This is a genomic window from Paenibacillus sp. NRS-1782, assembly GCF_050467685.1.
Taxonomy (GTDB): domain Bacteria; phylum Bacillota; class Bacilli; order Paenibacillales; family Paenibacillaceae; genus Paenibacillus; species Paenibacillus terrae_A.
This window is the reverse complement of record NZ_JBITPH010000026.1, coordinates 111223-168893: the sequence shown is the minus strand read 5'-3', so window position 1 is coordinate 168893 and position 57671 is coordinate 111223. Positions and strand designations below refer to the sequence as shown.

General features: G+C 48.7%; 50 protein-coding genes, 2 pseudogenes and 1 other annotated feature (1 of these 53 running past the window's edge). Of the genes and pseudogenes, 7 read left to right on the top strand and 45 right to left on the bottom strand.

The window, feature by feature from the left end; all coding sequences use genetic code 11:
- The 3 genes in view from recG to ACIFQM_RS11970 are tightly spaced (at most 48 nt apart) and all read right to left on the bottom strand, a layout consistent with a single transcriptional unit that may run on beyond the window.
- A protein-coding gene (gene recG / locus ACIFQM_RS11980; RefSeq protein WP_430042245.1) for an ATP-dependent DNA helicase RecG crosses the window boundary here: on the bottom strand, positions 1 to 526 show its beginning. Its footprint begins 1523 nt before the window's first position; the window shows 526 of its 2049 coding nt (coding positions 1-526); it begins with the start codon at positions 524 to 526; its stop codon lies beyond the left edge, outside the window.
- A gap of 1 nt (position 527) precedes the next feature.
- Positions 528 to 1397, bottom strand: coding sequence for a DegV family protein (locus tag ACIFQM_RS11975; RefSeq protein WP_430042176.1), 870 nt, complete (start codon positions 1395 to 1397; stop codon positions 528 to 530).
- Positions 1398 to 1445: 48 nt separating this feature from the next.
- Positions 1446 to 3230 (bottom strand): DAK2 domain-containing protein, encoded by a 1785-nt coding sequence (locus ACIFQM_RS11970; RefSeq protein WP_430042173.1) that lies wholly within the window; start codon positions 3228 to 3230, stop codon positions 1446 to 1448.
- Positions 3231 to 3742: 512 nt separating this feature from the next.
- Between ACIFQM_RS11970 and rpmB the strand changes: the two genes are divergently transcribed.
- Positions 3743 to 3931: a 50S ribosomal protein L28 gene (gene rpmB, locus ACIFQM_RS11965; RefSeq protein WP_014282288.1), complete on the top strand. Its 189-nt coding sequence runs from the start codon at positions 3743 to 3745 to the stop codon at positions 3929 to 3931.
- Positions 3932 to 4157: 226 nt separating this feature from the next.
- Here rpmB and spoVM read toward each other — a convergent pair whose 3' ends face one another.
- From spoVM to ACIFQM_RS11860, 21 genes are all read right to left on the bottom strand, one after another.
- Positions 4158 to 4238: a stage V sporulation protein SpoVM gene (spoVM, locus tag ACIFQM_RS11960; RefSeq protein ID WP_014282289.1), complete on the bottom strand. Its 81-nt coding sequence runs from the start codon at positions 4236 to 4238 to the stop codon at positions 4158 to 4160.
- A 143-nt stretch (positions 4239 to 4381) separates the two neighbouring features.
- Positions 4382 to 4633, bottom strand: coding sequence for a hypothetical protein (locus ACIFQM_RS11955; RefSeq protein ID WP_430042171.1), 252 nt, complete (start codon positions 4631 to 4633; stop codon positions 4382 to 4384).
- Positions 4630 to 5298 (bottom strand): ribulose-phosphate 3-epimerase, encoded by a 669-nt coding sequence (gene rpe, locus ACIFQM_RS11950; protein WP_430042169.1) that lies wholly within the window; start codon positions 5296 to 5298, stop codon positions 4630 to 4632. The genes ACIFQM_RS11955 and rpe overlap by 4 nt, the downstream gene beginning before the upstream one ends.
- Positions 5299 to 5302: 4 nt before the next feature.
- Positions 5303 to 6220, bottom strand: coding sequence for a ribosome small subunit-dependent GTPase A (gene rsgA, locus ACIFQM_RS11945; RefSeq protein WP_430042167.1), 918 nt, complete (start codon positions 6218 to 6220; stop codon positions 5303 to 5305).
- An 88-nt stretch (positions 6221 to 6308) separates the two neighbouring features.
- Complete coding sequence (gene pknB / locus ACIFQM_RS11940; protein ID WP_430042165.1) at positions 6309 to 8585, bottom strand: Stk1 family PASTA domain-containing Ser/Thr kinase; 2277 nt, start codon at positions 8583 to 8585, stop codon at positions 6309 to 6311.
- Positions 8582 to 9358 carry a Stp1/IreP family PP2C-type Ser/Thr phosphatase gene (locus ACIFQM_RS11935; protein ID WP_430042163.1) on the bottom strand — a complete coding sequence of 259 codons (777 nt, stop codon included), beginning with the start codon at positions 9356 to 9358 and terminating at the stop codon, positions 8582 to 8584. Before ACIFQM_RS11935 ends, pknB begins: the two co-directional genes overlap by 4 nt.
- Positions 9359 to 9364: 6 nt before the next feature.
- Positions 9365 to 10405 (bottom strand): 23S rRNA (adenine(2503)-C(2))-methyltransferase RlmN, encoded by a 1041-nt coding sequence (gene rlmN, locus ACIFQM_RS11930; protein WP_430065615.1) that lies wholly within the window; start codon positions 10403 to 10405, stop codon positions 9365 to 9367.
- Complete coding sequence (locus tag ACIFQM_RS11925) at positions 10386 to 10520, bottom strand: hypothetical protein (protein ID WP_430042161.1); 135 nt, start codon at positions 10518 to 10520, stop codon at positions 10386 to 10388. The genes rlmN and ACIFQM_RS11925 overlap by 20 nt, the downstream gene beginning before the upstream one ends.
- 73 nt (positions 10521 to 10593) lie before the next feature.
- On the bottom strand, positions 10594 to 12009 hold the full coding sequence (rsmB, locus tag ACIFQM_RS11920) for a 16S rRNA (cytosine(967)-C(5))-methyltransferase RsmB (protein ID WP_430042159.1): 1416 nt from the start codon (positions 12007 to 12009) through the stop codon (positions 10594 to 10596).
- On the bottom strand, positions 12006 to 12965 hold the full coding sequence (gene fmt / locus ACIFQM_RS11915) for a methionyl-tRNA formyltransferase (RefSeq protein WP_430042157.1): 960 nt from the start codon (positions 12963 to 12965) through the stop codon (positions 12006 to 12008). The genes rsmB and fmt overlap by 4 nt, the downstream gene beginning before the upstream one ends.
- Before the next feature lie 6 nt (positions 12966 to 12971).
- Positions 12972 to 13469 carry a peptide deformylase gene (def, locus tag ACIFQM_RS11910; protein ID WP_025684221.1) on the bottom strand — a complete coding sequence of 166 codons (498 nt, stop codon included), beginning with the start codon at positions 13467 to 13469 and terminating at the stop codon, positions 12972 to 12974.
- A gap of 130 nt (positions 13470 to 13599) precedes the next feature.
- Positions 13600 to 16221, bottom strand: coding sequence for a primosomal protein N' (gene priA / locus ACIFQM_RS11905; RefSeq protein WP_430042154.1), 2622 nt, complete (start codon positions 16219 to 16221; stop codon positions 13600 to 13602).
- A complete protein-coding gene (gene coaBC, locus ACIFQM_RS11900; protein ID WP_430042151.1) occupies positions 16221 to 17534 on the bottom strand; it encodes a bifunctional phosphopantothenoylcysteine decarboxylase/phosphopantothenate--cysteine ligase CoaBC in 1314 nt (437 codons plus the stop codon). Before coaBC ends, priA begins: the two co-directional genes overlap by 1 nt.
- Positions 17535 to 17624: 90 nt before the next feature.
- Complete coding sequence (gene rpoZ / locus ACIFQM_RS11895) at positions 17625 to 17828, bottom strand: DNA-directed RNA polymerase subunit omega (RefSeq protein WP_013310893.1); 204 nt, start codon at positions 17826 to 17828, stop codon at positions 17625 to 17627.
- Between the two features lie 119 nt (positions 17829 to 17947).
- Positions 17948 to 18520: a guanylate kinase gene (gmk, locus tag ACIFQM_RS11890; protein ID WP_430042149.1), complete on the bottom strand. Its 573-nt coding sequence runs from the start codon at positions 18518 to 18520 to the stop codon at positions 17948 to 17950.
- A gap of 14 nt (positions 18521 to 18534) precedes the next feature.
- Positions 18535 to 18795, bottom strand: a complete 261-nt coding sequence (gene remA / locus ACIFQM_RS11885; protein ID WP_005548256.1) for an extracellular matrix/biofilm regulator RemA — start codon at positions 18793 to 18795, stop codon at positions 18535 to 18537.
- 56 nt (positions 18796 to 18851) lie between these two features.
- Positions 18852 to 19739, bottom strand: coding sequence for a YicC/YloC family endoribonuclease (locus ACIFQM_RS11880; protein ID WP_430042147.1), 888 nt, complete (start codon positions 19737 to 19739; stop codon positions 18852 to 18854).
- Positions 19740 to 19774: 35 nt separating this feature from the next.
- Entirely contained in the window at positions 19775 to 21667 is a 1893-nt protein-coding gene (locus tag ACIFQM_RS11875) for a bifunctional homocysteine S-methyltransferase/methylenetetrahydrofolate reductase (RefSeq protein WP_430042145.1), read from the bottom strand.
- A gap of 153 nt (positions 21668 to 21820) precedes the next feature.
- A complete protein-coding gene (locus ACIFQM_RS11870; protein WP_430042243.1) occupies positions 21821 to 22849 on the bottom strand; it encodes a hypothetical protein in 1029 nt (342 codons plus the stop codon).
- A 193-nt stretch (positions 22850 to 23042) separates the two neighbouring features.
- Entirely contained in the window at positions 23043 to 23876 is an 834-nt protein-coding gene (dapF, locus tag ACIFQM_RS11865; RefSeq protein WP_430042143.1) for a diaminopimelate epimerase, read from the bottom strand.
- Between the two features lie 116 nt (positions 23877 to 23992).
- Positions 23993 to 26791 (bottom strand): calcium-translocating P-type ATPase, SERCA-type, encoded by a 2799-nt coding sequence (locus ACIFQM_RS11860; RefSeq protein ID WP_430042241.1) that lies wholly within the window; start codon positions 26789 to 26791, stop codon positions 23993 to 23995.
- 228 nt (positions 26792 to 27019) lie between these two features.
- Between ACIFQM_RS11860 and ACIFQM_RS11855 the strand changes: the two genes are divergently transcribed.
- Positions 27020 to 28765: an Rqc2 family fibronectin-binding protein gene (locus ACIFQM_RS11855; protein ID WP_430042141.1), complete on the top strand. Its 1746-nt coding sequence runs from the start codon at positions 27020 to 27022 to the stop codon at positions 28763 to 28765.
- 233 nt (positions 28766 to 28998) lie between these two features.
- On the opposite strand, the gene ACIFQM_RS11850 is transcribed toward ACIFQM_RS11855, so the two are convergent.
- The 9 genes from ACIFQM_RS11850 to ACIFQM_RS11810 all read right to left on the bottom strand — a co-directional run bounded on the left by ACIFQM_RS11850 (position 28999) and on the right by ACIFQM_RS11810 (position 38199).
- Positions 28999 to 29868: a PHP domain-containing protein gene (locus ACIFQM_RS11850; RefSeq protein ID WP_430042139.1), complete on the bottom strand. Its 870-nt coding sequence runs from the start codon at positions 29866 to 29868 to the stop codon at positions 28999 to 29001.
- Positions 29868 to 30824 carry a selenium metabolism-associated LysR family transcriptional regulator gene (locus ACIFQM_RS11845; RefSeq protein ID WP_430042137.1) on the bottom strand — a complete coding sequence of 319 codons (957 nt, stop codon included), beginning with the start codon at positions 30822 to 30824 and terminating at the stop codon, positions 29868 to 29870. The genes ACIFQM_RS11850 and ACIFQM_RS11845 overlap by 1 nt, the downstream gene beginning before the upstream one ends.
- 194 nt (positions 30825 to 31018) lie before the next feature.
- Positions 31019 to 31456 (bottom strand): hypothetical protein, encoded by a 438-nt coding sequence (locus ACIFQM_RS11840; protein ID WP_014282310.1) that lies wholly within the window; start codon positions 31454 to 31456, stop codon positions 31019 to 31021.
- 229 nt (positions 31457 to 31685) lie between these two features.
- A complete protein-coding gene (locus ACIFQM_RS11835; RefSeq protein WP_014282311.1) occupies positions 31686 to 31946 on the bottom strand; it encodes a YlbG family protein in 261 nt (86 codons plus the stop codon).
- 39 nt (positions 31947 to 31985) lie between these two features.
- Entirely contained in the window at positions 31986 to 32426 is a 441-nt protein-coding gene (locus tag ACIFQM_RS11830; RefSeq protein WP_430042135.1) for a YlbF family regulator, read from the bottom strand.
- 106 nt (positions 32427 to 32532) lie between these two features.
- Positions 32533 to 34491 (bottom strand): helicase-associated domain-containing protein, encoded by a 1959-nt coding sequence (locus ACIFQM_RS11825; protein WP_430042133.1) that lies wholly within the window; start codon positions 34489 to 34491, stop codon positions 32533 to 32535.
- A gap of 6 nt (positions 34492 to 34497) precedes the next feature.
- On the bottom strand, positions 34498 to 36321 hold the full coding sequence (locus tag ACIFQM_RS11820; protein ID WP_430045907.1) for a DNA repair helicase XPB: 1824 nt from the start codon (positions 36319 to 36321) through the stop codon (positions 34498 to 34500).
- A gap of 153 nt (positions 36322 to 36474) precedes the next feature.
- Positions 36475 to 36903, bottom strand: a complete 429-nt coding sequence (locus ACIFQM_RS11815) for a CBS domain-containing protein (protein ID WP_014282315.1) — start codon at positions 36901 to 36903, stop codon at positions 36475 to 36477.
- A gap of 90 nt (positions 36904 to 36993) precedes the next feature.
- Entirely contained in the window at positions 36994 to 38199 is a 1206-nt protein-coding gene (locus ACIFQM_RS11810; RefSeq protein ID WP_430065613.1) for a M20 metallopeptidase family protein, read from the bottom strand.
- Between the two features lie 250 nt (positions 38200 to 38449).
- On the opposite strand from ACIFQM_RS11810, the gene ACIFQM_RS11805 reads away from it, so the two are divergent.
- Positions 38450 to 39709, top strand: a complete 1260-nt coding sequence (locus ACIFQM_RS11805) for an FtsW/RodA/SpoVE family cell cycle protein (protein ID WP_430042127.1) — start codon at positions 38450 to 38452, stop codon at positions 39707 to 39709.
- Between the two features lie 218 nt (positions 39710 to 39927).
- Here the strand turns inward: ACIFQM_RS11805 and ACIFQM_RS11800 are convergent, their stop codons facing one another.
- A complete protein-coding gene (locus tag ACIFQM_RS11800) occupies positions 39928 to 40293 on the bottom strand; it encodes an Asp23/Gls24 family envelope stress response protein (protein ID WP_013310912.1) in 366 nt (121 codons plus the stop codon).
- 192 nt (positions 40294 to 40485) lie between these two features.
- On the opposite strand from ACIFQM_RS11800, the gene cax reads away from it, so the two are divergent.
- Positions 40486 to 41556 (top strand): calcium/proton exchanger, encoded by a 1071-nt coding sequence (gene cax, locus ACIFQM_RS11795; RefSeq protein WP_430042125.1) that lies wholly within the window; start codon positions 40486 to 40488, stop codon positions 41554 to 41556.
- A 101-nt stretch (positions 41557 to 41657) separates the two neighbouring features.
- Here the strand turns inward: cax and ACIFQM_RS11790 are convergent, their stop codons facing one another.
- The 5 genes from ACIFQM_RS11790 to ACIFQM_RS11770 form a co-directional block, all read right to left on the bottom strand.
- Entirely contained in the window at positions 41658 to 41948 is a 291-nt protein-coding gene (locus tag ACIFQM_RS11790) for a YlaN family protein (protein WP_014282319.1), read from the bottom strand.
- Between the two features lie 141 nt (positions 41949 to 42089).
- Positions 42090 to 42332: an HPr family phosphocarrier protein gene (locus ACIFQM_RS11785; RefSeq protein WP_430042123.1), complete on the bottom strand. Its 243-nt coding sequence runs from the start codon at positions 42330 to 42332 to the stop codon at positions 42090 to 42092.
- Between the two features lie 89 nt (positions 42333 to 42421).
- A complete protein-coding gene (locus ACIFQM_RS11780) occupies positions 42422 to 43537 on the bottom strand; it encodes an aminopeptidase (RefSeq protein WP_025684244.1) in 1116 nt (371 codons plus the stop codon).
- A gap of 76 nt (positions 43538 to 43613) precedes the next feature.
- Positions 43614 to 44465 carry a hypothetical protein gene (locus ACIFQM_RS11775; RefSeq protein ID WP_430042120.1) on the bottom strand — a complete coding sequence of 284 codons (852 nt, stop codon included), beginning with the start codon at positions 44463 to 44465 and terminating at the stop codon, positions 43614 to 43616.
- 176 nt (positions 44466 to 44641) lie between these two features.
- Positions 44642 to 46627 (bottom strand): sensor domain-containing diguanylate cyclase, encoded by a 1986-nt coding sequence (locus tag ACIFQM_RS11770; RefSeq protein ID WP_430042118.1) that lies wholly within the window; start codon positions 46625 to 46627, stop codon positions 44642 to 44644.
- A gap of 436 nt (positions 46628 to 47063) precedes the next feature.
- On the opposite strand from ACIFQM_RS11770, the gene rpsD reads away from it, so the two are divergent.
- Positions 47064 to 47663, top strand: coding sequence for a 30S ribosomal protein S4 (rpsD, locus tag ACIFQM_RS11765; RefSeq protein ID WP_134913596.1), 600 nt, complete (start codon positions 47064 to 47066; stop codon positions 47661 to 47663).
- An 81-nt stretch (positions 47664 to 47744) separates the two neighbouring features.
- Here rpsD and ACIFQM_RS11760 read toward each other — a convergent pair.
- Positions 47745 to 47840: pseudogene (locus tag ACIFQM_RS11760) on the bottom strand (AraC family transcriptional regulator); the annotation flags it as partial.
- A 45-nt stretch (positions 47841 to 47885) separates the two neighbouring features.
- Positions 47886 to 49139, bottom strand: coding sequence for a tyrosine--tRNA ligase (tyrS, locus tag ACIFQM_RS11755; RefSeq protein WP_430045903.1), 1254 nt, complete (start codon positions 49137 to 49139; stop codon positions 47886 to 47888).
- 65 nt (positions 49140 to 49204) lie between these two features.
- Positions 49205 to 49473: a binding site (T-box leader), on the bottom strand.
- 135 nt (positions 49474 to 49608) lie between these two features.
- Between tyrS and ACIFQM_RS11750 the strand changes: the two genes are divergently transcribed.
- Positions 49609 to 52632, top strand: coding sequence for a transglycosylase domain-containing protein (locus tag ACIFQM_RS11750; RefSeq protein WP_430042114.1), 3024 nt, complete (start codon positions 49609 to 49611; stop codon positions 52630 to 52632).
- Between the two features lie 85 nt (positions 52633 to 52717).
- Here ACIFQM_RS11750 and acsA read toward each other — a convergent pair whose 3' ends face one another.
- Entirely contained in the window at positions 52718 to 54433 is a 1716-nt protein-coding gene (gene acsA, locus ACIFQM_RS11745; RefSeq protein WP_430042113.1) for an acetate--CoA ligase, read from the bottom strand.
- 242 nt (positions 54434 to 54675) lie between these two features.
- Here acsA and ACIFQM_RS11740 point away from each other — a divergent pair.
- Positions 54676 to 55307, top strand: a pseudogene (locus ACIFQM_RS11740) (GNAT family N-acetyltransferase).
- A 19-nt stretch (positions 55308 to 55326) separates the two neighbouring features.
- Here ACIFQM_RS11740 and ACIFQM_RS11735 read toward each other — a convergent pair.
- The 3 genes from ACIFQM_RS11735 to ytxJ all read right to left on the bottom strand — a co-directional run bounded on the left by ACIFQM_RS11735 (position 55327) and on the right by ytxJ (position 57593).
- Positions 55327 to 56025, bottom strand: a complete 699-nt coding sequence (locus ACIFQM_RS11735) for a 5'-methylthioadenosine/adenosylhomocysteine nucleosidase (protein ID WP_430042109.1) — start codon at positions 56023 to 56025, stop codon at positions 55327 to 55329.
- A 111-nt stretch (positions 56026 to 56136) separates the two neighbouring features.
- Positions 56137 to 57144 (bottom strand): catabolite control protein A, encoded by a 1008-nt coding sequence (ccpA, locus tag ACIFQM_RS11730; protein WP_044648625.1) that lies wholly within the window; start codon positions 57142 to 57144, stop codon positions 56137 to 56139.
- Between the two features lie 107 nt (positions 57145 to 57251).
- Entirely contained in the window at positions 57252 to 57593 is a 342-nt protein-coding gene (gene ytxJ / locus ACIFQM_RS11725; RefSeq protein WP_430042107.1) for a bacillithiol system redox-active protein YtxJ, read from the bottom strand.
- Positions 57594 to 57671: the final 78 nt, after the last annotated feature.

The following is a 57671-nucleotide window of genomic DNA, read 5'->3' as shown; positions in this document are numbered from 1 at the left end:
AAATTTCGGGAATCATTTCACCAAACTGCTGGAGTGTCTGGTTCATCATCTTGCGCATCCAGGTCTGCGTAATCTTGCCACCTACGGAGTACACAGGCTGAAGCGTTCCCGAACGAGTGACTCCTTTATCGGGAAACTCGGAATCCGAAACGGTCATCTGCATCCGCTTCAGGTCCCATTTGCCGGTCACGACAATTTCGCGGCCTGACGTTAGCTGCTCCTTCAAAAAATGACGATTGAACCATGTCGCTGTAAACATCCAATCCTCAGCCATCAATTTACAAGTCAATCTGGATTTGCGACCATAGCGCTGAAGCACCGGAATGCCCATAATTTTAGCCTGCACCGTGATCTTATCTCCGTCTTTTACTTCACTCAGCGAACGCAAACGGTAATCCTCATACCGGAACGGATAATATTCCAGCATGTCCTGTACATTAGAAATGCCAAAAGCGTGAAGCTCTCCTTCTTTGAGAGCACTCACGCCGTGTATTTGTTTTAAAGGTATTTGATCCAATTGCAGCATATTACCTCTCATCTCCGGCCGGCCATACAAAAATGCCAATCGTTCCTGGCCCTACATGAGCCCCAATCACAGCGCCAAGTTCGGTATATATTCGATCTCCCAGCTCAAAATGCTTTGCCAACTGAGCCTCGAACGCTTCTGCCACCGAGCGATCTGCCGTATGACCCACAGCGATATTAATTTTTTGGCCCTTTAAATCCCGCTCCAGCAGTTCAATAATTCGTGCTGTCGCTTTTTTATGTCCTCTCGCCTTATCAACCGAATAAATAATGCCTTCTTTGTCCATTGAGAGAATCGGCTTAATATTGAGCAGGGTGCCAATCATGGCTGCTGCTTTGCCGATACGCCCCCCTTTTTGCAAGTATTCCAGCGTATCCACCAGAAAATACAAGCAAAGACGTTCCTGACGATGCTCTAAAGCTTGAACGATATCAGCCGGGGAATGCCCGGAAGCCGCCAGCTCTGCCGCATAGACCACAAGCATACCATATCCGTACGAGGCCAATTTGGAATCTAGCACAGTTATTCTGTCTTCATGCTTCTCCAGCATGGATTTACCCAGCAGAGCGGACTGATACGTTCCACTCACGCCAGAAGACAAATGGATGGAAACGATCTGGCTGTCGGGATGTTGCTCCAACAGCGTCGTAAATGTCTCCAAAAAGCGGGCTGGTGAAGGCTGTGACGTCGTAGGCAGCCCATCAGCCCGTACCAGTTCGCTGTAAAACTGCGCAGCAGACATCTCAATGCCATCAAGGTAAGTTGTGCTGCCGAACATCACCGTCAGCGGCACAATGACTATATCGAGACGGTCTACCAGCTCCTGTGGAATATCAGCCGTGCTATCGGTCACAATGATGGTGTTGCTCATCGGTCCGACCTCCTTTTGTGGTGAACTTCTATGACGCTCTACAGCCCATCAAGTTTCCACCGAGAACAGGTAAGGATAAATCGGCTGACCGCCTTCATGAACTTCCACTTCTGCATCCGAGTAATTTTCTTCAAGCCATGCGACGAGCTGCTCTGTATCTCCTTGTTTTGCATCCGAACCTGTGAGAATCGTAACAATCTCATCGCCATTCACCAGCATTTTGGTCAGCAAAAGACGAGATGTTACAATTAACTGTTCCTCGGTAGCCACAATTTTGGAATCCTGAATACCGATATAATGGCCTGCCGTAATGTGCAGGTCATCAAGCGTAGTATCCCGTACCGCATAGGTTACCTGCCCAGATTTCACGCGGCTGACTGCGTCCCTCATGCTGTCCTGATTTGCCTCGAAGGCTTCTTCCTCCTGAAAAGCGAATGCCGCAGCAATGCCCTGAGGAATCGTTTTGCTGGGAATAACCGACACTAGGCGCTCCATCTCCAGCAGTTCACGGGCCTGCTCTGCCGCCAGAATAATATTGGAATTATTCGGCAGGATAAAAATGTGCTGAGCCGCAATCGAGCGAGCGGCATTAACGAAGTCTTCCGTACTCGGATTCATCGTCTGGCCACCGGAAAGGACAACATCCACACCCAAGCTTCTAAAAATATCAGCAATCCCTTCGCCCGAAGCCACTGCTATGAAACCATAGTGTGCCAGCTCATGAGCAGGTGGCTCAGATGGCTCCTCCTCACGTGCAGGCTCTGCTGGTATTTCGGCAAACCACTCAGGCTCAGGAGCGCCATCCATACCCGTAGACAACAAATCACGATGCTGCTCGCGCATATTCAGAATACGGATCTGTGTAATTTCCCCGTAACGAAGCGCCAGATTCAACACTTCGCCCGGAGCCTTGGAATGAACATGAACCTTAATAACATCATCGTCAGAAATAACAATGATAGAGTCTCCATCCACAGATAACGCTTTCCGGAAGGCTTCCTCATCAAAGTCCGTACCTTGGGCTTCTCCCAATTGTCGATTAATAAAAAATTCCATATCATATAAAAATTCAATATTTTCCGTTTCAAGCTTCGCCTGCGCCGAAATCGGTGCATCCGGTGAAGGAGCAACCGCATGCGCTGTCGGTCTCTCGGATATATGAGGAGTATAAGCAGTGCGTACATTCTCCCCTTTTACAATTGGAGCTGTCACCAAACCGCTTCCAAGATGCTGCATGAACCCTTCATAAATATACACAAGTCCTTGTCCACCCGAGTCCACAACCCCTACTTGCTTTAGTACCGGGAGCATGTCCTGCGTCATGGCAAGCGTTTCCTTCGCTTTGGCAAGCACTTCTTCCATCAGTTCAGTAATGTCATTTGTCCGGCGTGAAAAAAACACAGCATGCTTGGCCGCTTCCTTCGCCACGGTAAGAATTGTACCCTCCACCGGCTTAACCACCGCCTTGTAGGCCGCATCCACCCCGCTCTGCAATGCCGATGCGAACTGAAGGGTATTCATTTCCTCGTATGGGGCAGCGTAACGGCTAAAGCCACGAAACAACTGAGACAGGATAACCCCTGAATTGCCGCGGGCTCCCATCAGCAAACCTTTGGATAATATGCCGGACATGACACCGATGGAGGAAGAATCCCCCCTCATTAATTCTGTTACGCCCGCGCTCATCGTCAAATTCATGTTAGTTCCTGTGTCACCGTCCGGCACCGGAAATACATTAAGTGAATTGACGTGTTCCGCATGCTGCTGTAATTGTTCCGCCCCGGCTAAAACCATTGCGGTAAAATCTGTTCCATTCAAAGAACGATTACTCAAGAGAATTCCCCTTCCTAGCTTAATACAGTTGTTTTGCCATCAGCCTTCCGCACCATCATGTTCATCTGTGCGGACAGGTTTAATTGAATTATACTAAAGCCAGACGACGAATACGAATATCACACTTTCGTAAGCTTTTCGTACTCACGGCCTGATCAGCCTTCCACAGGTCATATATATGAAAAACCAGTCAACCACCCGACACTGAAACATCGGCTGGAATGATAAATATGGTTCCGCCTCTGATCTATCCGGCATGACTGGAATAAGATTTCACATTCCAACTATTACAAGAATAATCGCAGCAATAGCTATCCCATATTGTACTATAATGCGTAAGAGAAATAAATAAAGTTTTTGAATTGGTTGACGGAGCTTTTTTGACTATGATATTATATATAAGTATTGTTTTGTTCAGGTTAGTGACTTACAAAGTCCGACTGACCCAGTCGGCCTGAAGAGCGACCCGTTCCATACGGAACTTGGTTATTTTCAGAATAGGAGGTGGAATCATGTCTCGTAAATGTTCTGTAACAGGCAAAAAGCCTGGCACCGGTAACCACGTATCTCACGCTAACAACCGTAATCGCCGTACTTGGGGCGTCAACGTACAGAAAGTTCGTATTCTCGTTAACGGTAAACCGAAACGCGTTTATGTCAGCACTCGTGCATTGAAAGCCGGTAAAGTGACTCGCGTGTAGTCGCAAAAAAATAACGTTATAAACAAAAGGCACCTCGTTTTAAACGGGTGCTTTTTTGGTTATTCAAAATGTTACGTCCATTCGATCCATGATGTCAAAATGTCAGGCATCTTCCCGCGCGTTCCTGCCGTTTAATGCCGAGCTATCTGTCTGTTATTGTGCCCGGGAAGCATGCCCCTGCGTACCTTGCCTTCATTTTGCATCCTGTGTGTACGTTACGTGAAATTCAGCTTTTCTGGAATGTATTCAGAATGGCTTTGACGAATCCACCCAGAAATCTTGGTAGCTTGATTGTATAAAACTTCATGCTTCACCCTCCCCATCATCCTCGTGCATCCATTCTCTGTAGTTTATGCAACCTATCAAGGGTTGTTGCCATACAAAAAAAAGGCTACATGAGAATCCCGCTCATGTAACCATATTTATGCACATCCATCCCATGCTATACCATTAGACAAGCCCACGGGCATACAGATATGCTGAGAGTATGAAAATAAATAGGATATAATAAAGCACGCTGCTTATTACAAAGCCGATACGCAAACCGCGCCGTTCATTTTTACGAAAATAAAACAACACAATCAGAACGGCAACGAGTGAAAGAAGGGCATTCCAGGGAGCCTTCACCAGTGAGAAGCAACTTAGGATCACACCTGTCGCCATACTCGCCACCGTCATCCACAGCGCTTCGGTCAGCTTCACTCGGATAAATGAGCTGCACTGTCCCGAATAGAAGCAATAGCCGCTCCACGATCCGCTCTGCCGAATACCGCACTACCTGCCACCAGAACGTCAGCACCTGCTTCAAATACGGCTGGTGCCGTCTCCTCGGCAATGCCACCGTCTACCTCGATATGTACATCTGGACGGCCGATTTCATTCAACCATGTGCGAATCTGTCTGATTTTATCCAGCGTCTCCGGAATAAAAGACTGTCCTCCAAACCCAGGGTTAACTGTCATAACCAGAATCATATCTACATTTGGCAGCACTTCCTTGATCGCATATGGCGAAGTGCCCGGATTGAGGGCCACACCCGCAAGAGCACCTTGCTGCTTGATCAAATGAATAACCCCGTGCAGATGAACACAAGCCTCGGCATGAACGGTGACGATATTAGCTCCTGCCTTCACAAAATCGCCGATGTAACGTTCAGGATGCTCAATCATCAGATGAACATCCAGAGGAAGACTTGTATGTGGACGAATAGCCTGAACGATAGGAGGCCCTAAGGTAATGTTGGATACAAAATGACCATCCATAACATCCACATGAATCCAGTCTGCTCCTCCTGATTCAGCTTCCGCAACTTCACTGCCCAAACGGGCAAAATCAGCGGATAAAATCGACGGTGCTATTTTTAACATAGGCTCAGTACCTCCGCTTTTTTTCTTTTAACTCCTTATAAAACTGTAAGTAACTATCATACCGGCCCTGCGAAATATGTCCTTCTGACAAGGCCTCTCTCACTTTACAGTCAGGTTCGTGAATATGGGTACAACCTCTAAATTTACACTCATCAGCGTACGATTGGAATTCACGGAAACATGGGGATAACTCATCCACCCCCAGCTCCAAAAAATCCAGCTGGCTGAAACCCGGTGTATCTGCTACAAAACCGCCATTGTCGAGTGGAATTAATTCTACATGACGAGTCGTATGCCGTCCTCGGCCCAGCTTATTGCTAATGGCACTCGTCTCCAGCGTTAGGCCCGGTTCCAGCGCATTAAGCATGGAAGACTTCCCGACACCTGACTGTCCGGAAAACACGCTAATTTGACCCGCCAGCAGCTTCTTAAGCTCAGCCGTACCTTCCCCGGTACGAGCACTCGTCACCAGCACCTCATAACCAATCTTCCGGTACATTTCCTGAACAGCCAAAACCGTCTCATCCTCTGAAGGACTGCCCTCATACAAATCGCGCTTTGTCAGACAGATAATCGTATCCAGCCCGGCGTGCTCAATATGCACCAAAAATTTGTCCAGCAGAGGCAGATTTAAATCCGGCTCACGCAGGGAAAACAACAATACGGCAAGTGTAGTGTTAGCCACTGGCGGGCGAATGAGCTCCGTCGTGCGCTTCCGAATCTCATTAACCATACCTTCCCCGTTTTCAGTCAGTTCGTAAACGACCCGGTCGCCGACAAGCGGCGTAATCTCTTTTTTCTTAAAAATTCCGCGTGCTCTGCATTGTACCGTAGCTTCGCCGGATACCGGCCGCCCATTCTGATCCAGACTGGAGACATAATAATATCCGCTGAGCGCCTTGACGATCAGACCTTCAGGCATGTGTGAGCCTTCCTCCTTTATATGTTTAAGTTCCAAAATTGGGATGGTGAAAACGAATAACGTATGGTAATACTGACCTCTGGCAAGATTACCGATGCTTTACAGCCTCAATGACTTCACCCTGTTTTTTGTGGAGGCCCTTTCCCTTACCTGGATGGTTTGTGTGTTTAGCAGCAAACTCACCACGCGCTAGGCCCGTAGAACCCGTTTCGGGGGCAAGAGCAGACGGTTCACCGTTACTATTGGTACCATCCTGATTGCTTGGGTCCCCCCCGGTATTACCATCATTTGAAGTATCCCCGCTATTCCCTGGTTCGCCACTGCCATTCTGTGAAGAAGTACCATCTGGCATATCTGTCGGTGTAGTACCAGCAGGCGGAGCGATTTGAGGCATCGTCACCGTGCCATTCTTTGCATCAATATAAGAAACGGGATACGTATCGACAAATTGTCCATCTCTGTATACAGAGACCACACTATCCTTGTTCGGAGCTAGCAACAGATTAATAGTGAACACTTGTGTCGTATTAATCGTACGGCTTCCCCATTCCTGATTTTCTCCGCGTGCATCCGTATAAGTAATACGAATCTTGCTGTTTTTACCCTCTTCCTTCGGCGCGACTGGCACATCAAATGGCAGCGTAATCGCTTCTGGCGGATAACCAGTGCTTACATAAAACGTAATTTCTGTATTTGGAGGCAAATCACTGCCAGCCTCTGACGGCCACTGCTTGGTTACTTTTCCTTTTTCCTGCTCATAGCTGAATTCCTCTTTAATCGAGCCAACCTTCAAGCCCGCCTTTTTGACCTCATTTTCTGCTTCCTTCTGTGTATGCCCGACCAGATCTGGCATTTTCACTGTAGCAGCGCCCTTGCTGACCGTCAGCACCACCTGTACCGTATCCTTATCAAAGGACTCATTCGCCGCCGGGGTCTGACTAAGGACGGTTCCTTCCGCCTTGTCACTGAACTGCTCATTCCGCTGAATCTGTGTCTCCTTAATTTGCTGGGAGGTCAACAGCTTGACAGCATCATCATAGCTCTGCCCTTTAACATCCGGCATCGGGGTAAGTGGCTTGGCAATCCCGACTTTCAGCTCAATTTCTGTTCCCTTCTTAACCACAGAATTCTCTGGATAGCTCTGATAGAAAACAATTCCAGGCGCAACCCCATCCTTATACTCACGCTTAATCGGATCCCTAATAACCAACCCGGACTTACTGATCAGCACTTTGGCCTGATCCTCGGTTTTGGTCAACACATTCGGCACTTCAACGTCAGGGACGACGAGCAAATTTTGCACATAGTACACTACGCCCCCCATGCAAAGAAGTAACACAAGCACCAGCGTTATCCATAAGATCGGCTTTTTTTTACTTTTTTTAGCCGTCTGCTTGCTCTGAGGCTTTTCAGAATTTCCAGATTGTGCAGGCACGTCGTCTCCATTGGAGGACATTCCCATTTGCTGAGGCTTAATAGCCGGAATAACCCGTGTTTGATCCTCATCGTCCAAATGTGTAAATTCCAGTTTGGATTCATTACGTCGTCCTGGCAACAGGCATGTCTCCAAATCTTTTAACATTTCATCCGCTGATTGATAACGTTCCTCCGGATTTTTGCGCATGGATTTTAAAATGACGTTTTCCACACTTTGCGGAATCAGCGGATTAATTTTGCGTGGTTCCTCAAACTCCTCTTGCAAATGCTTAAGTGCTACACTGATCGGGCTTTCCCCCAGAAAAGGGAGTTGCGCCGTCAGCATTTGGTATAAAACAATCCCAAGAGAATATAAGTCCGATTTCTCGCCGGTGACGATTCCCTTCGCATGCTCAGGTGAAAAGTAATGGACGGAGCCCACGACAGAGCCTGTCTGGGTAATCGTCGTTGACGTGACAGCTCTAGCAATCCCAAAATCGGTTACCTTAACCCGTCCGTTGCGCCCGATCAATATGTTATGCGGTTTAATGTCCCGGTGAATAATTTGATTTTGGTGAGCATGTTCCAGCGCATCACAAATTTGAGAAGCGATTCGTACCGCTTCATCCACTTGCAGCGGAGCACGTTCCTTAATGATTTCGTTCAGATTTTTGCCCTCCACGCACTCCATTACAATATAATGGATTTCATCCTCTTGGCCGACATCATAAATACTGACCACATTCGGATGGGAAAGCGAGGCCGCAGACTGCGCCTCACGCCGAAACCGGCGAATAAATTCATCATCATGAACAAATTGCTGACGCAGCACCTTGACCGCCACATTACGATTCAGCAAAATGTCTTGAGCCCTGTACACCAGCGCCATACCGCCGCCGCCGATACGCTCAATAATTTCGTATCTTCCCCCAAGCAGGTGCCCGATCATGCGTCACACCCCTTTTCACTCAACGAAACTGTGTCATCGGGCAATTCAAACAAAGCTACCGTGATGTTATCGTCGCCTCCGGCAAGCAGTGCCAGATGCAGCAGACGATCTGCTCGTTCCTCCAGAGGATTCTCGGCGGCACCTACTACTTTACTAATTTGCTCCTCTGTCACCAGATTGCTTAGCCCGTCGCTGCACAGTAACAGTACATCGCCTTTTTCCAGGGAAATGGAGTCCATATCCACCTGCACCTCGGAATCAGTACCCAGCGCCCGTGTTAACACATTGCGTCGAGGGTGGTTCTCCCGCTCTTCCTTGCTGATCTGGCCATTTTTGAATAACTCATTGACCAGCGTGTGATCTTCCGTAATCTGACGTACCGCCCCTTTAGAAATCACATAGGCACGGCTGTCCCCGATATGTCCGATAATCCCGGAGGCATCGTTAAGCAAAACGGCTACAACCGTTGTTCCCATATTATGATACTTGTCATCGTGGGCAGCCGTCTGGAAGATGACTTCATTAGCATGCAAAATAGCGTCGCTAAGCGCCGCTGTCAAAGAATGCGCGGATAACCCGCTCTCCAGCGTCACCAAATCAGCGGCAAGTGTCTCAACCGCAAGGCGGCTGGCCGTATCACCGGCCAAATGCCCCCCCATGCCATCGGCAACAATTCCAAGAATGTATCCCTGCTCCAAGTGCCTGATCCAGGCAGAATCCTCATTCACCGAACGTACACGTCCGACGTGGCTGACATGAACTGTTTTGATCAAATGGTCTCACCCCAACTCCATATGCTTTGCACGCAACTGGCCGCACGCAGCGGCGATATCATGACCCTGCTCGCGCCGGATCGTCACATTGACGCCTTTCTCGGCAAGAATGCGCTGGAAATTAAAAATATCGCTGCGCGATGTGCGCACATACTTGCGCTCAGGCACATGGTTAACTGGAATCAGGTTGACGTGGCACAGCATGTCCTTCAGCACGTCCGCCAGTTCTTCAGCATGTTCCGCCTGATCATTCACTCCACCAATCAAGGCATATTCAAACGAAATTCTCCGGGCTGTTTTAGCAAGATAGTAACGAAGCGATTCCATAACATCCTGAAAAGGATAACGCCGATTTACAGGCATCAGCTTGGAACGAAGCGCATCATTAGGCGCATGAATGGATATTGCCAGATTAATCTGGGTATCCTCGTCCGCAAATTTGTAAATATTCGGCACGATACCGCTGGTCGACACCGTGATGTGACGCTGACCAATATTCAGACCCTTTTCATGAATCATCGTACGCAAAAATGTCATGGTCGCTTCATAGTTTTCAAAAGGCTCACCCGAACCCATAATGACGATGCTGCTCACACGTTCATTCGTCTTATCCAAAATTTTCTGTGCCTGAACGACCTGCGCGGTAATTTCGCCGGCGGTCAGGTTACGTTTGAGTCCGCCAAGCGTCGAAGCGCAAAATGTACAGCCGATCCGGCAGCCCACTTGAGTCGTTACACAAATACTGTTTCCGTAATTGTGTCTCATAATAACTGTCTCGATAGCATGATCATCATGCAGACCAAACAGGAATTTTACCGTACCGTCCTTCGACTCCAGCTTTGTAATTTCATGAAGCGTCACAAAGCTGAACTGGTCCTCAAGCTTCTCTCTCAGCGACTTGGACAAATTCGTCATCTCACTGAAATCATTGACCCGCTTCACATACAGCCAATCAAAAATTTGTCCTCCGCGAAAAGCAGGCTCGCCATTACGCTTGGCCCAGTCCTGCAACTCCTCCAGAGTTAAATCATATATAAAAGGTTTCATCAATGTTTGCACCCGTTCCTTCTTCATTAAGTTCTGTTTCATTCTCACAGACAGTGTTTTTCATTCTTCCTATTTTAGCACAAATCCCTGAGGGGGTAAAAATTTTTCCTCCCAATGCAAAAACCGCCGGATGATGCCCGGCGGAATGTGGAAATGTTGGTGGTTGACTGCCTTCGGAATTCTTACGACTATTTCATCCGGCGTAAACGCGCGATATAAAATCCGTCGCTGTGAAAATGCTGTGGCAACAGCTGTATCGTGCCGCGCTGTGCATGATCCATGCCATCAGCTACGTCTGATAAGAAATGTCCCTCTGCCAGCTCATATTCGGGATGGTCACTTAAAAAACGGGTGATTTGCCCTTCATTTTCATCTGGTTCAATCGTGCATGTACTGTACACCAGAATACCGCCCGGCTTCAAAAGCCCGGCTACGCTGTCCAGCAGTTCATGCTGGAGCTGCGTGATGTCACGAACATCCTGGATAGTTTTACTCCAGCGCAAGTCAGGCTTGCGGCGGATCACTCCAAAACCGGAGCATGGCGCGTCCAGCAAGACGCGGTCAAATGATGCCGGAGCATAACGATTTTTCAGCTCAAGTGCGTCCCCGGTGACCGTTTCCACGGCATCCAGCCCTAGCCGATCTGCCTGTTCCTGGATTAGCCGATGTTTGTGAGCATGCAGATCGTTGGCGATAATCCGGCCCTGATCCTTCATTAACTCAGCCATATGAGCTGTTTTGCCGCCTGGAGCAGCGCAGCAATCCAGTACCAGCATATCCGGCTCAGGCGCAACCGCCTCGGCGACGAGCATGGAGCTTTCGTCCTGCACGGACAGCAAACCGTCTGTATACCAAGAAGTGAGCGCCATATTTCCGCCGCTGCGAACGACAATTCCGTAAGGGCTAACCCCCGATGGAACAGCATCCATCCCTTTCGCAAGCATCTCGTTCAAGAGTTGATCACGACTGGTCATTGTCGTATTCACCCGCACGCTGACCGCAGGTGGCTCATTATTAGCGCAGCAGATGGCTTCCGCAATATCCACACCGTATTGCTTAATCCAGCGCTTGACCAGCCACTGCGGATGGGAATGCTCCAATGCAATCCGTTCCTCGGCTGACAGCCCGTCCGGAATGCGCAGCTTGTCTGGCTCACGCAGCATGCTGCGCAACACGCCGTTGACCATCCCTGAAATCCCCTGGTGTCCGCGACGCTTGGCAATGGTCACTGCTTCACTAACGACTGCATGATCCGGAATCCGATCCAGATATACGATCTGATACACACTCATTCGCAGCAACGAACGTACCCAAGCCTGGAGCTTGGCCGTTCCTTTCTGAACAAACTTGTTGAGAAAATAATCCAGCGTATTCCGGCGTGCAACCGTACCATATACAAGTTCCGTGGCCAAGCCAGCGTCACTCGCGGACAAGCCCGCCTGTTGAAGCCGACGGTTCAGCTCAAGGTTGCTATATGCACCCTCCTGCTCAACTCCCGTCAGCACGTCCAACGCAACTTCCCTAGCCGTCTGGTTACGGGTCTTGCCTGCTCTTGCACCAGCGTCCCTGCCATGGCCTCCCTGACGGGAGTGACCGCCGCTCACCCGAGCACCGTGCCCAGCTTCATCTGACCGCCACGAGCAAAGTTCCCGGCTTCCATAACCTTCTTGCCTGCCGGCTGCACCTGTGTCAGCCAGAGCGTGCCCTTGCCCGTCTGCACCTCAATACCATGTGCAGTCAATTGCAGAACTGTCCCGGGTGCTGGAGCATTTGCACCAGCCGCTTCAATATGGATGGAAGGCTGCTCAGCCGCCCATATTTTAAAAACATTTTCTTCCCACAGCGTAAATGCACCTGAAAACGGAACCAGCCCGCGAATCCGGTTGTATATTTGTTGCGCACTGTCATTCCACGGAATACGCTCATCGTCGCGGTTCAGGTTCGGAGCATAGGTTGCCTCAGCATCGTTTTGCGGCGTACGACCCGATTGCCCTGCCAGCAGCTTGGGCAGCTCATCCTGTAAAAGCTTCGACCCAGCTATGCTCAGCTTCTCAAAAATCGTACCGGATGTATCCTCCGGTTCAATAGCAACCTCTACCCGGGATATCATATCGCCGGTATCCAGTCCTTCCGCCATATACATCAGTGTCACGCCCGTAACGGTTTCGCCGTTAATAATGGCACGCTGGATTGGCGCCCCTCCCCGATAACGGGGAAGCAGCGAACCATGTACATTAAGACAGCCGAAACGGGGCAAGTCCAATACGGATTTAGGCAAAATCTGCCCATAAGCCGCTGTCACGATCAGATCCGGACGCAGCTCCGCCACCTGAGCCACCGCATCCGGCTGGCGTAAGCGGGTTGGTTGAAGCACGGGCAACCCGCGCTTCTCCGCCGCTTCCTTGACTGGTGTAGGCGTTAATATTTTTTTCCGTCCCTGCGGCTTATCCGGCTGCGTAATGACACCTACTATATTATAGCCATTGTCCAGCAGCATGTTTAACGAAGGCACAGCGAAATCGGGCGTGCCCATAAAGACGATACGAATGTCCTGACTCATCGAACCTCACTCTCCTGTCTGACGGTTCGGTCCTGGCTGTTCCGGAGCAACCTCATATACTTTTTCCGCAATATCCGTAAATAAAACTCCGTTCAAATGGTCAATTTCATGTTGAAAAGCACGAGAAAGCAATCCTGTCGCTGTAACCGTAATCGCCTTACCCTCACGGTCCAGCCCCTTGACGGTAACCTTCTCGGCACGACGTACATCCCCATTTAACCCAGGAATACTCAAGCAGCCCTCAGCACCAAATTGCTCGCCTTCTTCGGACACAATTTCAGGGTTAATCATTTTAATTAAACCATGCTCATCCCCGGCATCCACAACGATTAGACGCTTCAAAATACCTACTTGTGGAGCAGCAAGGCCCACTCCCTCAGCTTCATACATGGTATCTGCCATATCGTCGAGCAGCTTTTGCACGTTAGGCGTAATTTTAGTAACTTCCTTTGCTACTTTGTGCAGTACATCATCCGGTTCCAACACTATAATTCTAATTGACATGACAATAGAACACCTTCCTCTTTATCCTTCATTTGAGCTTCGTCGTATTCACAACAAGCGCGACTGCTACATTATCCTATGTACGGACGGCTTGTCCGCATTAACTGTACCGAAAACTTTTGCGCATACGCTACATAAGCATTTGCGGATCGACATCCAGACTGACCAGCAGCTTTTGGGCCTGTGCGGATTCCGCCATTTCATCAGCTACCTGCTGGGCCAGACCAATTGCGTCTATATTTCCACGCCATTTTATCATACATTGAAATCGGTATCTATTCTTGATTCTCGAAATCGGTGAAGCCACGGGTCCCAAAATGTCAAGCACATCCGATGTAAGCCGGTCCATATTGCCCAACCAGCCCCTTTGTTTTGCCCTCCCCTGTAGAGTAGCTGAATAGTTCTCAGCCAATCGAACCAGTACCGGGAGCTGTTCATGAGAAAAAGTCACCAAAATGAGACGGCAATACGGTGGATAATGTAGATTACGGCGGTGTTTTAACTCTTCCCTGACAAAAGAACCGTAGTCGTGCCGACTCGCGTGAATAACCGAATAATGCTCCGGCGTATAGGTTTGCACGAACACTTCCCCAGGCAATTGATGCCTCCCGGCGCGTCCAGCTACCTGTGTTAACAACTGAAATGTCTTTTCAGCAGCCCGAAAATCCGGTAAATTAAGCGCCGAATCCGCAGTGATCACACCTACCAGCGTTACATCCGGAAAGTCCAGCCCTTTGGCAACCATTTGGGTGCCGAGCAGTACATCCGCTTTTTTATCACGAAATTGCTTGAGCAGCTTTTCATGGGCATTTTTCTCCGTCGTTGTATCGACGTCCATCCTCACGACACGTATACCGGGAAACAGCTTTGCCAGTTCCTCTTCCACTCGCTGAGTACCTGTGCCAAAGTAGCGAATATGCTCACTACCGCATTCCGGGCAAACCTGAGGCACGGACTCAGAATAACCGCAGTAATGGCAACGTAAATTGTTTGACCGCTGATGATATGTGAGCGAAATATCACAATGCGGGCAACCCGCCACATAACCGCAGCTACGGCACATGACGAACGTGGAATGTCCGCGCCGATTCAGCAGCAATACGGTCTGTTCCTTGCGCTCCAGCCGCTCTGCGATTCCGTTATGCAATGCGCGGCTGAACATGGAACGGTTACCAGCACGTAGTTCCTCGCGCATATCCATGATATGCACCTCGGGTAATGAGTTCCCTAGTGCGCGAGTCTGCATTTCAAGCAGCAACGGCGCAAACTCGTCATTGCTTTGCGAGCGGGCCGCGTAATAGCTCTCCAGCGACGGCGTAGCCGAGCCAAGAATAACCACAGCCCTATGCTGATGGGCTCTGCGTACAGCCACGTCACGCGCGTGGTATTTGGGTGTCTCTTCCTGCTTATAGGAGGTTTCATGCTCCTCATCCATAATAATAAGGCCAAGTTCACGAAAAGGCGCAAATACAGCCGAACGGGCGCCAATCGCCACCTTCACACGGCCTTCGCGTATTTTGCGCCACTCGTCGTAACGTTCGCCTCCGGACAGTCTGCTGTGCATCACCGCGACCTGATCACCAAAGCGACCTTTAAAACGCTCTACCATTTGCGGTGTTAACGATATTTCCGGAACAAGCACAATCGCCTGACGATTCTGCTCAATACAGCGTTGAATCGTCTGTAGATAAATTTCCGTTTTACCACTGCCCGTAACTCCATGCAGCAAATAAGCTCCTTGCTCACGCGTATCCAGCTGCCGGATGATCCGTTCATACACATATTGCTGCTCTTCGGTGAGCGGCAACGGCTTCGTAGGCTTGAAGTTTCTACCCCGATAAGGGTCGCGGAACACCTCTACATCCTCAAGCACCGCATAGCCCTTATCCTCCAGCGCCTTGACCGTTGCGGCTGATACACTGAGCGAGGTCATAACTTCCTTCAGCGGCAGGGGCAGAAACTCGCTACGTTCCAGCAAAAAAGCAAGTACCTCCCGCTGACGCTGCGCTTTGGCGGAAAACTGTTCCAGCGCCGCTGATGCCTCTTCTATGCCGATAGCCAAATCCACGGCCTTCATGGTCTTCTTGCCAAGCTTGTCCTTAATAACCTGACTCTCCTGAAGCACCCCCCGGCGCAACAGCGATTTAATAATCTCTGCTTCTTCGGGGAAACGGCGGCTTAGCTGCTGAAGCGGGACTTGCTCCTTCTCCTGAATAAAGCTGACAATCTGGCGTTCAGCCGGGTCACTCATACCATCGTCGGTCAGAAGAGCCCATTCGGGTTCTCCCCTCATATCCGGCCGCATGGCTCGATGTGTATCTGCATCTGAACTGTAATTCAAAACGTCAGCAGCAGGCAGATGATCTGTGAACTCATGCTGCTCAGCGATAGAAATATAACGTTCGGCCTTGCCCTTTAACGCTGTAGGAATCATCACTTGCAGCGCCATAATTTGATTACAGGCATAGCGTTCGCTTATCCATTTACCCAGTTCTACCAGATCCGGAGACAGGGGCGGTACCAAATCCAGCAGCTCCTGTATCGCCCTCATCCGATATTTCGGCGGCTCCTCGGCCGGTACTACCGAAATGACAAAAGCCTGCACCGTCCGTTTGCCGAACGGCACTGCAACCCGGCTACCCGGCTCAATCCATGGCCGCATCGACTCAGGAATCAGATAATCGAAAGTACGATCCGTATCCTTGGCGGGCACATCTACAATAACTTTGGCAACTAAATTGCCTATTTCCATTAATGCAACACCCCACCCATACGTCCAGCCGCTATCGTAAGGAGCTTACGCGCTACTTCTTCCTTTGACTGCATAGGAATACGTTCTACCATTCCGCCACGGTCATAAATGTGTACAGCGTTCGTATCGACGCCAAAGCCTGCACCGTCAGCGGTCACGTCGTTAGCTGCGAGAAGATCACAATTTTTTCGCTCCAGCTTATCCATGGCATACGTCTCCAGGTTCCCAGTTTCCGCAGCAAAGCCGATTAAAAATTGATGCTTCTTGCTCCGTCCAAGTGATTCCAGAATATCAACATTCTTCACTAACTCCAGCGTAAATGTACTATCCTTCTTCTTGATCTTGGTCAGTGCCACCTCACGCGGTCGATAGTCTGCAACCGCAGCAGCCATCACGACCAAATCGCTCTCTTCCCACTGTCTGAGCACAACGCTATACATGTCGTCAGCGGACTGAACTTTTTCAATCGAAATGCCCACAGGAGGCTCCGCGCTTGTATTAGCAGCAATCAAATGCACATCAGCACCCAACTCCTGAGCCACTTTTGCGATGGCAAAGCCCATTTTACCGGAAGAATCATTCGTTATATAACGTACCGGATCAATCCTCTCGATCGTGCCCCCAGCAGTTACAATCACTTTCTTGCCTGACAGCAGCCGTTCATCACCATTCAGCAGCGAACCTTGCGATTGTCCACCCGAATCCACAGCTTCTCCGCCAAACCAACGTGGCTCCTGTTTGTTGGTGACTCCCTTACTTTCCTGCTCTTGCTGTTCAAAATATCGTTCTACCGTTTGTACGATGGTTTCAGGCTCTTCCAGCCGCCCTTTGCCAACATAACCACAAGCCAGCAATCCTTCACCCGGTTCAATCATCATGACACCGCGGGATACGAGCGTCTCCATGTTTTGCATTACTGCGGGATGAGTATACATATGCACGTTCATAGCTGGTGCTACCATGACAGGTGCTGTCGTAGCCAGCAAAGTTGTGGACAGCATATCATCAGCGAGTCCATTCGCCATTTTCCCGATGATATTCGCGGTTGCAGGAGCAACCAGCACCAGATCTGCCTTGTCCGCCAGATGAATATGGGATACGACGGAAGGTTCTCTTTCATCAAACGTGTCACTGTATACCGGATTACGAGAGAGCGACTGAAGCGTAAGCTCGGTAATAAACTCCTTCGCGGATGCCGTCATAATGACATGAACCTCGGCTCCCTTTTGCGTTAGCTTACTACACAGCGCAGCCCCTTTATAAGCGGCAATTCCGCCGGTAATACCAAGAATAATAACTTTCCCCTTCAACATCGTTAACTCCCCCTGACCGAAAAAAATAACAACCTTGCGGTTGTCAAAGAAATTGGCATTGCGCCCGGTTATAATAATTGTCTATAATTCTTATTCGTCTTCGCCACTTTCAAGACGCAAATGATCCGCGTAGATCTCTTCCAACGCCACTCCAACTTGCTTGTGGGATTTAGGATTCTTGAGAGTCGTCTTCTCACCCTCGCGCAACTGTCTGGCACGGCGTGAAGCCGCTACAACCAACGAATACTTACTATCTGCCTTTTTCATCATTTCATCAATGGAAGGATACAGCACGAATAGACACCTCTTCATGTAGTTTTGGGACTATACAAGCTGAATTCCAGTGTACATTTCCGAGTTCAGCTTGTATAGTAATTTTCTCTTTAAGTACGCTTGGCATATATAGTCCTCGTTTATGGATGGACCTTACAATGTTCGGCGATAATAATGGATTCTATTCGTTTACAAGCGAAATCAATCTCATCATTGACAACCGCATAATCATAGTGACGCAACAGATTCATTTCATCCACAGCTACCGACATGCGGTGATCAATGGTTGCCTGAGTTTCTGTACCCCGTCCCCGAATCCGGTCCTTCAATTCATCCAGCGAAGGCGGAAGCAGGAAAATGAAAATGCCATCAGGAAATTTCTCCTTCACTTTGAGCGCTCCCTGAACCTCAATCTCCAGAAAAATATCTTTTCCCTGCGCAAGCGTCTGATCTACAAAATCACGTGGGGTGCCGTAATAGTTACCTACGTACTCTGCATGCTCCAGCAGCTCATCCCGTTCAATCATGTCCAAAAACTGTTCACGCGACTTAAAAAAGTAGTTAACTCCGTCCTGCTCACCCATGCGAGGCGTACGGGTTGTCGCGGAAACCGAGTATGTCAATTCCGGCAGTTTTTCACGCAGTGCGTTACCTACTGTTCCTTTGCCAACACCCGAAGGTCCAGATAATACAAATAATAATCCCTTAGCCATAGTACACTCCATTTTTATTCGTCATTGTCATCATCTTTGGTGGATAGTCGATGAGCGACCGTTTCCGGCTGCACCGCAGACAAGATCACATGATCACTGTCCGTTATAATAACAGCTCGTGTCCGGCGGCCATAGGTAGCGTCAATCAACATATGACGGTCCCTAGCTTCTTGTATAATCCGCTTGATCGGAGCAGACTCCGGACTGACGATGGAGATAATTCGGTTGGCCGACACGATATTGCCGAAGCCAATATTGATCAATTTGATTGCCATATTCAGGTCTTTCCCCCTATACATGTGACTATTGCAGCCGTGCCGCTACCAGGTAGCTACTCGATGTTTGCAGCCTGCTCACGAATTTTTTCCAGCTCTGCCTTCATCTCGACGACTAAATTAACTAAAGCAAGATGATTGGCCTTGGAGCCGATCGTGTTGACTTCCCTGTTCATTTCCTGGATTAAAAAATCTAATTTGCGACCGGCTGGCTCGTCCGACAGCAGCAATCCCCTGCATTGCCCAAAGTGACTTTGAAGCCGGGTAAGCTCCTCATCAATACTGCTGCGATCCGCGAATAAAGCAATCTCCATTCCGAACTTATGCTCATCAAGCGTAAATGAACCATCCTGAAGCTCAGTAAGTCTGTGTTTTAGCCTGTTGCGGTAGTCGCTCACAACATGAGGAGCCAGCACAGTCATTTCATGATGCAGGGACTCCAAACGCGAAATACGGGATTCCACATCCTGCGCCAAATGCCCGCCTTCTCGTCTTCTCATGTCCAGCAGTCCCTGCAATGCTTCATTCAGAGCTTGCTGAAGCTGCTCTCCCCAGCCCTCTTCGTCTCCATTGCAAGCCTCACCAGGCTCACCCAGAACGTCAGGCAGTGAAAGAATGTCGCTTATACCCAACGTTCCCTTCACGCCGTACCGATCCGCCAGCTGCTCCGCTGCATGCAAATAAGCCTGCACTACAGTGTCATTCAACCGTGCGGCGGGTATCTGTTCTTCATCACGTTCCATGTGAATAAAGACGTCGACACGGCCGCGCTTGATTTGCTGTTGAACCGTTCTTCTCAAGCCATCTTCATAACGAGTCCATTCGCGCGGAATCCTCATCATCACTTCGCAATAGCGGTGATTCACCGATTTCAGCTCCAAGCGCACTTTATAGCCTTCATAATGAAGGATGGCTTGACCGTATCCGGTCATACTCAATGACATCGGCATCACATCCATTATACTATTGTAATTGATTATTATAGTCGAAACAAGGGGGCCTGCACGCGGCCGGATTTTTGCCATACATAAGAAGTCAGCTCCGCCGTCATTTCGTAGAACATAAATGGAGTCATTAAATAGATACCGTTAAAATGCTCCATCGCCGTATCAAGCAGCTCCTTGGCAATGGTTACGCCCATCGCGCGGCCTTCTGCCCCCTCCAGACCAGACATACGTGCACGAACCTCGTCCGACAACTGAATGCCAGGTACCTCGTTGTGCAAGTACTCCGCATTGCGCCCGCTGGCCAACGGCATAATACCGATAAAAATCGGCACCTCCAAATGACGAGTCTGTTCCGCCATAGCTATAATCAGTTCGCGGTCGTAAACAGGCTGGGTCATAATGTAATCCGCACCGGAAGCAATTTTCTTCTCCAGCCGCTGCACAGCTTTACCCAAATGCTTGACATTGGGATTAAAGGCGGCACCCACCACAAAATTAGCTTTTTGCTTGAGTGGCTTTCCAGAAAAAGCGATACCGTCATTCAACTGCTTGATCATACGTATAATTTCAAAAGAAGTCATATCATACACCGAGCTGGCACCCGGCAAATCACCAAACCGCGCCGGATCTCCCGTAACGGCCAATACATGATCAATGCCTAGCGCATCAAAGCCCATCATATGGGACTGGGTACCAATCAGGTTACGGTCACGGCAGGCAATATGAATTAAGGGGCGCAAGCCCGTTTCAAGGCTCACCAGATGTCCAAGCGCCATATTACTCATGCGAGTAACTGCAAGTGAATTGTCTGCCAGCGTAAGCGCATCGGCCCCTGACGCTTTCAACGCCTGTGCCCCTTGCATGAACCGCGTAATGTCCAGATCGCGTGGAGGATCAAGCTCTACAATCACTGTATGCCGTTCCTTGACCAATTCCACAATGTTGGGTTCGCTGGCGTTTCTACCGTTGCCCCGTCCACCTTCACGTGCAAACTGTTCTGGCTCAGCCACAATGACTGGCGCATCTGTCCGTATCTCTCTCGGAGCCAGCGGAGGAGGCTGCAAACCATTCAAAGCTTTAGAAATCGCTGCGATATGCTCTGGTGTGGTGCCGCAGCAGCCACCGATGATTCTCGTACCCAGCTCTACGAAGGAAGCAGCGCATTCCCCAAAATATTCAGGCGACGCACCGTACACATAGTGACCATCCACATAATCCGCGAGACCCGCATTAGGATATACCGACAGCGGCACAGACAGCGGACCGTCCAGCTGCTCCATCACACTCATAATCCCCTGTGGGCCAGAGTGGCAGTTAAATCCGAGGATATCCGCCCCTTCATTTCGCAGCATCGTAAAAGCCTCCGCCACCGAAAATCCATCCTGTGTACGCCCTACCTGATCGACCGCAAACTGACAAATCACCGGGATATTACTATATTTACGTACACCTCGAAGGGCAATGCGCACTTCATCCAGCGAATAGAACGTTTCGCACAAAATGCCGTCCACCCCTTCAGAGAGAAGTGCATCAATCTGCTGATCATAGTTACGTGCCAGCTCTACCTTTGATATATTAAGCCGTTTGCCACCGCATATGGAGCCAACCGCACCCACCACATAATGCTCCGGGCCAGCCGCTGCTCTGGCAATTCTCACCCCGGCACGGTTAATTTCTTCCACCTTGGATTCCAGTCCGAATCGGGCCAGCTTATAATCGTTTGCAGAAAACGTATTGGTCTCCAGCAATCGTGCTCCCGCTTGTACATATTGACGATGCACATCTGATATGACGTCAGGCGACGTGATATTCAGCTCTTCGTAAGACGTATTTACCGGAAATCCAAGCTGATATAAAAAGGTTCCCATTGCGCCGTCTCCGACAATAATTTCACGATCCAGCACAGTACGCAAATCCGGTTTCATGTCCTCTTCTCCACCCCGCTCTTTATTTTCATACTAATGTAACATAAAGAGACTGCAAACATAAGCCAAAAACAAAAAAAGCCGCCCCACTCCCCATTATTATGCGATCAGGAGCGAAGCAACTTGACTCATCATTGCTATTTTCTATTACCTTTATTGCAATTTCCCATCAGCAGAATGAAGAGAAAATGCGTAAAAAGTTCCTTTTTTATTCATTTCACCCACAATAGAGGGCGTCCCCTTTTGTTTTTTGGAAAATGTATATGCATTCCCTTGGATTTCAACATTATAATCGGATAAGTTAATGTTAAATAACAGTTGGACCTTGGGCTTGGCCAGCTTCAAAGCTTCAGAGGCCGTATATTTAGGGCTGGTAAACGACTTTTTGAAATCCGCGTCATCGTTCCAGTCCACCCCAAAGGTTGATACAGCCAGCACTTTGCCGGTTACTGCGCCAATTTTGACCTCACTCGCCTCGTTTGCATCCTCAAACGACCAATAAGAAAGCCCCTTTGCCTCGTCCTTGTAACGTGAAGCATGCTGCACCGTGATACGCTGTCCGCTAACGCGCTTGAAGCTGTTCGCTGCACGGTTTAGCAACACAGGGTCCACCTGCTTCAGCGGGTAGTCGGCATTAATAGTGATGCTGTTGCCGCGATCCACATCAACGTACAACGAGGAAGCCTTTTCCCCTGCACCCCAGAATACCCAATAATTCGAAGGCTTGTTAGACTGGTAAGGGGATTTGACCCGCCAGAATGCCTCAAATTGCATAGGACGCTTGCTGTCAAACGCTTTGGCGCTGTTCAGCACTTTAGTTTTGAGTGGCGCATCCATCGCTTTTGCCAAGCTGCTTATTTTATATCGAACGGTTGTAGAACCCACTCTGTTTTTTTCCTTATTATATTCCGTCTGAAACGTAGCTGTTCCATCCTCTAGTTCGCCCTCGACAATCCAGGTTTTACCCATATCCGTCACATCGTCAAATTGAAACGGCGTCTTCGTACCGATGAGTTCTTGTACTGCCTTTTCCAAACGATTCACGACAGTAGGGGTTAGTGAGCCGACCTGCTTATCAGTCGTTTTTTCCGCAGTAGCAGGAACCGTCGCGGCCTGAGCCGGAAGCGCGGCGACTACAAATATAAGAGCTGCAAACGCTGAAATCCAACGAAATTTCCGCACCATGAACGGCCTCCTTATCGTTTTCTCATTTTCTATATTATACATGGTTCAGACGTCAAAAAAAGACAGAATGTTGCTTCATGCTCCGCATTTCCTTCATTTTATACAAAAAAAGGCGAAAAAAAGAAGACCCGCTGAGGTCTTCATCACACTTATCTCAAACTTCCTCTATCACATGCTGTATTCGCCTATTTCAGGACAAACGACCATCGTACACAATCTCAGCCGGCCCCGTCATATATACATGATTGTCATTCTCGTTCCATTCGATATCCAGATCGCCGCCCTTCAGGCTGACCATCGCGCGGCGGTCGCTGTATCCGTTCAATACAGACGCCACAAGCGTAGCACAGGCTCCGGTTCCACATGCCAACGTAGGCCCGGCTCCCCGCTCCCATACTCTCATGTCAATGTGGTCCCGGCTTCGTACCGTAGCGAACTCGACATTTGTTTTTCTAGGGAACAGCGGGTGGCATTCCAGCTTCGGCCCCCAGGCTTCCAGATCAAAGCCAGGTGCATCCTCAACATAAATGACACAGTGCGGATTGCCCATGGATACAGCTGTAAAACGAAAGCCGCTGCCTCCAGCTTCGATGGACTGGTTGATGACACTAGCCAGATCCAGCGTTGTTGGGATTTTCAAACCCTCCAGAATCGGTTCTCCCATATCCACCTTCACTTGACGTACAAGTCCGTCCACTACGGTCAATTCAACCTGCTGCACACCTGCACCCAGCGTCTCAATCGTAATCTGCTCACGACTGATATGCTTGCGGTCATACACATATTTGGCTGCACAACGGATGGCATTTCCGCATTGCTCCGCCTCCGAGCCGTCTGAGTTGATGATGCGCATGCAGAAATCGGCTTTTTCAGATGGCAATATGTATACCAGACCGTCAGCGCCGACACCAAAATGTCGGTCACACAGCCGAACAGCCAATTCCGAAGCGTCAGGCGGCAATTCCTGATACCCAAACCAAACGATAAAATCATTACCCAATCCGTGCATTTTTGTGAATTCCATAGCTTCCCCCCGCCGTTGCTGCTAATCTCATGCTCCTTATGAAGCTTCGGTTCCATGATAGCATACGGGGCACAAAGGGAAAAGTGATGCAAGTATGTCTGTCCCGAGCAGGAAGTTTACGCTGAAAATTTCGTGCGTCCCGGAGCAAAGCGCGTATGTCCGCCACGACGACGGTTGCGTCTACCGCCCCATACGCTTCCCGCCCCCATCAGGAAGGTCGGAATACCGGCAGCGACAATGGAAAGCGCCCATTCGCGGAAGCCGAGTGGTACCGTTTTGAAAATAGGTTGCAGTACAGGTACGTACATAACCACTAGCATCAGTACTACCGAGGACAGTACGGCAAGTACGAGGTAGCTATTTTGAAACGGATTACGATGGAAAATAGAACGGGAGCTGCGGCAATCGAACACATGAATGAGCTGTGCCAGTACCAATGTGGCGAAGGCAACTGATTGTGCCTTGACCAGTTGTGCTGCGTCATCAGGCGCAATACGCAGCGTCAGCCAGAAAGCCGCAAGCGTACATAAGCCGATCAGTAGGCCACGACTAATGATTTTCCAGCCGAGACGACGGGCAAAAATATTTTCCTTCGCGCCGCGTGGCTTGTGCTCCATGAGATCCTTTTCCGGCTGATCCACACCCAGAGCCATCGCGGGAAGCCCGTCAGTTACCAGGTTCACCCATAAAATCTGAATCGGAAGCAACGGCAATGGCAGACCGGCCATCATCGCGAAAAACATCGTCAAAATTTCACCGACATTGGAGGCAAGCAGATAACGGATAAATTTACGAATATTTTCGTAAATATTTCGCCCTTCCTCAATCGCTGCTACAATCGTCGAGAAATTATCGTCGCTGAGCACGAGCGCAGCCGCTTCCTTGGTCACATCCGTTCCTGTGATGCCCATCGCAATACCGATATCCGACGCCTTGATCGCTGGCGCGTCATTCACGCCATCTCCAGTCATGGCTACCACATGCCCGCGTCTTTGCAGCGATTTAACAATCCGCAGCTTATGCTCCGGGGATACCCGCGCATATACGGAGACCATGTCTACTGCTTTGTCCAGCGCCGCATCATCCATCACAGATAGCTGCTGTCCGGTCAGCACATGCGAGCCGCGCTGAAAAATGCCTAACTGCTGCGCAATGGCCTCGGCTGTGGTACCGTGATCTCCCGTAATCATCACGGTGCGGATGCCAGCGCGGCGGCACTTGCTAATAGCTTCGCGGGCCTCGCGGCGTGGCGGATCAATCATACCCGTAAGGCCGATGAAGATGAGCTGATTCTCAGCCTCTTCCACCGAGACGACACGCTCATGCGAGCGGATATCCCGGTAAGCGACACTCAGTACACGGAGTGCCTCCGAGGCCATTCCTTCGTTGGCTGCCAGCACCTTTTGGCGCAGCGTACCCGTCAGTGGAACGACATTTCCTTCCCATAAAATGTAGGAGCATTGACCTAACAACACATCCGGTGCGCCTTTGGCAAAGACGATATGCCCTCCCTGATGCCGTACAAGTACAGACATCCGTTTCCGCTCCGAGTCAAAAGGAAATTCGCGTTCTCGTGTATACAGCTCATACAGCCCTTGACGCGTAACCCCGCCCTTGGCGGCTAACGTGACAAGCGCCCCCTCCGTCGGGTCGCCTTTCAGCTCCCAAACAGCAGTCTGCGTCGCCTCCTTGGCTTTCTTTTTCGAACGCAGCTCATCCATGTCGGCTTGAACAATTTCTGCATTGTTGCACAGCACGCTGGCTTGCAGCAGTCTGCGAAGTGATTGTCCATTTTTGAGATCCGCAGGAGTATCCCTGTCCATAATATGTCCGTGCGGGTCATAGCCCTCTCCCGTTACTCCCCAGAAGCGACCGTCCACCCAAAGCTTGGTGACCGTCATTTTGTTCTGGGTCAGCGTACCTGTTTTGTCAGAGCAAATGACAGACGCACATCCGAGCGTTTCAACCGAAGGCAGTTTTCGCACAATCGCCTTGCGTTTGATCATACGCTGCACGCCCAAGGCGAGCGCAATCGTCACAATGGCAGGCAAGCCTTCCGGTATAGCTGCTACAGCCAAGCTCACCCCGGCCAGGAACATACTCATCGCTGGCTGTCCATGCAGGATACCTGCTACGACGACAAGCACTGTTAACGCCAGTGCTACGATGATCAGAATTTTGCCCAGTTGGTCCAGTCTGTGCTGTAATGGGGTTTCCTGAGACTCCGTATTTTGGATCAAGTCTGCGATTTTGCCCATTTCTGTGTTCATGCCTGTACGAATAACAACTCCCTGAGCTGTACCTCTGGTCACCATGGTGCCCATAAAGCCGATGTTCTTTTGATCTCCCAGCGGTACCTCGGCAGCATGAATAGGACGGCAATGCTTGCTCACTGGAACCGATTCGCCAGTCAGGGCGGATTCCTCCACATTGCAGCCATTCGTGCTCAGCCATCTTATATCTGCGGGAATACGATCGCCGCTTTCCAATAGCACGATATCACCCGGTACCAGCTCTCTGGCCTGAATCTGAATCCGTTTGCCTGCCCGCAGTACTTTAGCGGTCGGAGCGGACAGCTGCTTCAAAGCTCGAAGCGAACGTTCCGCTCTAAACTCCTGCACAAAACCAAGAATTCCATTCAGCACAACAATAGCAATAATGGTGATCGCATCCAGATATTCGCCAAGCAGGCCGGATATCAGTGTGGCTCCCATCAGTACGAGCATCATAAAATCCTTGAACTGGTTTAGCAGCAGCAGGATCGGCGAGACACGCTTCCCCTCGCTCAGCTCATTCCATCCTGACCTTTCTCTTCTTTCCGCAAGCTGTTCCTCCGAAAGACCCTGCTTCGGGTCAACTTCCAGGCTTGTTGAAAGCTGTTCATTGCTTAATTGGTGCCAGTGTGCTTGTTCCATTCTCCCCAATTCCCTCCCGGTCAGATAGTCCGTTTCCGTCGGTAGTGCGTAGGATGGCTGCCCGTAATTGCGTTTTTGTGCCACGAATGCTGATAAGCTGGACAGACTTTCTAGATTCAATCTATTCGGACAGGACCTGAAATATCACAATGCCGCTTAAGTTTTGTCCCAAAGTTATGTATCATAGAAGGAAGGCAAAAATATTTGCTTCAAAGGAGAACAGACATTATGGCATTGGACGGAATCGTAACCCGCGCTATCGTACACGGGCTGCAAGGCATCCGGGGTGGGCGCATCAATAAAATACATCAGCCGAACGATCACGATATCTTACTGAATCTGCGTGCTCAAGGTGGGAGCGTCAAGCTGCTGCTGTCGGCCAACCCGACATTCCCGCGTGTACATTTTACAGAACAAAGCTTTCTCAATCCGACGGAGGCCCCTATGTTCTGTATGCTGCTTCGCAAGTATTGCGAAGGTGGTATCATCGAGAAAATTACCCAGGTGGGTATGGAGCGTATTATTCACATGGATGTGCGTCAGCGCGATGAGCTGGGGGATATTTCACTCAAGCGAATTATCATTGAGCTGATGGGCAGACACAGCAACATTATTTTGCTTGACCCGGAAACAGGCGTTATGCTGGACGGCATCCATCATGTCACACCGTCTATCAGCAGCTATCGGATCATCATGCCCGGCTTTCAATACACGGAGCCTCCTGAACAAAATAAGCTGAATCCGCTGGAAACGGAAGAAACAGCTTTTGCATCCTCATATCAGACAGCTATCGAAGCCGAAGAAGCTCCCAAACGCTGGATCGTGAACACCTTTACTGGACTGAGTCCCCTTATTGCCGAGGAGATGCTGACCCGAGTTTCCAACGAAGCACCCGCTGAGGATTATCGTCCGCTGTGGAATACCTTTACTCACATCATGGATGACGTGCGGAATCATCGTTTTCAGCCGGTATCCGGTCTGAACGCACAGGGAAAAGTGATATTTTCTGCCATTCCCCTCACGTTGATTCAAGGAGAGCGCAAAGAATACACTACGATCAGTGAGTGCATGGAGGACTTTTTCGGTGAAAAAGCAGAACGGGATACGGTCAAGCAAAAGGTCAGTGACCTGCTGCGCTTCCTGCAAAATGAACGGAGCAAAAACGTAAAAAAACTCGACCATCTGCATCAGGATTTAGCTGAGGCGGAGGACGCCGATCAATTTCGCATTTACGGGGAGCTGCTGTTCGCTTCGCTGCATGAAGTGAAAAAGGGCGACAAGGAAGTGACGCTCACTAACTTTTATGATGAAGAGCAGCGTCTGATGACCATCCCGCTGGACCCGTTGCTGGGCCCATCAGATAATGCGCAACGGTACTTCAAAAAGTACAATAAATATAAAAACAGCCTGGCTGTCATTGATGAACAACTGGAGAAAACACACGAAGAAATTCGGTATATGGACAATCTCCTACAGCAACTAGCTCATGCCTCCATGAACGACATTGAGGAAATACGTGAGGAACTGGTTCAGCAAGGCTATCTCCGAGATCGGGTCAAAAAAGGGAAGAAAAAGAAGAAAACGGACCATCCAACCCTACACGTATATACATCATCCGAAGGCATCGAGCTGCTGGTCGGCAAAAACAACTTACAGAACGAATATGTGACGAACCGACTCGCCGGGCCTAATGACACGTGGCTGCATACAAAGGATATTCCGGGGTCACACGTCGTTATTCGCGCCGAGCAATTCGGAGACACAACGCTGGAGGAAGCAGCTCAGCTCGCTGCCTATTTCAGCCAGGCCAAACAATCCAGCAGCGTGCCCGTAGACGCCACCTTGATCCGGCATGTTCGCAAGCCTAGCGGAGCCAAGCCCGGCTTTGTTATCTACGATCATCAACGTACGCTCTTTATCACACCAGACGAGGAACTGGTCAAAAAGCTGCCAAATCGCATCAAAAACGGCTGAGCCGCACTAGCACAATTTTGTAAACAAGTATGCATTCAGGAACGCCCGCCGCGAAGCACAGCATAGCGGACAAGTCCCTTGCATCCACTTAAAGCCCCTTACCTTGTGCAAAGCCACACTTCATGTGTGCAGACACAATACAAGGGGCTATTTGTGTTTCCTATCGTCATTCTGTGATACATTTTCATATATGTGCAATAGCAGCTCATCTTTGCGTAAAAGCTCTACACTCCTTACTTTTGTCCAACAGCAGCCTTTCTCAACTCCTCAACGACCTGACTCTCCACACTACGGCTGCCCAGATCACCGTGAAAAATAACGCCTTGGCGTGCACCATGAAAATCCGAGCCACCAGTCGGGATCAGCCCGTAGTGTGCCGCCATTGCGGCATATCGACTCTCAGCCGCATCGTCATGGTCTGAATGTCGCACCTCCAAGCCCGCAGGCTTCGCCTCCTCTACAATGGAGCGAACCAGCTCATCATTGCCATACAATCCAGGGTGAGCCACCACCGGTACCCCTGCTGCTTCCCGAATCCAGCTTATGGCCTCCGCAGGCTCCACTCGGGGCACAGATACATAACCGGGCGCTCCCTCTGCCAAATAACGGTCAAACGCATCCCTCATATCCTTCGCATAGCCTTTTTGCACCATCGTATCCGCCATATGCGGACGTCCAATGCTTTCATCCGGCGCCAGCGGTCTGCCCATCGTAGCTACCACCTCACCCAGTGTGATTTCCACACCCAGGCTACGCAGCCGACTTAAAATCAGATCATTGCGGGTATCCCTCGCCTGACGCAGCTTTTCCAACCGTTCCAAAAAAACCTCATTACGGTAATCCATAAAATAACCGAGTATATGAATATCCTTACCGCCTGCCCGTGTGCTAATTTCCACACCCGGCACCACTGTAATACCTAATCTCTGTCCTTCCTCAAGAGCTTCCTCCAGCCCAGCTACCGTATCATGATCCGTAATTGCAACCCCTGCCAGTCCTTTTTCCTTGGCCCAACGCACATTGTCCGCTGGTGGCTGCATTCCGTCAGATGCCTGAGTGTGAGTGTGCAAATCGTATCGTCCCGAATTCGTCTGCTCCTCCATTACGCATTCTCCTCCTCTTTCATCTCTGCAAGCTCGTCCACCGTATCCCCGGACACGTTCGTTCCCTGATCATGACGACGCAAGAATGACAGAAAGGTCACCACCGGAATCGGCAATAGCGCTGATTTCAGATGAATAGCATAAAACTCGCGTTTAAAGGTGATATCGGTAATATTTACGATTTTCAGCAATCCGAGTGCAACCTCGTGCTTCACCGAAGAAGGCGATAGCATCGTAATACCTAATCCAGCCTCAACCGCCGATTTGACCGCTCCAGTGCTGCCCATCTCCATAACGATGGAAAGTCGGGACGCATCAACACCACGGCTTTTCAGCTCATCCTCTATCACCTGCCTTGTACCTGACCCCTTTTCTCTTGCTACAAAAGGATGCTTAAACACGTCCTCCAGAACTACCTTTTTGGCCTTGGCCAGTACATGATCCGAAGGAACAATCAGCTTCAGCTCATCCTGCATAACGGGCTCCACCACGATATCCGGGTGTTGAACCGGTGCTTCAATCAGCCCTAAATTCAATTGATGCTTTAAAATATCATCCATAATTTGAGTCGTATTCATTACGTTCATTGCCATGCGTATATGAGGGTACTCCTGACCAAACGGCCCCAACATTCTCGGCACAATGTACTCGCCAATCGTAAGACTTGCGCCAATATGTAATCTCCCCTCCAGCATGTGAGTAAAAGCAGACATCGCCTCATCAGCTTCCCGAATTAGCTGCATGCTTTTTTTCGCAAAAGGCAGCAGTGTCGCTCCTGCCTCCGACAGCTCGATTTTTTTGGTAGATCGATGCAGTAGCTTCGTACCAAAATAATCTTCCAAAGACTGAATTTGCATCGTCACGGCAGGTTGCGTCATATGCAGCGCTTGCGCCGCTGCGGAGAAGCTCCCCCGCTCCGCTACCGTATAAAAAATATGCAGCTGATGAAAGTTCATACTGACAGCCCTCTCCCCTCTCTGATCTCCTTATTTTAACATAAGAAAAACATCTGTCGAAGGATTCCCAAGAAAACAGACCTAAATTAGTGGATTTTTATTATAGATTTTATAATAAAAAAAGTATGCAGCTGATTCCTGCATACTTCTAATAGATAAGGTACTGAGCGACATCCCTTCCGCCAAATCAACGTCTATTTCCGTTTGCGGGTGCTTTTCATCAGTGTCATACGCCGCGAATGGCGCAGCCAAGAATAGTATGACTTCAAATCCCGCAGTTCAATGGTCTCTGACATCCGTCCCAAAAAGGTGATCACAATCATTTTGTGGAGCGGGTTACCCGCAATATCCATTTCGCCAGGCAACTCACCAAATTCGGCCACGACGACCAGGTCACCATCAATTAAATATACATCCTCTTCATTGTGATAATAGGACTCCATCCTGTTTTGCTTCAGGCATTCCCAAAGCCAGGCGGCGATATGATTCGTTTCGGACTGTTTCTGTTCTATACGGTCTAAGTAGCGTGTTTGCGCATGATTTGTAATCACAATATCGGCGACCTTCTTGTCGCCCATCTCTACGTAGAACGGTTCGTATGTACTCCATCGCTGCATTGCCTTGTCACGCACGGGATCACTCTCCCCACCAGATAGGTCTTTATATCTACCAATATATTCATATGTTACCTCAACAGACCCGGGACTACAAGTTACAAAATTGAAGTTTATCGCTAATTTTTAAAGATTATTTTAGGTCTATCAGCATTAAGGCTATTATGCAAAAGTCCTGACTTGATAAAAAAAAGCCAGCCCATAGGCTGACTTTTTAATAAAACTTGAAAAATAACACCTTTAAAAATTATATTTCATACTCTTTTAATTTTTCCTTATCGTCGTTATACTCCGTCCTTATCTCATTTCGGAAGGAGCGTTCGACCTTGCGTACATAGGAAAGCCTGCGAATATTTTTAACGGTATCCTCTGCCCGATCCGCATTCATGTAAATGACAACATAATGCATACGCCTCGAAATATAGTGGACATTCCCGTATTTCTCCAAATTGCGGGCAGCCTTGATATCGCTTACCCAAATGATGTACCCTGTCCGCTCGGCAAACATTCGCTTCATCTCCCCTCCATTCGATATCATCCCTATGGCCTATCCGCAGGAGCACTTGCCTCCGCTACCGCAGCCACCCTTTTTCACATTCGGATCATTGCTCGGCACCTTAATGGTGTCGGACACAGAATAAGCAATCGTTTCGGACATGGCATGGAGCATATCATCCAACGCCCTTTCTGCCCGTTTGAACTCCTGAACCTCCTGAAATTGTTCAAGCTCCAGTTCAACGAGCTGCACTGCATCCTTCGCTTCATGAAAGTTTGGGTGAAAATGCCCAAAGCGTTCTGTTTCCGCGAACAGCTCCTTTTTGGCATTCAGCTTGCGCACACACGCCTGAATCGACGGATTCAATTCCACACGCTGTTTCCAATATAAATAATCCGATACCTCAAAGGACCGGTTGACCATATCGCCCAATTCATAGGCGTTAATAAGCACTTCTGCCATATTGACCGTATTCAATTCGGCTACGCTCATGAATGTTCATCTCACTTTATATAAAGTTCTACTGGTAAAGTAGACTCATTTATCATACCACATCCTTCTTTTGAGAAGAAGGAGTTTCATGCACATCCTGGCTCTTCTATGTAAAAGGAACCAGCAGACGCATGTCCGACCATTCCCCCGGCTGTAAAGTCGTGCGGGGCAACGTCTCACCGTCCATTCCGGTAGCATACCAGCCAGTCACACTCCACGGCTCACCGGGAGCCACCGCTTCTGGTATCCATTTGACCTCTTTTTCACCGATTCGCAGTCCTACCGCCGCTTGCCAGCGAATCGCCTGTTCCATGAGCTGTCGGGCGGTGGATGCATGGTAGCTTCTCCATTCTTTCGTCCATGACGCGGGTACTGCCGATTTCTCTGGAAAATAATCGGATGGGTCAGGTAGTGTTTTCTCCCGTTCATAAAAATGCAACGTTCGCCCCGTATAAACCAAACCCGCCCTTCCCTCTTGAGAAAATATCGGCCATTCCTGAGTTGAGTCTATTAACGTTTCGCCAACCAGTGGATAACGGTGAACCGGCTCGTCCACCCCCTCCAGCTCCCGGCGCGGACTTAGCCCAATCGTAGCAAGTGTCCTGCGGATTTGGGCAGCCGAACGTGCCGGAATAATAAAGTCCCTTTCACCAATCCGTTCAAGCAATCCAGCCAGTCCGGGGTGACTTGCAGCAGTGTCTGCGTCCTCTCGGGCACCACAGCGCAGAAGTGTTACCGTTGCAAACGCTGTCCGTCCCACATCCCCTGCCCACTGCTCCACTGCCATGCGTACATGGTCAGGCACGCCTGTACGGCTAAATTTGTCCAAAAGAGCAGGAATAGCTTTGGCCTCCATCCCCAGCTCAATCGCCTCTGTAACACTGTCTCGGGTGATCCGGTATACCACCATCCGATCCCCCGTTACACGTTCGCAGAAGCATTCCAGCTTCCAGCGCACATCATAAGCTACATCCGGCGGCACCAATATTTCAAAATCCGGCTGTACATAAAAGGTACCTGGCTCCTGAACCGCATCCTTCTCATCATCGGAACGAAGCATATCCAGCACTGGTACGTTCCAGCGAAAACACAGTTCTCCCGACGCGGTCAGCCCCCAATCACCCATTCCAAAGGCGGTCAGTGCGGTCAGCCATCCCTTAACCATATCTATGTATTGTCCGTTAAAGTTGAAATCAGAGACTGTATTGCACTCCAAAGGATCACTACTTTTCATATCCTCTTTACTCAGACTCTCCTTCGTAATCAGTCCCGTCTGAGTCATCCATTGGAGCAACGGCCCGATAGGTATCCAGCCTTCAGGTCCCGCATGAGTGGAGGCAACGCACAGCACATAACGAAAATGCTGCATTGACGCTTCGGCCTTACCGTACCTTTCCATGATTGTGACAAGAATATGCTTGCGCATTTGCCAAGCGGACAATTGAACCCAAGCTACCAGCCCGGCTTCCTGAATATGAAAAGAAACAGCTTCCTTCACCAGCAAGCCCAGGCTGAGCAGCAAGTCCATCACCACCACCGTTTGTACCGGATACAGCTCGGCGTGCGCATATTGAAGCCCAAGCCCAGTCAAATCTTCTGGATGAAAGGGAGTCAACTCGTTTAACTTTTGCAGCGACCGTTTATGAATGGTCCCTTTCGCTGTCAAAGGTACTCCCTGCACTGCAATACGGGACAACACATGTAGCAGCTCCGCTTCCAGTCCCGTCATCGCTTCATGCACCGTCAGCGGTTGATCTGTACCCATCGCTTTCATCGTACTTTGACTTTGCTCCAACAGCATTTCGTACAGATCCGACAGCCGATAAACCGGAATATATAACATTCGTTCGCCCCACGATTTGGTAACCGCCTCCAGCCAGCCCCGGTCGCGCAGTCCGTGCAGTGCCAGTTTCGTTTCGGCTCCGCTCAATGCTCCCCTGGTAAGCCGCAATGGCTCTTCTTCCTTCATGGGCTGTCCCGCGTATTGGATAAAGCATCGACGTAATACCAACAGCTCATCCGATGCAAGCTCCTTCCAGCCACCTTCCGTGTCCGTTACGCCCATCCTTGATCACGCCTCCCTTTTCTTTCCACCAGCTTCAGCCTCATCATTCAGGTTCCTGATAACCTCCCCCAAACTGAATCTGCGAATCGCATATTCATAGCCCTGCTCAATCAGAAACAGCTGACGGCGGGCTGCAAAATCCGTCTCCTTACTGTTTTCCGTCACCAGCGCATAAAAATAAGCCTTATTTTCACCAGACTTCGGTCGCAAAATACGGCCAAGCCGCTGTGCCTCCTCCTGACGGGAGCCAAAGCTGCCCGATACCTCTATAGCTACAGCCGCATCCGGCAAATCCACAGCAAAGTTCGCCACCTTGGACACCAGCAGGGTCCGAATTGTGCCGTTGCGGAACGCATCGAACCACCGCACCCGTTCAGCCTGGCTCATAGACCCGGTTATTAACGGCACGCTCAGCTCCTGCGCCAACATACGCAATTGATCCAAATATTGCCCAATAATAAGCGTGGGCAAGCCCTTGTGCTGCTGCATCAGGCTTCGCACCGCTTCCAGCTTGGCCGGATTTTCGGCGGCAATCCGGTACTGCTGTCTGCCTTCAGCACGCATACTACGCTCCAGAAGCGCAGCCGACATGGGAAGCCGCAGCTCCACACAATCGACCTGGGCGATCCAGCCCTGTCGCTCCAGCACCTTCCACGGCATGTCGTACCGTTTAGGTCCGATCAAGGAGAACACATCCCGCTCACACCCGTCCTCCCGAACCAGCGTCGCGGTCAATCCCAAACGACGGGTGGCCTGGATATCCGCCGTTGCTCGAAATACCGGCGCGGGCAGCAAATGCACCTCATCATATACAATTAGCCCCCATTTGCGCTCGCTCAGCAGCTTCATATGCTCAAATTCTCCATCTTTAGTACGTCGATGTGTTAAAATCTGATAGGTTGCCGCCGTAATCGGACGAACTTCCTTTTTCTGTCCACTGTATTCTCCAATGGAATCAACTGGAATATCCGTCTTCAGCTTCAATTCCTCAATCCATTGTCGAACAGATGTGGTATTAGAGGTTAAAATAAGCACCTCGCACTGGAGCCGCTCCATCACCGCCATACCAATCACGGTTTTTCCCGCTCCACACGGAAGCACAAGCACACCGCTGCCACCCAGACCGTCAGCCCCTTCAAACGCCTCGGCTGCCTCCGCTTGATAATCACGAAGCTTCATCTCCGTTTGTCCCTGACCTAGAGAAAAACGAAGCTGATTCCCCTCAAGATAGCCTGCCGTATCCATGACCGGGAATCCAAGTCGTGTCAGTTCCTGCTTGAGCAGGCCCCGATTTTCTGGCGGAACCGACACGGTCACTTCACTGTCACGAAGCAAACCAAGCTGCTCAAGATCGTGCTTGAGCAGCAGTTCATCCAGTAAAGCCGGGCTGTCCGCTGTCAATATCAAGCGTTCAGCTGCTGTACAGCTATGAGCTGTATCCAGCTCCATGCCTATAGTTGTATCCTGCTCAATACTGTTCAGATCAGCAGTATGTATGCTGTAACGGCCCTTTTCTTCCACTTTCGCCCGTGACAGCGTAAGCGTCCCGTAACGGGCGACGAGCTGTTCAATATCCTTTAACAATTCACGGGGAATTTCCCAACGGGACATGGATTGTAGACTATGTTGAACATCGGCGGCACTCCACCCAAGGGCGGCCGCATTCCACAGGGACAAGGGAGTGATGTGATATGTATGAAAAGCGGATGGGCTTTTAACCAGCTCCGCATAGACCTGCAACTGTGAACGTGCATGCTCTGAAGCGGGCAGGCCGGTTTCCAGCAAAACGGTAAAATCGCGTTGTACAATACAAGGGTGATCCGGATTCATAATTACCTCCTGTCAATCTATAGCACATCATCTTAAGTTCTATTTATAACAAACAGTTTGTCCGTTTATTCGCAGATCAACCAGAATAACAAGAAGTCCAACCCATATACGGGTTGAACTCCTTGTCATCCAGGCCTATCCTTGCTTTTTTACCTAGTGAACCTGCTCGGAAATATGGCTAAGCGCCTCTCCAGCGTTGTCTGCAAAAATATTACGTACAGCCAGATCGCCAATCGAAACAATCCCGATCAAACGATCCCCCTCCGTTACCGGCAGACGGCGGATTTGCTGCTCCGCCATCAGCTCGGCTGCCTGATCCACCGACATGTCGGCTTGAGCTGTACGGATGCCTGTTGTCATCACTGTGTCGACCGAACTAGAGCCGGAATGCTTAGCCGCATAACCGCGAACGACAAGGTCACGGTCCGTTACCACACCGATGAGCTTGTCACTGCCTTCACTCTCCACAACCGGGATAAAACCGGTGTCGTTGTCCTTCATTTTGAGCGCAATTTCATAAATATTGTCTTGCGGGGTAACCGTTACACATTTTTCAGTCATAACTTCCTGAACCTTTTTCATGGGTACTCCCTCCTTTTCAAGAGTAGGGTACCCCATTTCATTCTGCTCATACACCAAATCAGCTCGTACAGTTTCAGCTCACGTTAGCTGTCAGCGGCTGGAATTTTCTATTTTTCGCTCCGCTGCATATCCGGTAGACATCGCAATAAACAAACGAACCGCCTTAATCATCGCGTCCTCGTCAAAATCAAACTTAGGGTGGTGATGCGGATAAATGGCTCCTTTAGCAGGGTTACCTGCTCCCACGAACATGAAGCAGCCAGGCACACGTTCCAGATAATAAGCAAAATCTTCGGCAGGCATCAGCTTCGACGCTTCCTGAACTTTTCCCTCACCGAAAACGGATCCTGCTTCCTTAAAGAAACGCGAAGCTTCGTGTGCATCATTTACCACAGGCGGGTACCCCATAATATAACGAATATTGGCTGTTGTTCCGTAAGTTGCCGCTGTATGCTCCGTAACCGCATGCAGCCGATCCTTCATCACCGTCCGCGTTTCCTCGTCAAACGTACGGATCGTCCCGCTCAGGCGGCATGTTTCCGCAATCACATTTTGCGCAGCTCCCGCTTGAATTGTTCCCACCGTCAGCACAGCAGGCCGCAAAGGGTCCACTGAACGGCTCACGATGCTTTGCAGTTGCATAACAAGAGCTGAACCCGCTACCACACTATCATGGGTAGACTGAGGCATACCGCCATGACCACCCTTACCCGTGATTTCAATATAAAAATCGTCCGCCGCCGCCATCAACGGCCCTGCGCAACTCGCAGCCGTTCCGACCGGGAACGGTGTCCACAGATGGATGCCGTAAATAACGTCTACACCTTCCAGCACACCATCCTTCAGTACATGGACCGCGCCACCGGGCAACAATTCCTCCGCAGGCTGGAACAAGAACCGTATTTCTCCTTCCAGCTCATCCCGATGCAGACTAAAATAGTAAGCCGTTCCGAGCAAAACGGACGTATGCCCGTCATGTCCGCATGCATGCATGGCCCCGTCTATGCTGGAACGATATTCGCATTCTTTCTCATCCTGAATGGGGAGAGCATCCATATCGGCGCGCAGCTTCACAACAGGCCCGGGCTTGGAACTACGAATGGTACCGACAACACCGTGCCCTCCTACGTGACGGCGAACCTCAATCCCCCAGTTCTCCAGCTTGTCCGCTACAAAGGCTGCGGTTTTGCTTTCCTGAAAAGAGATTTCAGGATTTTTATGTAAATATCTGCGCCACTCCACCATATGTTCCTGTAGCTGGTCAAACCAGCTCTTATCTGTCCCATGTTGTGTCATATTGCTCCACCTCTCCTTTTAAAACACTGGGCAGCTTCCCGATAAATCTTGCAGCTTCACAACGTATGTGCCACGCTCTCAAACCTTATTTTGTATTCTATTGTAGCAGATATGGAATTGTTGCGATATCCGTTGCTGTATGGAGGTTGCAGAAGCCCTCCAAAAATACTATGATTAAATGGATAGACGATAAAATAATAATGATAAACGCCTGCGAGGTAACTTGCGGCGAATACCGGGGGAAGCTGATATGAGAAATACGAAACCGGAGACTCGAAAAAGAGGCACACCGGATTTCCAATTGCTGATCCTCACCTTGTTGCTGGTTGGATTCGGCGTAATCATGGTATTTAGCGCCAGCTCCAGCGTAGCTCTGCTGAATAAAGAAACCAATTTTGACTCTTTATATTTTGTGAAGCGCCAAGCGTCATTTGCTATACTTGGACTTTTCATTATGTTGATTGCAATGAACATTAAGATGGAAAAATATAAAAAGCTATTTGTACCTTTATTTTTCATTACGGTTTTACTGCTGGTCATCGTTCTTTTTACAGGCTCTCTTAACGGCGCAAAAAGCTGGCTCAGGTTTGGTAGTGTTGGATTCCAGCCAACCGAGCTTGCGAAAATCTCCATTATCCTGTATTTATCTGCACTGATCGTCAAAAAAGGGGACCGGTTTAGAGATTTGCGAGCTGGCTACATACCTGTAACCGTCATTGTAGGTTTTGTTGCAGGGCTCATCATGCTACAACCTGATTTCGGCTCCTGCTTTATTTTGGTAGCCACCAGCGGCCTGATTATTTATGCAGGGGGAGCCAGTATCAAGCATATTACGGCATCAATCGCTCTGCTCGTGTTAGGTGCTTCCATCGTTTTTGGTATTGGGTCGTTGTTTGGAGGAAATTCTGGAGCTACAGATGGACAAGCCATAGCCCAACAAGATTACAAAATCGGACGTTTTCAAGCCTTCCTCAATCCCATGAAATATAAACAGGGAGTCGGATATAATCTGGTGCAGTCCTTGCAAGCTATAGGGGAAGGCGGAATAAGTGGGTCTGGATTTGGCAAGGGCATTATCAAGCTTCACTATTTGCCTAACTCTTTTAATGACTTTATTTTTTCCGTAATTGGTGAAGAATTTGGATTCATCGGAACAGCCATATTTCTGATGCTGTATCTGTATTTTATTTGGCGAGGGATGCTTATCGCCTTGCGTTGCCATGATCCGTTTGGGACGTTGGTGGGTACAGGTATTATGGGCCTGATCGCCATTCAGGCGTTCATTAATATCGGCGGTGTAACCCAGACTATTCCGATCACCGGGGTTACGCTTCCTTTTATCAGTTTTGGTGGATCATCCCTTCTCGTCACGATGTTCTCCATCGGAATCATGCTCAGCATCTCCCGCGAAAACACCAGACAGGCAGTACAGGAACGTACTACAGGAGTAGCAGTTCGGACCGAAGTGCCTAACCGTTTTCAAACTCGTAGAGCCAACCGTTCCCGTTAAAAAAAGAACTTCCCGATCGCCGGCGACGGTGGTCTTGGAAGTTCTTTTGTATACGTATATAGATGCGTTCAATCTGGCGATATACGATCCAGCTTATTTGCAAACAAAAACTGGCGATCCTGAAACCGCCAGTTTTTGTGTTTTATTTGTATCCTCGCGGGGAAATTCCCTGCATGTATAAAGCTGGCGGAAAACGTCGATGACCCGCCTTGTCTTTTTTACACTGCATCGTCCTTGAAAGCGACACCCTCTACTTTTACGTTCACTTCCACAACCCGCAAACCTGTCATGCTTTCGACAGCTTCTCGCACATTTTGCTGAAGAATCCGGGACACCTCATGGATCGGTGTTTCGTAGAGTACAATAATACGAAGATCAATGGCAGCTTCCAACTGTCCAACCTCCACTGATACGCCTTTTTGCACATTTTTACCACTCAGCCTTTTGGCCCAGCCTTCAGATAAGCCACCTGACATTGCAGCAATGCCGGGCGTCTCCAGTGCAGCCATCCCCGCAATTTTACCTACGACATCGTTGGAAATCTTGATGTTTCCTGCTTCCAGTTGTTGAATTTGCTCTGCCATGACCTATGTCCCCCTTCATCCATCCTTTATTTGTATTGTAAAGCCTCAGCCACTGCAATTGCAAACCTTACGTAGGAAAAACAACTTTCGTTTACAACCTATATCCATTTGGGTATATTAATTTAGAAAATCCATACAAGTGACAGCATTCACCAAACTTGTACATATCCTTTGATATCGAGGTGCACTACATTGAAAAAATGGTTATCTCCCAGCTTGCTGGTAGCGACCTTTGCCCTTAGCGCAGTCGCTCATTACGCACATTGGAACGCGATCGCTCAATTCGTCATTTGCGCAATCTCTGTCGTGTTCGTAGCCGGGTTTCTCGGCAGAGCCACCGAAAGCGTAGCCCATTATGCAGGCCAACGTCTGGGCGGATTTTTGAATGCCACTTTCGGCAACGCAGCCGAACTGATCATTGCCATCTTTCTCGTCAAAGAAGGTCTTTACGATATGGTGAAGGCGAGTCTGACCGGCTCGATCATCGGCAATTTGCTGCTAGTGCTTGGAGCAAGCCTGTTCGCCGGTGGGTTGAAATACAAAGTACAAAATTTTAATGTATCACTGGCTGGCTTAAGCGGTTCACTGATGATTGTGGCGGTCATTGCCCTGTTTGTTCCAGCTGTATTTCTGAATACGCATGTCATTACGGATAGTGAATCGGATACACTCAGTCTCATTGTAGCAGGCACACTGATTGTGGCTTATATTGCGTGGCTTATTTTTTCCATGATTACACATAAAGACTATTTATCTGACGTTACTGAACAACAGGACGAGGAACTGCCGCATGAGCACGCCCCTGTGTGGTCCAGAAACAAATCCATCACTTACCTGGTAATCGCTACCGTTATGGTCGCCTTTGTCAGCGAATGGCTTGTAGGAACACTGGAGGTATTCACGACCCAGTTCGGACTCAGCGAATTGTTCGTGGGTGCATTCCTCGTTGCCATTATCGGTAATGCAGCTGAGCACAGCGCGGCCATTTTGCTGGCGATGAAAAACAAAATCGGCGCATCTGTCGAAATCGCAGTCGGCAGTAGTCTGCAAATTGCGCTATTCGTTGCACCTGTGCTGATTTTCATCAGCTACTTCATGGGAAGTACGATGAATATCGTTTTCACCACGATTGAGCTGGTCGCCATTGCCGTCGCTGTATTTATCGCCAAGTCTATTACCCAAGACGGCTCAACCAACTGGTATGAGGGATTAATGCTGCTGGTTGTGTATGTTCTGTTAGGCGTATCTTTCTTCCTCGTGTAGACCTTTCAAGGTAGGTTGGCTCTGTCCCATTGCATTATGTAAAAGCATCAAAAAAAGCATGCTCTCAGACTCGCATGCTCTCATCAATTAAAACCGTCTTCCTAATTGGCCTTATTGTTCATGGCCTCATATAGAATAGCCAGATTGCGTTCCAGCTCACTGACCAGCTGTTTACCTACCATTTCCGGAAGAAGGCCGGCGCGAACCGCAAAATCCACTTCCTTGGAAAATCCGTACATCTGAGTATCCAGCACTTCCTCATAGAGAGGGCAATAACGGGTTGCCAGATTCTCCATCTGTACTTCAATAAGCTTCTTTATTTTATCTGCGTCGTCCTGAAGCAGATTAATGGCCCTGATGTTCAATTGTTCCTGCAAATCAGATGAAGTCATGGATTCTTCCCCCCTATGTCTCAATGTCGCACAAGACGTCCTATCGTTAATATTAGACCAAATTGCAGGCTAATACAAGAACCTGACAAAAAAAGCATCCCTACAGTTACAGGTAGGGATGCTTTTGATCCAAGAATATAGTCAGGAGGCTACCGTTATGTGTAGCCCATGCTTCTGGAACACTTCAGTCATCGCTTTCTTGGCTTCCTCTGCGTCAGGTCCGTGAACATGAAGCTCATAGCTGTGGTTGCTGACCAATGTCGTAAACAAGCCAAGTATACTTTTCACATCAATATACTTACTTTCGGAATGAAGGACGATGGAAGAAGTAAACTTGCTCGCTGTCTGTGCAATTTCAACAACAGCCGCATTATTATTAGACATAGAGATCCCTCGCTTTACTGGATTATCATGTATCTTTACTCATCCATTATAATACATTGAAATCGCTTTCTCAGCAAGAAGAGATATCGTTATTTTAAATTCTCAGGATTTAACGGCTCCAGCTCAGGAAGTAAAAATATGCCGTCTTTGCGGATTAGAACATCGTCAAAATAAATTTCGCCGCCGCCATATTCCGGACGCTGAATCAAGACCAAATCCCAATGGATCGAAGAACGGTTGCCGTTGTCTGCTGTTTCATAAGCCTGACCCGGCGTAAAATGCAAGCTGCCTGCAATTTTTTCATCAAACAGAATATCCTTCATCGGATGCAAAATATACGGATTGAACCCAATCGCAAACTCCCCAATATAGCGTGCTCCCTCGTCAGAATCCAAAATATCGTTCAGCCGCTTTGTATCATTACTCGTTGCTTCTACAATTTTACCATTCTCAAAGCGGAATTTTACATTTTCAAAAGTGATACCATTGTACAATGTTTGTGCATTATAGCTAATGGTTCCGTTGACAGAATCTCGCACGGGTGCGCTATATACTTCGCCATCCGGGATATTGCATTGACCGGAGCATTTGATGGCACCGATTTGCTTAATAGAGAAATTCAGATCCGTGCCCGGTCCGCTAATCCGCACCTTGTCCGTCCGGTTCATCAGGTCTGCCAACGCATCCTGTGCCTTATCCATTTTCGCGTAATCCAGATTGCACACATTGAAATAAAAATCCTCGAACGCCTCTGTGCTCGTATTCGCTAACTGCGCCATGCTGTCATTCGGATAACGCAATACAACCCATTTCGTATGCTTCACCCGCTGCTCGCTATGTACCGCATGCTGATAAATCGAATTATACAATTTCATCTTGTCTTCCGGTACGTCTGACAGATCATTGACATTTTCACCAGCGCGAATCCCAATGTAGCAATGCATTTGTTTCATCCGATTAAGGTCTATTTCAGCCCAGGTTTGCACCATTTCCTTTGTCGCATGGCGAAGCATGGCGCTCTGGACCTTACGATCAGTAAGCTGAACGAAAACGTTGCCACCTTTTTTGCCCACCTCATGAATAATGGCGTTAAGCAGGTCACGCTCTGTACCGATCATTTCAACCAGCACGTTCTCACCCGGCTGTACCTCAACAGAGTAACCTACCAGATTTTCTGCCAGTTTAAGTATTCTGGGATCTTTCATTTGTTGTCTCTCCTTCTCTATTTCATTCTTTTTGAACAACGGTTAATTCCAAATCCATTGTATCATGCCCGCCCTGTTACTTGTAGCCCTCAAAAGCAACTCTGGTAATCAGAGCTTCCTCATGCTCCTCTCCGATTGCCTCCTGCCGGGCAATTCGGCATTCCGACGACAACTTCAGGGGCAGACCTGTTTGGCGGTCTATCGTCAGATGATACACAGCCTGCACATCAGAATGTTCTAATTGGCTACTCATATCCTCGCAACTCTGCGCCCATATTCGATTCAATTTTTGCTGTAGCTCTCGATTTGTCCCGTCATACTTCATTTTCGCTTGCAAGAGTTGAGGATTTATGGCATTCATTTCTTTCATTAAACGCTCTTTCAACCATCGCTTTGCGGATGCAGGCTCCGGCTCAATCCTCACTACCCAGGTTCCCCGCGCTGCCCCAGCCTCCATACGAACGGTCTTATTCAGTGCATTCAGTTCCTCCAGCTCCTGAAGCGGATTAAAACGATTTAACATCCCTACTCCATTCATAGCTATACGTTCAGGCGTCACCGCAATCCATTTTCCATCCAGACGAAGAAAACGCTCCTGTGTTACCCCATCCCCGAATACGCCTTGTTCGAGTGCAGCATAGCTTGACTGTTTGTTAAAAGCCGACGCAGAACCCCAATGCATGGTCAGTTCATCGTGATTGCTCACTTTTCCATGATATGCAAATTGTTTGTTCGTCAGCAGACCGTTTTTGGTTATGACACCAGCTTGTCCTTTGAACGTTAATATTTCTTTGCCCGCTACTCCTGCAACGGCTCTTTTAAAAATCTGCTCCGGCGCATTTTGCTGTTCTGTCAGTGTACATCCACTCAACGAGCACATCACCAGCAATATACAAACTAGCATAACCCATTCTCTTCTCCAACGCATCCAGTTCTCCACCCATCATGTCCTGAAATAACCATTACCTGTGTACTTACCATTCTAGTGACGCTTATGCGCCACACACGTCTGAGTTTGTTATTTTTATAGCTACGATTAGGGTTTCCTGTCTACAAAAGGTTATGCACAGCACAAAAAAGAGAATATTCCATTAGGAACATTCTCTATGAATTACTGACATGATCAATAACAATCCGGTTGCGCCCTTCATTTTTCGCCTCATACAGAGCCATATCTGCCCTGTAAAATAAAGATTCAATACTAATCTGCTTATCCAGCCAATTCCATTCGGCAATTCCACAGGAGACGGTCACCTGTGGCTGGGTCTCATGTTCTATGCGATAACGGATTTTTTCCGCATATTCCAACGCCTGCTGCACACCAAGCTGCGGCAAATAGATCGCCAGTTCCTCGCCGCCCCATCTAGCACATACATCCTCACTGCGAGTCGCCGAACGAACAATATCGCTGACGCTTTTCAATATTCGGTCACCTGTCTGATGCCCGTATGTATCATTCACCTGTTTGAACTGATCAATGTCCACCAGAATAAGAGATCCGCAAAAATCTTTCTCCTGATGCCTCTGAATTACTTTGTCCACATAATGACGTACATACAAACCCGTTAACATGTCCATATTGGCCAGACGCCGTACCTCAGCATGCAGCATGGCATTTGTTACAGCCAAACCGATATGGGGCGCCAGCATTTGCAGCATTTTGTAATTATCGTACGAAAAAAAGTGAGGGAGCTTACTGGACAATAAAATAGCCCCTCTCGGCGTACCGCTGGTTTTCATAGGTACCGCCATCAAAGAAAGGGAGTCGGTCATATCCATAAAACTGGAGGATATCTTCCCTTCCTTTCTGTAATCCGACACGATGAGAGGCTCTCCTGTTCTGCGTATCAGCCCTGCAACCCCATCCTCATCAGAGTAACTATGCAGACTCAAACTTTCTACGTTGCTTGACGTGACCTTAAAGCAATTTCCCTCCTGATCGAGTTGCACAATACAACAAAAGTCAGCCAAGAACATTTTCAATAATTCCTGCACAGCAAACTCGAATATTTCATTCAGTTTAAGGCTTTGATTCAAGCGCTGAACGAGTTCATTAATGAGGCGCAACTCATGGATGAGCACATTGGATTGCTCCAACAGCTTTGCATTTTCAAATGCGGTGCCGGCTGTGTCTGCCATCATGGCGATCAGCTCCACATCCACTTCCTTCATGCTTTCGGCACCTGATGGAAGAATCATATGGAATACACCATATACTCCTTGCTTGCCACGTAAAGGAATGCCAATTTCGGTCATTTCTCCTTCTGTGCCTACAGGCTCATTTACAGCCATTTGACCTTTCATAAATGCACGCACACATACATCCTCGTCCCGCTCGTGCAACAACAAAGGTTTGACCTGTGGATTACGACTGTGACGATCCTGGCTCATATATAACGTGATATCCACATGCGGAAACAAGTAAGCTATGCTGCCAAATACCTCGTCCAGCACGCCTTCAACATCAATCTTGTCATGCATCCGCTTTACAATCTGAAATAAAATAGAGCGTCGCCTGCCTTCGCGGTCGCTCCGGTTCTTCATCCCGAGGATGTCTTCCATAAATATATACTCAAATCTCGTATAAAAGCAGGATCTAAAATGCAAAGCTGCCGCCAATAATGCATCCTGCTCAGGAACAGAATGTTGAGCAGGCAGTGTAAAACGAAGAGCAGCAAAAGCCTCACCCTTATAATTGCGGCAAAATACAGGAACCATGTACACAAATGCAAGGCTTCCGTCCCGAAGTTTGCATTGGCTTATTTCCATTTCTCTGGACAAGCAGCAACGTTCGATCAGCTCCAAATCCTCGTCATTATCCTCTTCCCTACCTGCAACGCGAACACCTGTAAAATTAAAAACGGCGGTATGTTCTTCATTAACCCACGATATGCCATTGCTCTGCTGCAACCAGTTTCGATACCCTTGGACAAGAAGCTGATTAATATAGGGGAAATCAAAAGGTGTCATATCCATGTTTTGCAGCCAGGCAAAAGACGTATACCCTTTATCATCAAACAGCGGGGCATCGCTAGCCTGGGCTGTTTTACCGTCAAGCGTTTGCTGATCCGTTGTTGAAAAGTCCGACATATTAAGGCGCTCCTTCACAGCAAAATTAGCTGTACCAAGACAGCGGCTATACACCACTATAGCTTATAATATGATCTATTTTACTCTTAACTACAGAAATATGCATCCATTTTCCAGAAATTCGTCCCACTTTTTTAGTTCTAAAGCCCTATCGACAAATTTTGACGTTTTCATTCTTTTTCTCTTCTTGACATTGACCCATCATTACATATAGTATATATTAATGAAAAAGACTGTACGGCAGAACTATCTACTGTGCGGATCTTAAATTTTGGGCGTAACAGTTTGTGTCACCCTCATCTTATTTGTTGCTGACAGGACAGCGGCTGAACTTTTCTGTCAGTAGTGCGCATCACCTTGATAGGTAGCGCCGAACAAATTGGAGCGCAAAGAGAGCCCCAACTCAAATTTTAATTATGAAGGAGTTAACTCTATAATGGCACGTTACACTGGTCCTAAATTTAAATTGAGCCGTCGTCTGGGAATTTCCCTGAGCGGCACAGGTAAAGAATTGAAACGCCCTTTCCCTCCGGGACAACATGGTGCAAACCAACGGAGAAAAATCAGCAACTACGGTATGCAGCTTCAAGAAAAACAAAAGCTGCGTCACATGTACGGCTTGGGTGAAAAACAATTCCGCACTCTGTTCAACAAAGCTCAACACATGCACGGTATCGCTGGTGAGAACTTCATGTTCTTGCTGGAAAGCCGCCTGGACAACCTCGTGTTCCGTCTTGGCTTTGCTAACTCCCGTGCAGGCGCACGTCAATTGGTAGCACACGGTCACGTTACTGTGAACGGTAAAAAAGTTGACATCGCTTCTTACCAAGTAAGCCTGGGTGACGTGATCGGTCTTCGCGAAAGAAGTCGTTCCCTGTCTTCCATCAAAGAAGCTTTGGAAAACCGCAACCACTTGGTAGCTTACCTGGAGTACAATGACGCAGCTCTGGAAGGCAAATACATCCGTTTGCCTGAGCGCGGCGAATTGTCCCAAGATATCGACGAAAAACAAATCGTCGAATTCTACAACCGCTAATCCTTGTGATAGCACCGAAAAGCACCCGAACTTCGTTCGGGTGCTTTTTTCGTGTTACTGTTGCGTGTTGCTTGCAACATTTTATTCGATTGGTATATATACCTTGATATCCAAATCGGGAAAGGAAGAATTCATTACATCGGTGATTTCAAAATCCGGTCCTTCCCTACGTTCAAATAAACCCAGGGCTACCTCACTCCCGTCATGTGTCTCACATTTTTATCAGCCCAGCTTGATTTTGGCGAACTTCCGTTTACCAACCTGCACAATATCGCCTTCCTGCGGCGTGTATGCTTCGTTAACATCGGTCCATTTCTCTTCGTTAATTTTGACCGAGCCCTGCTGAATACTGCGTTTGGCTTCACCGTTAGAAGCCGCAAATCCCAATTGAGTCAGCAATTGGATGACACGGATGCCGCCATCTTCCAAATGATCCTCCGTCAAAGTGAACTCTTCAATATCGTCAGGCAGCGCTCGTTGCTGAAATACAGTCACAAAATGCTGCTTCGCTGCTTCCTTCGCTTCCTTACCGTGGTACATGCGTACCAACGTTCCGGCCAGCTTCATTTTGGCGTCACGCGGATGCACTGAACCGTTCTTAATACCTTCCGCGAGCTCAGCCAGTTCCTCATTGTTCAAATCTGTTGCCAGCTCAAAATATTTAAGCATCAGTTCATCAGGAACCGACATGGATTTTCCATAGATTTCGTTCGGCTCCTCATCGACACCAATGTAATTGCCCAGACTTTTGCTCATCTTCTGCACGCCATCCAGCCCTTCAAGCAGTGGCAACGTAATGGTGGCCTGTGGCTCCACTCCGTATTCCTTTTGCAGAGTTCTGCCCATCAGCAAATTGAACTTTTGATCTGTACCGCCCAGCTCAATGTCGCTTCGGAGTTCCACGGAATCCATCCCTTGCATCAACGGGTAGAAAAATTCATGGATGCTGATCGGCAAGCCGTTTTGGTATCTTTTCGTAAAGTCATCCCGTTCCAGCATACGTGCGACAGTTACTTTAGCGGCCAGAGTTACCACATCCGCAAAAGACATGGGCGCCAACCAATGGGAATTGTAGTATACCTTTGTTTTTTCGGGGTCCAGAATTTTGAATATCTGCTCCTTATACGTCTGAGCATTGCGCTGGACATCTTCCTCGCTCAGTTGCTTACGAGTTTCCGATTTGCCTGTCGGATCACCAATCTTGCCCGTAAAATCACCGATGATAAGTTGTACCTGATGACCAAGCTCCTGAAACTGGCGTAGCTTATGCATAACGACCGTATGCCCAATGTGAATGTCCGGCGCCGATGGGTCAAGTCCTAATTTAATTTGAAGCGGCTCACCGCTAATGACCGATTTAATAAGCTTACGCTTCAGCTCGTCCTCCGGTACAATTTCTGCCACACCACGTTGAATCACATTTAATTGGCGTTCTACCTCTACCCGCTGTTCAAGCTTCAACTCTTCCCACTTCATCCTGTATACCTCCTGTTTTTATCCAAAATATTACATATTAAACAAACCAAAAAGCCCCTTTCATCCCAAGGGACGAGAAGGAGCTGCTCGCGTTACCACCCTAATTAAAGAAACGTATGCCAAAGACAAGTGTTTCTTTCACTTCATTCCTATAACGGGCCTACACCCGGTACTGGATTACTATAGTCAGCTTCGCAAATCTGCAAAAGCTCTACCATTCATCCAGACAGCTCCAGACGGTAATTCAAAGGAGGGTCGTTACCGATTCGCACCACCCATCGGCTCTCTGTACAACGTGATTCCACCTTCTACTGAAGTCTTTCTCTGCTTTTCACGATATTTACTTTGACCTATTTATACCACACCACTTTTATAGAGTCAACGACACCAAAAGACAGGCTTTTTAGCATATGGGTTCATTTTGTAATTTTATGCTATAATAATGGCTGTTATAAAGGAGGAAGACTTAATGGTTGAAGAAAAAAACAATGTGTCAGAGCCAAAGCCTTCCCGCTTATGGACATACATGCGAAGGCTCGGCCGTGTCATAAAGTGGGTCGTCATCATCGGTTTTATGGGAGCGCTGTTTGCAGGAGGAGCCGCAGCCGGCTATGTAGCCTCTATTGTGAAAAGCGAGCCTGTGCGCTCCAGATCCATGATTGAACAGGAAGTAGACAAAAATGCAATTACAGGCTTCGCTTATTTCAATGATGGCTCCCCTATCGGACAGCTCCGGACAGAAGAAGATCGGCGTCCTGTCACGTTTAAGGAGATTCCGCAACTCGTTATTAACGCAGTCATTGCCATTGAAGATAACCATTTTTACGAGCATAAAGGTGTCGATCTGTCGGGAACGCTGCGGGCTATAAAACAAAAAGCGCTGCATGAATCCGTACAAACCGGGGGAAGCACCCTAACCCAGCAGCTCGCCCGTCGCGTCTTTCTGAATCTGGATCGCACAGATGACCGCAAGGTCAAGGAAATTTTGCTCTCTCTGCGCCTTGAGCGCTTCCTGAGCAAGCAGCAAATTATTACGGCCTATCTCAATAAAGTACCTTTTGGTAACGGATCAAGCGGTTATAACGTCTTTGGGATCAAAGCAGCGGCCAAAGGTATATTTAATGAGAATGATCTGAATAAGCTGAATGTGGCTCAAGCCGCCTATCTGGCAGGTCTACCACAGCTTCCTTCCTCTTATTCCGCTTACAACGGTAAGGGTGAATTTAACGAGTCCGGCTTTAAAAGGGCGATCAACCGCCAGCAGCTGGTACTTAGCAGGATGCTAGAGGAGAACAAAATCAATCAGGCACAGTATAATGAGGCGATGGCTTTTGATATCAAAAAGTCGCTCGCTCCACGCACCGTTAAAGCCTACAACACGTATCCGTATCTTATGATGGAAACGGAACGGCAAGCGGCACAGGCACTTATGTCAATCACAAATCCGGGTCAAGCGGCCAATGCCAGTGCAGATGCCAAAACTATGGATGATAACGACGTACTCAAAGAAGCTGAACAACAGCTTCGAACAGGTGGTTATATGATATATACCACTATTGATAAAAGTATCTACAAGTCGATGCGCCAAATTGCAGAAAACAAGGATAATTTCTCTTCCACAAGTAAAACCAAGGGTGACGAGCAAGCGGCCGCCATTCTTATCCAGCACAAAACAGGCGCGATTCTCGGTATGATGGAAGGCCGGGATTTCCAAAAGGAACAGATGAATTATGCTACCCAGATGGTACGCCAGCCGGGATCGGCTATGAAGCCGATTGCCGCCTATCTTCCTGCATTGGATAGCGGTCTTGTGCAGCCAGGCAGCATCGTAGATGATGCACCTATTATTTTGAAGGATGGCAGCAATGGGTATCACATCCCGAAAAACGCCAATAACCGCTATCAGGGGCTTGTTACGGCCCGTTATGCTTTGAATCAGTCACTAAATACGGTAGCACTCAAGCTGTTTAACGAAAAAGTGGGTATCAGCAAAGCTTGGGATTTTGTCAAGAAGCTAGGCATTACCACCTTGGAACCAAGCGATAACAACGCCCAGACGGGTGTACTCGGCGGCTTGGCCCATGGGGTCACAGTCGAGGAACTGACGAATGCTTATGGTGCGATTCCAAACGGCGGTGTATTTAATGACGCCTACATGATCGAAAAAATTGTGGACTCGCAAGGGAATATCGTTTATAAGCATCAGCCTAATCCTGTACAAGCCTTTACACCACAAACCGCCTATCTGATGACGGATATGCTGCGTACAGTCGTGTCGGAAGGTACAGGCAGACTCGTGAAGCGTAATTTCAATCAAGCTGGCAAGATTCCGATTGCTGGTAAAACAGGTACTACACAATCTTATACCGATGTATGGTTCGAGGGCTTTACGCCTGACGTCACACTGGGTGTATGGGTTGGTTACAAGCAGCCTGTCAATAAGCTTGAAACGAAAGCACAAAAAGAGCGGGCACGTCGCCTGTGGGCGCAAATCATGAATGAAGTGACCGCCAAGGATCCGGATCTGTTCCAAACCAACAGCTTCAAGCGACCAGACGGTATTGTAACAAGAACAGCGTCCGCATACGGTTCGGATATTTACAACAGTAAGTATCCACCCAAAAACAGTGAAAATGGTGTCACTCGTGCCAAATATATTACCTATCAAGGTGTCAATTACATTCCACGGGACGGCACACCGGATGACATGTTGAACGAGCGGACCGTTAGTAAACGGGAAAAACCGATTTCAGAGCTGATTAAAGAGCTCCAGCAAGCCTTTACGGTGATGAGACGACATAATTCATTGTCCTACTATCTGCCTCAGGATGCAGATAAGGCGGCTCCTACCCAGATTGATCCGCGCAAAGACGATGGAGCCGATCCTAGTGCTCCGTCTAACGTTAGCGTAAGCTATAGTGACGGAAAAGCGAGGATCAGCTTTAGCCCAAGTGGAAACAGCGACGTCGTAGGATACCGCCTATATCGTTCTACGGATGGGGGCAGCTTCCAACGGCTTGGCAAGGTCGTCATGGCTGACGGCTCTAAAGTGTTCTCTGACAGCCCGGGTGGCAGCAGCTCCAGCTACTACGTAACCGCCGTTGATGTAGGCGGACATGAGTCAGGGCCAAGCCCCCAAGCAAGTGCAGCTCCTGTAACGCCACCTGTTGATCCCGAGAATCCAGTTGTACCGGGTGAAGGAGATGGAACAGGTGCGCAGCCTACGGAGACTCCTACCGCTCCTGGGCAGCCTCAAGCGAAAGCAGCAGGCTCAGCCGTGGCGCTCCAATGGAGTGCAGGAAAGCCTGAGGACGCGATTACAGGCTATAACGTGTACTACAGTGAAAGCGGTGCGGAGCCTTTTGCAAATATCGGCTCCACCGCATCCACCAGCTTTCAATATAAAGCGGGCAGCAAACCGAAGGGCTGGTTCCGCATCACTTCCAAGAATGCCTTGGGGGAATCACCTCCTTCCGGAGCCGTTCGTCCATAAAAGCTCACAACAGCAACAAAAAGGGAGTCCCTTAGCCATCACGGCTTTGGAGACTCCCTTTTTTGTATCTTTCTTAAAAAGCATTTCAATCCTCTATGGTAGACAAATCTCCTGTAGGAAGATTAAGCTCCCAAGCTTTCAGTACACGTCTCATAATTTTACCGGAACGAGTTTTGGGCAGCTTTTCCTTAAACTCAATTTCACGTGGTGCAGCATGGGCAGACAGCCCTTCTTTGACAAAGCGATAAATATCCTGCTGCAAAGCTTCGGAGGGTGTATAGCCTTCACGGAGTGAGATAAAAGCTTTAATGATCTCTCCCCGTATGGTATCCGGCTTTCCGATCACTCCAGCCTCCGCTACAGCGGGATGCTCCAGAAGCTTGCTCTCGACCTCAAAAGGACCAATTCGCTCCCCGGACGAATTAATGACATCATCAATTCGCCCCTGAAACCAGAAGTATCCGTCCTCATCCATATAAGCAGAATCACCGGACACATACCAGTCGGAAAAACGGAAATACTCCTGAAATTTGTTCGGGTTGTTCCATATACGGTTCATCATAGACGGCCACGGCGTACGTATCGCCAAATGCCCCATTCGGTTAGGCGGCAGCACTTGCCCCCTGTCGTCCAGAATAGCAGCCTGGATGCCAGGCAATGGCTTTCCCATCGAGCCGGGCTTAATCGGCAGCTCAGGGTAATTACAGATCATTTGGCCACCCGTTTCCGTCATCCACCAGGTATCATGAATACGTTGCTTATATACCTGCCAGCCCCAGCGCACCACCTCGGGATTCAGCGGCTCTCCGACGGACAGCACATGTCGCAGGCTTCCGAGATCATATTTGTCAACGATATCCTCCCCTGCGCTCATGAGCATCCGAAACGCCGTAGGAGCGCTATACCATACGGTCACCTCGTGACGCTCAATGGTTCGATACCAGTCCTCGGGGCTAAAACGACCGCCACGAATAACATTTGTTACTCCATTCAGCCATGGGGCAAAAATGCCATATGACGTTCCGGTAACCCAACCAGGATCGGCTGTACACCAATACACATCATCTTCACGCAGATCCAGCACCATTTTTCCGGTATAATAGTGCTGTATCATCGCGTTTTGCACATGATATACGCCTTTAGGCTTGCCCGTTGAGCCTGACGTGTAATGAATAATCAACCCATCCTCACGACTCAGCCATTCCGGTTCAAGTTCCTCGGAGGACGCAAGCATTTCCGTCTCAAAATCAATAATCCCCTGCTCCCGTTCGTCCACGTCGCCAACCACAAAAATATGCCGCAGCTCCGGAAGTTGGTCACGCTGTACGCGCGCGAGAAGTGCAGGCGTGGTCACCAGCGCCACCGCCCCGCTATCTTCTAGCCGATCCTTGACCGCCGTTTCCATAAATGCCTCAAATAAAGGTCCGACGACTGCGCCTACCTTCAAAATGCCAAGCAGACTAATGACCAGCTCAGGTGAACGCGGCATAAATATAAATACCCGCTCCCCTTTGCCAATTCCGTATTTACGCAGCACATTACCAAACCTGTTGGAGCTGGCACGCAACTGAGAAAAGGTGTAGGCTTCATGGCGGTTCGCGTCACAATACAACAACGCCGTTTTGCTGCCTCTCCCTTCCTCTACATGCCGGTCAATCGCTTCATGCGCCATGTTCACCTTGCCTGATTCATACCACGTAAAATGACGCTCTGCATCTTCCCACTGAAAGCGGTTGTAAGCTTGTTCATACGGGCCCATGTTGGATGTGGGAACTACAGCCTGGAGTTCTTCAATCTTCATGCGTTCAGCCTCCTCACGATATAATGAGAATAATATAGAACATGATAACGCTTACAAATTCAATACAAGCATGTCAATTCCTTTGTTTAACATCTGATAAAAGCGACCAATTGTGAACAATTTATGTCTAAAACAGTATATCATAGGTGAGGATGTGACGACCATCCTTTTCATTTATTTGTTTTTTTGCTATAAGTAGGGGATATGGAGAGCTAGGTCACAGTAAACAAGGAGGCACATGTATGCAGCATTTAAAACTGCACCATTTGGACACGCTGAGTCATAACGGGCAAAAGATCTACTTAGAAGGCCCCGTATCCGCTGACCAACTGCGTTCATTTCAAATGCATCCACAACTGGACGCCTTTCGCAAGCCGAAGGAGCAATTCGACGCGCTGGTGGATATTTCGGGACTGCCGGAAGGCAGGATTATCATCGCTCATGATGGGGAAACCATTCTCGGATATGTGACTTTTCACTATCCGGATGAGATGGAACGCTGGTCGGAAGCCGGAATGAAGGACCTGCTGGAGCTTGGAGCGATTGAGGTAGCCGACGAATATCGCGGACTGGGTCTGGGAAGCCAAATGATCCGTGTCGCCTTTGAGGACGGACAACTGGAATCCTATATTATTTTTACGACTGAGTACTATTGGCATTGGGATTTAAAAGGCAGCGGTCTCTCTGTATGGGAATACCGCCGCATGATGGAACGTCTGATGAAAACCGTGGATATGATCTGGTACGCAACGGATGATCCTGAAATATGCTCCCACCCGGCGAATTGCCTAATGGTCCGATGGGAGAGGATGTCCCCCTCACGTCACGGGAACAGTTTGATCGTATCCGGTTTGTGAGAAGGTTCATGTATTAAATATTATACTATTTTCCATTTAAGACAAATACTTCAGCATATACTCCACAATCCGATGCGAACGATGGGAAGATTCTATTGTAAATTCGCCAAAATTAACGTGGGCAGATCCGTCTGCCTTATCAGACATAGAGCGGAGGACCACGTAAGGCACAGCGTTCATATGGGCTGTCTGAGCCACTGCTGCACCCTCCATCTCGGTACAAGCACCGTCCATCTCCTGATGCAATGCAGCTACCAGCTCACGACTGGCGATAAACTGGTCACCGGAAAGCACCTTGCCGATAATATAACGATCGCCGAAGGATTGACAGGCTTGCTCAGCCAGGCGAACAAGATCAGGATCAGCTGCAAACTCCGAGGTATCCTGATAAGGAATGATCCCTTTGGCGTAACCCAAAGGTGTTACATCCATATCATGCTGCATACACGTCGAGGAGATCACGATATCCCCAATATTTAAATCCGGATGCACCGCCCCTGCCACTCCTGTAAATATGATTTGTTCCGCTCCAAAGCTATCGATAAGGATTTGTGTCGTTACCGCAGCATTGACCTTACCTACACCGGACTTGCATACGACAACCTGTTGACCGTGAATGACTCCCTTTGTATAGGTGATTCCAGCCTTGACCGACTTACTAGCTTCAGTCATTGCAGCAAGCAGCAGCTCAATTTCTTCATCCATGGCACCAATTAATCCATAAATTCGGCTCATCTCAAATCCCTCTATTCTTTGTTTAATGATGTGCATTATGGACTATGTATTCACGAAAAAAGCTCCATAAAAGGAGCTTTCATCAAAGGTCTATCCTGTTAACAAATTTGTCTAGTCTAAATAATTAACGGACAACCGCAAAATCGTCTCATGCGGCAAAATAACGCGGGGATTTTCCACATTTTCCTTCTTCATCAGCTTGGTCAGCAAACGCATCGCTACTGCACCCAAATCGTACATCGGTTGCGCTACTGTTGTAAGCTGCGGACGAACCATGGAAGCCATACGGATATTGTCCACACTGATGACAGAGAAATCGTCCGGTACTTTCAAGCCTTCATCCTGAATGCTATGAATCGCACCAATTGCCATTTCATCCGTAGCCGCAAAAATTGCGCTTGGCTTCTTCTTGAGGCCCAGGAAATACTTCATTGCCTCCACACCGGACTCATAACGATAGTTCCCGATTCGCACGAGATCTTCCTGATATTCCATTCCTGCTGCTTCCAGCGCTCTCTTGTAGCCTTGGAAACGTGCATAGCCATTCGCAGGGTCCTGAAGAGTACCACTAATCATCGCGATTTGACGGTGCCCGTGGCGGATCAATGTATTCACAGCATCAAAAGCAGCGGCTTCATGGTCAATATCAACCGAAGGGTAGCTGCCTTTCTCATCACTCGTTGCGCACAGAACGATAGGAACCGCAGCCGTATGAAAGGCCTGAATATGCTCGTCCGTTACTGTGCCACCCATGAACAGAAGTCCATCAACCTGCTTTTCGAGCAGCGTATTGATGACACGAATCTCTTTTTCTTTCCTCTTATCGGCATTACACAAAATAATGTTATAGTGATACATATTCGCAATATCCTCAATGCCCCGCGCAATCTCTGCGAAAATTGAGTTTGATATATCAGGGATAACCACGCCGACGGTTGTTGTCTTCTTGCTGGCCAGACCTCTAGCCACCGCATTAGGCCGATATCCCAATTGCTCAATCGCTTCATATACCTTCTTGCGTGTCTGAGGCTTTACGTTAGGATTATTGTTAACTACACGGGACACTGTCGCCATTGAGACACCAGCTTCGCGAGCTACATCATAGATCGTTACCGTCAAATTCCTTCTCTCCATTGCCAATAAATTTTCAACCGAATCCTAGAACAACTAATTAGAACTATGATACGACAAAATACCACTTTATGCAACGACAGCGCTCATTATATCTATACCAAATGATCGTGAAACGCACGCGCAGTGATATTCGAATGGGATGTATGCCAGACAGCCTCTCCGCCCTTGATCAAAATGGCCTGCGGTGATTCATGCTGCAGCTGGAGCTTGTTCGCAGCCTCATTGGACACCGGCCGGTCTTCTACTACATAAATGATAACGTATTCAATATTTTCGTTGGGAGTGTCTTGCAAATAGGACTCCAGTTCCTGATGTGCGCAAGAGCTAATCGGACAGCGCGTGCTATGTTTAAAAAGAAGCAATGCCTTGTCTGATGACGCTTCCAGCGCCGCATTTAATTGTTGAACAGTAGTCATTTTTGTCATCGTCGCCATTGGATATACATTCCTTTCCTCGTATTGTCGTATGTCCTATTCACATCCTAACAAAAAGAACATGTAAAATCCAATGGT

What these genes read in the sequence shown, in the direction of transcription:
- ACIFQM_RS11975 (WP_430042176.1), bottom strand. Translation starts at nt 1,397, where the DNA reads ATGAGCAACACCATCATTGTGACCGATAGCACGGCTGATATTCCACAG.
- rpmB (WP_014282288.1), top strand. Translation starts at nt 3,743, where the DNA reads ATGTCTCGTAAATGTTCTGTAACAGGCAAAAAGCCTGGCACCGGTAAC.
- spoVM (WP_014282289.1), bottom strand. Translation starts at nt 4,238, where the DNA reads ATGAAGTTTTATACAATCAAGCTACCAAGATTTCTGGGTGGATTCGTC.
- rpe (WP_430042169.1), bottom strand. Translation starts at nt 5,298, where the DNA reads ATGTTAAAAATAGCACCGTCGATTTTATCCGCTGATTTTGCCCGTTTG.
- rsgA (WP_430042167.1), bottom strand. Translation starts at nt 6,220, where the DNA reads ATGCCTGAAGGTCTGATCGTCAAGGCGCTCAGCGGATATTATTATGTC.
- pknB (WP_430042165.1), bottom strand. Translation starts at nt 8,585, where the DNA reads ATGATCGGGCACCTGCTTGGGGGAAGATACGAAATTATTGAGCGTATC.
- rlmN (WP_430065615.1), bottom strand. Translation starts at nt 10,405, where the DNA reads ATGAAACCTTTTATATATGATTTAACTCTGGAGGAGTTGCAGGACTGG.
- fmt (WP_430042157.1), bottom strand. Translation starts at nt 12,965, where the DNA reads ATGAGTCAGGACATTCGTATCGTCTTTATGGGCACGCCCGATTTCGCT.
- def (WP_025684221.1), bottom strand. Translation starts at nt 13,469, where the DNA reads ATGTCAATTAGAATTATAGTGTTGGAACCGGATGATGTACTGCACAAA.
- priA (WP_430042154.1), bottom strand. Translation starts at nt 16,221, where the DNA reads ATGGAAATAGGCAATTTAGTTGCCAAAGTTATTGTAGATGTGCCCGCC.
- coaBC (WP_430042151.1), bottom strand. Translation starts at nt 17,534, where the DNA reads ATGTTGAAGGGGAAAGTTATTATTCTTGGTATTACCGGCGGAATTGCC.
- gmk (WP_430042149.1), bottom strand. Translation starts at nt 18,520, where the DNA reads ATGGCTAAGGGATTATTATTTGTATTATCTGGACCTTCGGGTGTTGGC.
- remA (WP_005548256.1), bottom strand. Translation starts at nt 18,795, where the DNA reads ATGGCAATCAAATTGATCAATATTGGCTTCGGCAATATCGTGTCGGCC.
- ACIFQM_RS11880 (WP_430042147.1), bottom strand. Translation starts at nt 19,739, where the DNA reads ATGTCATTGAGTATGACCGGATACGGTCAAGCCATCCTTCATTATGAA.
- ACIFQM_RS11875 (WP_430042145.1), bottom strand. Translation starts at nt 21,667, where the DNA reads ATGAAACCGGATTTGCGTACTGTGCTGGATCGTGAAATTATTGTCGGA.
- dapF (WP_430042143.1), bottom strand. Translation starts at nt 23,876, where the DNA reads ATGGAATTCACAAAAATGCACGGATTGGGTAATGATTTTATCGTTTGG.
- ACIFQM_RS11860 (WP_430042241.1), bottom strand. Translation starts at nt 26,791, where the DNA reads ATGGAACAAGCACACTGGCACCAATTAAGCAATGAACAGCTTTCAACA.
- ACIFQM_RS11855 (WP_430042141.1), top strand. Translation starts at nt 27,020, where the DNA reads ATGGCATTGGACGGAATCGTAACCCGCGCTATCGTACACGGGCTGCAA.
- ACIFQM_RS11850 (WP_430042139.1), bottom strand. Translation starts at nt 29,868, where the DNA reads ATGGAGGAGCAGACGAATTCGGGACGATACGATTTGCACACTCACACT.
- ACIFQM_RS11845 (WP_430042137.1), bottom strand. Translation starts at nt 30,824, where the DNA reads ATGAACTTTCATCAGCTGCATATTTTTTATACGGTAGCGGAGCGGGGG.
- ACIFQM_RS11835 (WP_014282311.1), bottom strand. Translation starts at nt 31,946, where the DNA reads ATGTTTGCCGAGCGGACAGGGTACATCATTTGGGTAAGCGATATCAAG.
- ACIFQM_RS11830 (WP_430042135.1), bottom strand. Translation starts at nt 32,426, where the DNA reads ATGAGCGTAGCCGAATTGAATACGGTCAATATGGCAGAAGTGCTTATT.
- ACIFQM_RS11825 (WP_430042133.1), bottom strand. Translation starts at nt 34,491, where the DNA reads ATGGGCGTAACGGACACGGAAGGTGGCTGGAAGGAGCTTGCATCGGAT.
- ACIFQM_RS11820 (WP_430045907.1), bottom strand. Translation starts at nt 36,321, where the DNA reads ATGAATCCGGATCACCCTTGTATTGTACAACGCGATTTTACCGTTTTG.
- ACIFQM_RS11815 (WP_014282315.1), bottom strand. Translation starts at nt 36,903, where the DNA reads ATGAAAAAGGTTCAGGAAGTTATGACTGAAAAATGTGTAACGGTTACC.
- ACIFQM_RS11810 (WP_430065613.1), bottom strand. Translation starts at nt 38,199, where the DNA reads ATGACACAACATGGGACAGATAAGAGCTGGTTTGACCAGCTACAGGAA.
- ACIFQM_RS11805 (WP_430042127.1), top strand. Translation starts at nt 38,450, where the DNA reads ATGAGAAATACGAAACCGGAGACTCGAAAAAGAGGCACACCGGATTTC.
- ACIFQM_RS11800 (WP_013310912.1), bottom strand. Translation starts at nt 40,293, where the DNA reads ATGGCAGAGCAAATTCAACAACTGGAAGCAGGAAACATCAAGATTTCC.
- ACIFQM_RS11790 (WP_014282319.1), bottom strand. Translation starts at nt 41,948, where the DNA reads ATGACTTCATCTGATTTGCAGGAACAATTGAACATCAGGGCCATTAAT.
- ACIFQM_RS11785 (WP_430042123.1), bottom strand. Translation starts at nt 42,332, where the DNA reads ATGTCTAATAATAATGCGGCTGTTGTTGAAATTGCACAGACAGCGAGC.
- ACIFQM_RS11780 (WP_025684244.1), bottom strand. Translation starts at nt 43,537, where the DNA reads ATGAAAGATCCCAGAATACTTAAACTGGCAGAAAATCTGGTAGGTTAC.
- ACIFQM_RS11775 (WP_430042120.1), bottom strand. Translation starts at nt 44,465, where the DNA reads ATGCGTTGGAGAAGAGAATGGGTTATGCTAGTTTGTATATTGCTGGTG.
- ACIFQM_RS11770 (WP_430042118.1), bottom strand. Translation starts at nt 46,627, where the DNA reads ATGTCGGACTTTTCAACAACGGATCAGCAAACGCTTGACGGTAAAACA.
- rpsD (WP_134913596.1), top strand. Translation starts at nt 47,064, where the DNA reads ATGGCACGTTACACTGGTCCTAAATTTAAATTGAGCCGTCGTCTGGGA.
- tyrS (WP_430045903.1), bottom strand. Translation starts at nt 49,139, where the DNA reads ATGAAGTGGGAAGAGTTGAAGCTTGAACAGCGGGTAGAGGTAGAACGC.
- ACIFQM_RS11750 (WP_430042114.1), top strand. Translation starts at nt 49,609, where the DNA reads ATGGTTGAAGAAAAAAACAATGTGTCAGAGCCAAAGCCTTCCCGCTTA.
- acsA (WP_430042113.1), bottom strand. Translation starts at nt 54,433, where the DNA reads ATGAAGATTGAAGAACTCCAGGCTGTAGTTCCCACATCCAACATGGGC.
- ACIFQM_RS11735 (WP_430042109.1), bottom strand. Translation starts at nt 56,025, where the DNA reads ATGAGCCGAATTTATGGATTAATTGGTGCCATGGATGAAGAAATTGAG.
- ytxJ (WP_430042107.1), bottom strand. Translation starts at nt 57,593, where the DNA reads ATGGCGACGATGACAAAAATGACTACTGTTCAACAATTAAATGCGGCG.